The following is a 56,128-nucleotide window of genomic DNA, read 5'->3' as shown; positions in this document are numbered from 1 at the left end:
TGACCCGGCCCTGGCACTCCACGTAGGAGGCGTAGTCGGCGCACACCAGGAAGGGGTCGTCGTAACGCAGGTTGTCCACCAGCGGCCGGAACACCTCGGTGTCGCCGTGCGAGAACGTGCCGTCCGCAATCAGATTCAGCACCGCGCGCAACTCGTCGTTGCTGTCGATGTAATCGGCTGGGCGGTAACCGCTTGCCTTGCGTGCCTCGACCTCGTCGACCGTCAGGCCGAACAGGAAGAAGTTCTCCGCTCCGGCCTCTTCGCGAATCTCGACGTTGGCTCCATCGAGGGTGCCGACAGTCAGCGCACCGTTGATCATGAACTTCATGTTGCCGGTACCCGAGGCTTCCTTGCCGGCGGTCGAGATCTGCTCGGATACGTTGGCGGCCGGGTAGATCATGTGCGCGTTTTGCACGTTGAAGTTCGGTATGAACGCGACCTTCAGGAACTTGTTGACGTCCGGGTCATTGTTGATCGTCTCGCCGACGGCGTTGATCAGCTTGATGATTCGCTTGGCCAGGAAGTATCCGGGCGCTGCCTTACCGCCGAAGATGAAGGCGCGCGGCGGAATTGACAGCTCGGGGTTCTGCTTGAGCCGGTAGTAGAGCGCGATGATGTGCAGCACGTTGAGGTGCTGACGCTTGTACTCGTGGATCCGCTTGACCTGAATGTCGAAGATCCACTGCGGGTTCAACTCGACGCCGGTCGTCTCCTTGATGAAGTTGGCCAGCCGCGCTTTGTTGTTGCGCTTGATATCGCGCCACTGCTCGCGGAAGGAGGCGTCGTCGACGAACGGCTCCAGACCACGCAGCTTACCGAGGTCCGTTAACCAACCGTCCCCGATGGTGCGGTCCAGCAACTCACGCAGCCCGGGGTTGGACAGGGCCAGGAATCGCCGCGGTGTCACGCCGTTCGTCTTGTTGCTGAACCGCTCTGGCCACATTTCGAAGAAGTCTTTGAGCACACTCTCTTTCAGCAGTTCCGAGTGCAGCGCGGCGACGCCGTTGATGGCGTGGCTGCCGACCGTGGCCAAGTGCGCCATCCGGACGTTCTTGCCACCGTCCTCGCCGATCAACGACATCCGGCGGACGCGGTCGGCGTCGCCGAGGAATCGGGTGCGCACCTCGTTGAGGAAACGTCGGTTGATCTCGTAAATGATCTCCAGGTGTCGCGGCAGCGAGTCGCCGAACAGTTCCAGCGGCCAGGTCTCGAGCGCTTCCGGAAGCAGGGTGTGGTTGGTGTAGGCGAATGTCGCGACGGTGATCTCCCACGCCTCCTCCCACTCCAGTCCTCGCTCGTCGATCAGCAGTCGCATCAGCTCGGCGACGCCGATAGACGGGTGAGTGTCGTTGAGCTGCAGGGCGAATCGCTGGGGCAGCTCCCGCACACCCGCGTCGGCCAGGTCGTCCATGATGTGCAGTACGTGCTGCAGCGAGCAGGACACGAAGAAATGCTGCTGCAGCAGACGAAGCCGCTTGCCGGCTTCCGGCTCGTCATTGGGGTAGAGCACCTTGGTGACCGTCTCCGAGGTCACCTCGTCTTCGACCGCCTTGTAGTAGTCGCCGGTGTTGAAGGCGTCCAGCGCAAACGACTTGACCGCCCGCGCGCTCCACAGCGTCAGCACGTTGCAGGTGTTGACGCCGTAGCCCTGGATGGGGGTGTCAAAGGCGGTGCCCTTCAGCATCAAGCCGGGCACCCACCGGGAGCGCTCGCGGCCGGCGTCGTCGGGGTAGCGCTCGACGTAGCCGCCCCACTTGACCAGATAGTTGACGTCGGGTTTGGCTATCTCCCAAGGGTTTCCGCGGTCCAGCCAGTTGTCTGTCTGCTCGACCTGCCAGCCGTCGTGGATCTCCTGGTCGAAAATGCCGAATTCGTAGCGGATTCCGTAGCCGATGGCCGGGCGCTCCAGAGTCGCCAGCGAGTCCAGGTAGCACGCGGCCAGCCGGCCGAGACCGCCGTTGCCGAGTCCTGGCTCCTCCTCGCAGGCCAGTACCTCGTCGAGGCGTTGTCCCATCGCGGCCAGCGCGGATTTCGCGGCGCTCTCCAGGCCGAGGTTCAGCAGATTGTTGCCCAGCTGCGGTCCCATCAGGAATTCGGCCGACAGGTAGCAGGTCACCTTGCGCCCGAGGTCCAGCGAGGTCTGGGTCGACGCCACCCGGCGGTCCTGCATGCGGTCGCGCACCGCCAGCGCGAGCGCCCGGTAGTAGTGCTCGGGCCGCAGCGCCGCGGCCGGACGGCCGATCGAGTAGCGCAGGTGATCGGTGATCGCGCGCTGCAGGGCGGGGGCGCCCATCCCGGTGCGGGAGTGCTCAGTCAGGTCGGACGGTCGGGAACCGGTGGCGGACATGCCGTCGGTGGGCGTCTGATCGAGATCGGTCATCGTGAGTCCTACTCCCTAGAGGTGATGGCAGTATCGCACCGATGTTCCGGCGGCGCGCAGGACTTGAGTCTCGCAGCGACGCCTGCACGCCAGGCGCGGAATTGACGTCCGTCAGATGAACGCAAACCCACGCGCTCGCGACGCGCTAACGACGATTTCTCAGCGCCGCTTCGCGCGGGGGGCGATGCGTGCGTGCGTCTCGGCCAACGGCACAACGTGCCCTTCGGCGCACTGCACGTGCGACACCACGGCAGCGCCGCACCCGTCGCCATGCACCAGCTCGAGGCCTTTGGAGCCGCCCTGCATTACGCGCCCGAACTCGATCAGGCTAACCAGCACCGGGAAAAGCGCGCGCCCGCGCTCGGTGAGCACGTACTCGTAGCGGGTGCGCTGCCCGGCCTGCTGATATGGCTGCTTGGTCATGATCCCGCCGTCGACCAGCTGCTTGAGGCGCTTGGCCGCGATCTGTTCGGTGACACCGGCGCGGCGCGTGAGATCCTCGAAGCGGCGCGCACCCCAGAACGCCTCGCGGAGCAGCACCAGCGCCGAGTGCGTCCCGATGAGCTTGAGTGCGTGCTCGATGGGGCACCAGTCGCTGATGCTCAAGCTGTCCCGGTCGGCGAGCCGACCGGCGAGAGTCATCACATCCGACGGTGTATCCACGCAGTCAGCATACGTGCTGGCTTCACTTCTGACCAGCCAGCTTCTCCATCTGGCTTGACTTTAGTTTAGTCAGGATAGATGGTGGAGAGAAGCCGCAATTGCGCTGGCGGGAGAAGCATTAGAAGGGACACGCACATGACCATCCGGCCCTCATCCACCCGATCCGCAGTACTGATCACCGGAGCCGGCGGCAAGACCGGCGGCCATGCCGCCCGGCTGCTGCTCGAACGCGGGCATCAGGTACGGGCGTTGGTGCACCGTTTCGACGACCGCGCCGCGGCGCTGCGTGATAGCGGCGCTGAGGTCGTTACCGGAGATCTCAACGACATCGACGCCGTCCGCGCGGCCGCCGAAGGGGCGCACGCTGCCTACTTCGTCTATCCGATCAAGCCGGGATTGCTCGACACGACAACCATTTTCGCGCAGGCCGCCGCCGAGGCCGGCGTCACCTCGGTCGTCAACATGTCGCAGATCTCGGCCCGGCGTGGAGCCACCAGTGACGCCGCGCGAACGCACTGGCTGGCCGAACGGGTACTGGATTGGTCGCCGCTGGCGGTGACGCACTTACGCCCCACGTATTTCGCGGAGTGGTTGACCATCTTCGGGGCCAAGTCGATCCGTGACGAGGGTGTGCTGCGGCTGCCATTCGGCAACGGGCGGCACGCCCCGATCGCGGCCGAAGACCAGGGTCGCGTCATCGCCGCGATCCTGGAGCGTCCGGAGGAGCATGCCGGACAGACCTACCCGCTCTTCGGGCCCGTCGAGATGAACCACTACGAGATCGCCGACGCCATCTCCCGGGCGCTGGGGCGCCCGGTGCGTTACGAGCCCGCCGACATCCCGACCTGGATCGAATGGCTGAAATCCCAAGGCTTCCCGTCGTATTTGGCGCAGCACCTCAGCCATGTGGCGGTCGACTACGTCAACGGGATCTTCGCGGGTACCAACGACATCGTCGAACGGGTCGGCGGAAAGAAGCCGATGACGGTGGAGGATTTCATCACGGCCAACGCCAGCGCGTTCGCCGACTGACCTAGGGGGTTACGAAGCGCTCGACGTAGGGTGCGAAGCGGCGCCGAAGGTCGTCTTTGTCCAGGCCGAGGTCCTCGGGGCGGTAGTCGACGGTGCCGAGCCGTCCGCGCGTATGGCCGGCCAGAAAATTCTCGACGGCCTTTCTCGATTCTTCGTCTGGCTCGTATCCTGCTGTGTTCCAGACCCGTTGGATCATTGCCAGATCGTCGGCCATGAACTCGTCGAAGCGAACGTCGATGGTGCGATCGGCCGGGAGCCGATCGTGATCGCGCATGCACGCCGTCAGCATTTCCTCGATGCGGGTGATCCAGTAGTTGGCCACCGTGGGCACGTCGACCTTGTCCACGCTCATCCGCATGGTGTAGGTCATCATCGTGGCCATCGACACCGAGACGTCGACCGGGTCGCGGTGGGTGATGATGAAAGTCGCATCGGGGAACACGTTCAGCAACGGGACGAACTGCTCGAGGTGCTGCGGGCTCTTGAGCACCCAGCGCCGGTTGCGGCCGTCCTGATGCTGCAGCACCTGCAGCATCAAGCGCAGGAACTGATATCCGGACGTCTGGTCGTGGTCGCGCAAGTAATCCGACCACCGCGGCAGGTGAGTGAGCGTCGTGAAGAAGCCGCTGGCGAAGTCCTGCACCATCAGACCGATGTCCTCGTGGATGTGATCGATCGTCATCTCGTGCATCAGCTGGAAGTAGGGCATCAGCGTGTTGGAGATGTTGAGCGCATCGCCGGTGCGTTGACGCCGCGGCTCGATGGTGCCCTCTTCACCGGGTGGTGGAATCGGTTCCTGCGCTTCCCAATACGGCAACGAGCGCAGCGCCGGGTCCGCGGCCAGCAGGCTGTGCAGATGGGTGGTCCCGGTGCGGGGCAGGCCCGCGATGATCAGCGGCGCGTTGACCTCGATGTCGAAAATTTCGGGATGGCGCTTGAGGTGGTCGATCACCCGCAGCCTGCCCTTGAGGAAGGTCAGCATCAGCGAGAACGCGTAGGTGCGGCCAAACGCGGTGAAGTTGGGCAGTTCGCCGAAGGCCTGCAGCAGCACATCCATGCGCTCGCGGTAGCCCTGATCCCCGAAATCGGTCAGGCCCGTCTGCGCGGCGGCCTGCTCGTGCAGGGAGTCGGCGGTGAGCGGGCAATAGTCGGCCATCGCGGCCATGCCGTCGATGATCGCCTGGGCGTCGGGCGAAAACGTCGGGCTCGCCAGGTCGGTGATGTGCACAGCGGCGGTCACATCGGGCACCCTACTGCCGCCCGCGACATTTTACAATGAGCGTTGTGTTGTAATTTCTGTGCGCTTATGATGCTGCCCATGTCTACCGGCGAAAGTGCAGCGGCGTGGCGCGAATTGCTCTCGGCATTCGCGGATTTCGACAACCTGTTCCTGCAGGGGCCCAAGGCCGTTCGCGGTCAGACGGCGGTGTCGGAGGGCTACCAAAACCTCGCCACTCTGCTTGCCCTGTCGCTGGACATGCACTTTTTCGCCGACGCGGTCGCGCCGCGCTTCCTCGACACCCTGACGCCGTTCCGGCCGGACCGGCGCTGGGGCGGCGACAACACCGACTGCTACTACGAGTACGCGGTGGTGGATCCGCGCCGCACCTATCGGGTCAGCGGCGTCCCGAATGACAGCACCATGTATTCGGTGACCGTGTACAACGAGCCCGAACCCGGGGCGTGGCCCAACCGCACCGTCGGATTGCTTTACGACACCGACATGGCGCGAGGCGACGACGGCGGGTTCTCCTGCGTGTTGGGCCCGGCCCGGCCGGCCGGATACGACGGTCCCTTCATCGAGTTGTCCGCGGATGCGCGTGGCGTGCTCACCCGCGACTACCACGAGCACCCCGAATCCGGGCGGCGGGTCGAGTGGGACATCGAGGTCATCGATCACGCGGGGTTGCCGGTGGTAGCCGCGAAATCCGATGCGGACACCGCCCGGTCGCTGCGCGCCGCACTGCGTTTCGCGCAGGACATGTACGGGCTGATCCCGCTGATCCTGATGGAGCGCCAACCCGTCGAACTGGCGGACGGTCAATCGCTGACCACGAACACGCTGGCCCCGCCGTATCGGGCGGGGGATGCGACCTTTGGGTATTCGATGCAGGATGCGTGCTACTGCCTCGGCGGGTTTTCGCTGGAACCCGGTGAGGCGCTGGTCATTACCTCCCGGCACCCGAAGTGCCGGTTCTGGAATCTGACCCTGTGGAACCAGTACATGGCGGCCCTCGACGTCGAATACGGGCGCGCCGGCATCAATTCGGGTACGGCGATCCCCAACGCCGACGGGTCGGTCACGATCGTCATCAGCCGCGAGCCGCTCGACCATCCCAACGCCATCTCGACGAAGGACCACCCCGAGGGCCTGATGTCGTTCCGGTGGTTTCACGCCGACGAGCTACCGGAACACCCGAGCATCGAGCTGATTTCCGCCGCCGACGCGCCTACCGCCGTTTCCTGACCGGCCGCGGCGGCGCGGATTTTGTCGCGGCGCCCATCACCGGTCCGATCCACAGACGCAGGTAGTCGCGCAGCGCGGCCCCGGTTCGGGGTGGATCGGACGGCGCGATCACCATGGACTGGATCATCCGCAGCAGAAACTCGACCAGATCGTCGAATCGTGCACCGGTGAAACCCAATGCTGCCCAGTTGATTTGGGTGTTCTGGAGCATGGTGCGCGAGCGGGCGACCGCCGCGGGCATGACCATCTGCCGGCCGACCAGCCGCATCCGGTCGGTCTCGAGCAGCTGTGCCAGCAGCGGCTCGTCGGGAAGCTGCTCGATGAGGAAAGCGACTGCCTCGGTGAGCAAGTCGGTGGCATCGCTGATGTCCTTGCTCATGTCGCCGATGCGCGCCGTCCAGCCATCCAGGGCGACCTCGGCCGCGGCCGCGAGCAGATCTTCGATCGACGCGAAGTAGCGGTAGATGGTCGGCCGGGTGATGCCGAGGTCGGTGGCGACGTCCGACAGCGTGGTGTGCCGTGGCCCGCGACTCTGCACCCTGTCGACGGCCGCGTCGACGATGCGTTTGCGCGCCTCCGCATCGTCGGCCGGCGGAGTGCCGCCCCAGCCCTTACGTCCCATAGCGGTGACTGATCATACAGACAACGCTGGCTTGTTAAATGTCGCGACGGCCCGGCTAGCTGGTGACGACTGCGTTGAGATGTCGGTCGCCGACGTCGTCGGAGAGCTGACCGGCAAGCAGCCCTCCGAGCGTGCCCTCGCCGTGATGCCGCTTGCCCGGCTTGGCGTAGATCGGACCCGAGTGCACAGCACTGGGAGTCGATTGAGCCAGCTTGACGATGACACGTCCAGATTCAGCGGCGCGACGTACTGATTGGTACACCGGTCGCTCCGAAGTGGCCAATCGGATTCGGAGCCTGGCCCGTCTGGTACGCGGGGTTGATCGAATTCGTCACGGGGTTATTGGTCGCGGCCGGGATTGTTCACCCGCGCAGCGGCATTCATCGCCTCTGGCGAAATGGCAGTTGCGTATTTCTGGATGCATCAACCGCGCGCACTGTGGCCGGTCGGCGATCCACCCGCGGGCAATGGCGGCGGCCCGGCGATCCTGTTCTGTTTCGGCTTCTTCTTGCTGGTCGTCGCCGGCGGGGGCCCGTATTCGATCGACGCGCTCAGTGCGCGCCGGAGAGATTCAACGTGAGCACGCCGGCGATGATTAGCCCGCAACCGACCACCTTGGCCGTCGACAGCGGGGAGCCGAGAAACATCACGGCGATGAGCACGATGGCGGCGGTGCCGATCGCCGACCACAGGGCGTAGGCGACGTCGGTCTGCATGCCGCGGGAGATCGACATCGACAGCAGCAGGAAGGACGCCGCGTAGCCAACCAGGCAGATCACCGTCGGCCACAGTCGGGTGAATCCCTCCGTGCTCTTCAGCAGGCTCGTCGAGATGACCTCCGCGAAGATCGCGCCGAACAGCAGCAAGTACGACAAGATGCCTCCTCGAATACGGACGGACATCTACGTGTGTACTCGATCGGACCGATCACTCGCCCCACCGGCCGTGCGAGGCCATGAGTTCTATCAGGCTGGTGCCGTCGGTCCGTCGTTCACGCAACAGGTCGCCCGGCATCGAATAGGGCGGCGCCGCTTCGGGATCACGCTGGGCGTGCTCCACGATCGCGTCCACCAGAGTGCGCGCCATGGCCAGCCGCGGATATTGGCGGTGGATGGTCGTGGCGACCTGCTCGTCGACGAAGTCGGCATTGCGGCCGAAGTCGGCACCTACACCGTTGCGAACGAGGTAGCACAATGGCCCGCGCCGCTCCGCGATGCCGCCGGAGGTGTGCAGCGCGATGGCCTCCCACACACCGTCGACGACGGCGCGCTCGCAGCCGTGTTCGGTCAGCAGCGCGGCCGCGAGGTCGGCGCCCTCGACCTCGAACCGCGCTTTGCCGGGCGCCGCGGTGCCGACGCCGAGGTCGTGCAGGACGCATCCGAGGAACAGGGCTTCGCTGTCGTACTCGGCGTCGGGGTGCATCCCCTCCCGCGCGGCGAGCAGTTCGGCGAACAAGTAGCTGCGCACGCTGTGGTTGAACACGGATGGTGACTCGGTGGATTGCGCCAACCGGATCGCGGCCTGCGCGGCGGCGGTCTCGGGGAGAGCTGAAATGGCTTGCATGGAGACAACGCTAGGGTCGCCGCCGCGATTCGATGACTGGCTAAAACGCCACGTCTCCCACGATTTCGGACATGGTGCCGGAGACGTGGTGGCCCCGCACTTCGCACCGCTCGGCGATAATGGCATTCTCTAGTTTGGAGAAGACGTTTCCGCCAGTGGACGGTTCCAGAGGAGGTCGACGATGAGCGGTAGCCGCCAGTGTGCGGGGAAGGTGGCCCTGGTCACCGGAAGCAGCAGGGGATTGGGCAAAGCGATCGCCGCGCGGCTTGCCGCGGAGGGCGCCACGGTGGCGCTGACCGCCCGCACGATGGACCCCGACCCCAAATACCACGGCTCCCTCGGCCAGACCCGCGACGAAATCATCGCCGCCGGCGGCAAAGCCCTGGCGGTCCAGGCGGATCTGTCCGAGCCCGAGGAACGCGAACGGCTGTTCGCGGAGGTCGTCGACGCCGTCGGGGCGCCGGACATCCTGGTGAACAACGCCGCCGTCACCTTCCTGCGGCCGCTCGACGGGTTCCCCGACCGGCGGGCCCGGCTGATGCTGGAGATGCATGTCCTGGGACCACTGCATCTGAGCCAGTTGGCGATTCCGGCCATGCGCGAGCGGGGCCGCGGCTGGATCCTGAACCTGACCTCGGTGGGCGGCGACCTGCCACCCGGGCCGCCGTTCTCCGAATTCGACCGGACCGCGGGCTTCGGCATCTACGGCACGGCCAAGGCCGCCCTCAACCGGCTGACGAAAAGCCTTGCCGCCGAACTGTATGACGACGGCATCGCGGTCAACGCCGCCGCTCCGTCCAACCCGGTGGCCACCCCCGGGGCGGGCACCCTCGACCTGGCCAAGACCGACACCGAGGACATCGAATTGATTACCGAGACCGTCTTCCGGTTGTGCACGGGCGACCCGAAGACGCTGACCGGACGCATCGCGCATACCCAGCCGTTCCTCGCCGAAGTCGGCTGGTCGAAACCGGCGAGCTAATGGTCGAGCTCGACACCGACAAACTGCGCCGGCGGCTCGCGGGCGCCGATGTCGTCGACGTCGCCGCCTTGAGCGGAGGCGCATCCAGCCTCACTTTCCGCGGCACCCGCCGAGGCAACCCGGTGGTGATCAAGGTCGCCCCGCCCGGCGTCGATCCGGTCGCGCACCGCGACGTGCTGCGCCAGGCCCGTATCATCAAAGAGCTTGGTGTGACACGTGTTCCGGTCCCCGCGGTGGTGTGGGAGGACCGGGGCGATCCGCCGGATGTTCCGCCGCTGTTCGTGATGTCGCATATCGACGGTGAATGCGTAGAGCCGCTATTCGACGGTTGCGAGCCGGGACCCGATGTCGCCGAACGTTATCGCAGTGCCTGCCGGGCCATGGCGGCGCTGCACGGCCTCTCGCCGAACGACCTCGGGCTGGGGGGCGAGCCGGTCGTCGATCCGGTCGCCGAGGTCCGGCGCTGGTGTGACACGTTGCAGACCGTCGACGCCGCGCTGGTGCCGGGCTGGCAGGACGTGCGCGACGACTTATTAGGTTGCGCGCCAATGCCTATGGGGCCCAGCGTCGTGCACGGCGACTTCCGGTTGGGCAACCTGTTGGCGGTGGGGCCGCGCATCACCGCGGTCATCGATTGGGAGATTTGGTCGGTCGGTGACCCGCGCATCGATGCGGGCTGGTTTTTGATCAATTCCGATCCCGACACCTATCAGCGGGTGGACCCCGCCGCGAGCCCCGCGCCGCCGATTGCCGAACTCGCCGAGATCTATCGGCACGAGCTAGGCGGCGAGATCGCCGAGTTGGCCTGGTTCACCGCGCTGGCGTGTTTCAAGTCCGCGGCCACCTGGTCGCTCATCGTCAAGCACAATCGCCGACGCCCTTCGCCGCGAACCGAATTGGAGGCCATGGTGCCCGTCCTGCCGCGGCTGCTGGCCAGGGCCCGCTCGCTGGTGAGTTAGGGCGGCGCCGGGCGCGTTCCCGCAGTATCGTCAAACGGCAAAAGACGCTAAAGACTGCAAGGGGGCACCGTGAGCGAAGACGACTTCAACAGTCGCAACATCGAGGAATTCCGCGCCAACCATGGCCGGCTCGGCGGACAGTTCGAGGGTGCGCCGGTCCTCCTGCTGCACAGCACGGGGGCGAGCAGCGGCCAGGAGCGGGTGAGCCCGATGATGTATCTGCCCGACGGCGACCGCTATCTCGTGTTCGCATCGGCGGCGGGCGCCGACCGCAACCCGGCCTGGTATCACAACCTCGTCGCGCACCCCGATGCCCGCATCGAGGTGGGGGACGACGAGGTCGACGTCCGTGCGGTCGAGCTGGACCGCGCCGAACGCGACGCCAAATACGCCGTTCAGGCCGAGCGTTACCCGGGCTTCGCCGAGTACGAGCGCAAGACCACCCGCATCATCCCGGTTCTCGCGCTGATTCCCAGGTAAGCATCGGCATGAACGATGTGGTCGCCGGGCTGCGTGCGGAGCTGACCGCCGCCGTACACGAGCCCGGCGGCAAGGAATACGCCGATGCGACGAGCCCGCACAACTCGAGCCACCCCCAGCGGCCGTGCGCCGTCGTGCGACCGGCGTCGGCCGAACAGGTGGCGCGGGCGGTCACGACCGCGGCTCGGCTGGGAGTGACCGTCGCCGTCCAAGCCACCGGGCACGGCGCGGGCGGCCCGATCGACGACGACCAGGTGCTCCTGGACACCTCCGCGCTGCTCGGCGTCAGCGTGCATGCGTCCGCGGGCATCGCCCGCGTCGGGGCGGGCGAGACGTGGCCGGCTGTGCAGCAGGCGGCGCAGGTGCACGGTCTGCTGGGCCTCAGCGGAACGTCGTCGACGGTCAGCGTCGCCGGATACACCTTCGGCGGTGGGGTGGGGTGGTTCGTCCGCAAGTACGGGCTGGCTTCGGCGGCGCTGCGTGCGGTGGACTACGTCGATGGAGCCGGGCGGCGGCGCCGCGCCTCCGAGGACGCGCCGGATTCGCTTGACCGCGAAGCCCTTTGGGCCTTTCGCGGCGGTGCGCCCGTCGGCATCGCCACGGCCGTCGAGGTCGCGCTGTTTCGCATCCCCGAGCTGTGGACGGGTTACCTGCTGTGGCCGGAGAGCGCGCTGCCCGGCGTGATCGCCGGCTGGGCCTGGGCCCTGGAACTGGTCAGCGAATCGGTCACCAGCTCGCTGGCGCTGTTGCGGCTTCCCGACGAGGGTCCGTTTCCTGCCGCCCTGCTGGGCAGGCCCGCCGTCCACCTGTCGTATGCGTCGACCGACGGTGCGGCACACCTGGACGTGATGCGTGCCGCGGTGTGCGACGCCGCGACACCGGCCGTCGACACCACCGGGCCGGGGGACTTGCGGTCGTTGTCGGCGATCCATCTCGATCCGCCCGACCCGCTGCCCGCCCGGGGCACCGGCCGCTGGCTGGGGCCGGCGGCGACCGACGTGGTCGCGGAGATGTTCGGCGCCGCACGGGTGGGCAGGCCGGGTGGCTTGAGCATGATCGAGGTGCGGCACACCGATTCCGAGGCCCACGCTCGGGACGGCGCGTTGACCAACGTGCCCGCGCCCTTCCTGCTGCACGCGGTCGGGTTGGGTGTCGAAGTGGGCGAGGCGCTCGCCGCGGTGGAATCGGCCGCGCAGGTGACCGATGCCGGGCGGGCGGCGCCGGCATTCCGCGACGGCCAACCGAACGCCGGCGATGCATGGTCGTCGTCGGAGCTGGTACAACTCCGAAACGTCAGGGCCGCACTGGATCCGGACCGCGTCCTGAGATTTCAGCGGCATCCCGCGTTCTAGTTTGCGTCAGTCGGTCAGCGGCACCGGATAAACATGTTCTGGCAATAGTTTCCGACGCCGTCCCAGTTCTTCTCTCGTGGGATGCCCCGGTTGGCGGGGTTCGTAAAGAACGACGGAGAGTCGACCGTGTTGAATTGGCCGATCTCCGGGACCATCGGCGGTTCGGGGTCGAAATCCGTATCGTCGGCTCGCGCCAGCCCAGTGCCGCCACACAACACCAGGACGCTGACCGCGCCGGCAACCAGTCCGCGAGCGTACGAACGAGCTTTCATCGCCGCCCTCTCTGGTCGTTTGCCGTGGGACGCTCCCGCAATTCTAGCGGCGCGGCTGGCCACGTGGGGCAATGCCAGCGTGCCTCAGCCACATCGCGTCTCAGTTACGAACGCGCAACGACTTTGCCGGGCCGGCCAGCAAATACCGCTGTGTGCACGGCGCGGTACATACGGTTTCGCCCGTGGGGACAATTGCCGGGGTCGTCCGCAACGCTGCGGTCGTCACGATGTGCCTTGTCATGGCGTTGACGATGGCGCCGTCGACGGCCGCCGATCCCGACGTGCAGCCCGCCGGTGTGGCTACGCCACCTAATGACGCGCTGGTGCCCTCGAATCCGCCCTCCATCGTCAACACCCCCGACGGCTGGCGGTTGGGCCTTGGCGCGAAGGACGAGGCCCAGACTCCCGTGGCGCCGCTGACGACCGCGGTCTCGTCCCGCGAGTACCTCGCGACCGGGACATTCGTCGGTGACCTCAGCGGGCCGGGCCAGCCGCAGGGCATCCTCGAGGCGGGTTACGAGATCGGCTGCGGCATCGACATGAGCACGTCCAACGGTGTCGACCTGGGCGGCAACATGGGCATCGCGCCCGGTGTCAGCCCGACGTTTGACACCACTGGTGTGTTGCCGCCGCTGCTGCCGTTCATCACCGTGCCGATCAACGGGTCGATCAATGTGGGGCTCAAGCCCGGCTTCGTGGTCGTCGTGCCGGTGTCGAAGAAGCAATTCAAGGGCCCACACCCGTGGATCATGATCGCCAACTTCCACGTCAGGATCGACGGGTGCGTGGGCCAGTCGTTCATCCGCTCTTACGCCACTTTGACCCGGGTGACTGACCAATCCGACGTGGTGTTGTCCTACGTCGGTGTCACGAAAGCCGTTTAGGCGCAGGGCTATCCGCGGGGAATACCCGCGAGCTTGTCGGCGAACTTCGCCTCCGCAGCCGCGCGCAACCGCAGCAGGTGCTCGGAGGGGAACAGGTCGGGAGCGCTCGCGCGGTCCTTGAGCAGCAGCCGGGCCAGCGTCACCTTGTGCACCTCGGTCGGGCCGTCGGCCAGGCCCAGCACGAACGACTCGACAAGGTATTGCACGAACGGCATCTCGTGCGTGGTGCCCAGCGATCCGTGCAGCTGCAGCGCCCTCGACGACACGTCGTGCAGGACCTTCTGCATCATCGCCTTCACCGCCGAGATGTCGGCGCGCACCGCCTTGTAGTCGTTAAATTGGTCGATCTTCCAAGCAGTTTGGAGGGTGAGCAGCCGGTACGCCTCGATCTCCATCCAGGAATCGGCCACCATCTCCTGGACGAGTTGCTTGTTGGCCAGGACCTCGCCCTGCGTGTAGCGCGACACCGCGCGCTCACAGATCATGTCGTAGATCCGGCGGACCAGGCCCACCGTGCGCATGGCGTGGTGAATGCGGCCGCCGCCCAGCCGGGTCTGCGCGACCACGAAGGCCCCGCCGCGCGGGCCGAGCATGTGATCGGCCGGCACCCGGACGTTTTCGTAGCGGACATAGCCTTCCCGGCCGCCGCCGAGCGGTTGATAGCCGAGCCCGACGTCGCGCATCACGTTGATGCCGGGGGTGTCGCCGGGCACGACGAACATCGAGTAGCGCTCGTATGGCGGCGCGTCAGGGTCGGTCATCGCCATCACGATGATGAACGACGCCATCGAGGCGAACGAGGAAAACCACTTCTCGCCGTTGATGATCCAGTGATCGCCGTCCTGCACCGCCGCGGTGCGGAACACCTTCGGGTCGGCGCCGCCCTGCGGCTCGGTCATCGAGAAGCAGGAGATGATGCGGTTGTCCAGCAGCGGCTCGAGGTAGCGGGCCTTGAGCTCGGGTGTGCCGTAGTGCGCGAGGATTTCGCTGTTGCCGGAATCGGGCGCCTGCGAGCCGAAGACGATGGGCGCACACTCCGAGCGGCCCAGGATCTCGTTGAGCAGCGCCAGTTTCACCTGCCCGTAGCCCGGGCCACCGAGATGCGGTCCCAGGTGGGTGGCCCACAGCCCGCGCTGCTTGACGATCTCCTGCAGCGGCGGGATCAGCGCCTGGCGGACCGGATCGTTGAGGTCATGGGATTCCTTGACGATCAGGTCGATCGGTTCGCATTCGTTGCGGACGAAGTCCTCGACCCACTCGAGCTGCTCGGCCCATTGCGGGTCGGTCGAGAAATCCCATGACATGTGTTCAGAACCCTTCTTGTTTGGTGCGGCCCGCTCAGCGGGACCACTTCTGGCGGCGGGCGGCCGCTTCGTCGGTGGCGTGCGAGATCACCTGGTTGCGGTTCTCCAGTTCCAGCGCCGACGACAGGCTCGTCGCGTCGGTGTTGACCTGCAGCGCACGCTTCGTCAACTGCACGCCCAAGGGGGAGAGGTCCGCGATCAGCGCGGCCAACTCGAGTGCCCGGTCGGCCAACGCGTCCGGCTCGACCCGCTCGCTGACCAGGCCGCGGCGATCGGCCTCCTCGGCCGAAACCGTTCGGCCGCTGAGCATCCAGTCAGCGGCGACGCTTGTCCCGACGATGCGCGGCAGGTGATAGCTCATGCCCATCTCGGCGCCCGACAGCCCGAGCAGGATGGCCGCGTTGCCGAATGATGCTGCCGTCGAACAGATCCGGATGTCGCAGGCCAGCGTCAGGGCGAATCCCGCACCCACGCACGGGCCGTTGACGGCGGCGATGACGGGCTGCGGCAGCGCGCGGACGGCCTCGGCCAGCCCGGCCATTTTCTCCTGGAAGGCCATTCGGTCGATGGCCGGAGCGTCGGCCTCGAGCATGCCGGGCCCGAAGTTGCGCATGTCGATGCCGGCGCAGAAGCCGCGGCCGGAGCCGGTGAGCACGACGGCATGCGCGCTACGGTCGGCGGCCAGTTCTGCCAGGGTCTGCGCCAATTCGTGCTGCATAGCTTCGTCGATGGCGTTGAGCTGCTTTGGGCGATTGAGCCGCACCACGGCGACGCCGTCGCGTGGCCGGTCGACTTCCAGCGTGCCCGTCATGCTCAGGCCCGCTCGATGATCGTCGCGGTGCCCATGCCGCCGCCGGTGCACATGGTCACCAATCCCGTTGCCAGATCGCGGCGTTCGAGCTCGTCGAGGAGGGTGCCGATGAGCATGGCGCCGGTGGCGCCGATCGGGTGGCCGAGCGCGATGGCACCGCCGTTGACGTTGACCACGTCCGGGTCGATCTCTAGGTCGCGCATCGTCTTGAGCGGCACGGCGGCGAAGGCCTCGTTGATCTCCCAGAGGTCGATGTCCTGCACGCTCATGCCGGCGCGCTCCAGGCAGCGTTGCGCCGCGGGCCCGGGCGCGGTGAGCATGATGATCGGTTCGCTGCCGATCGCGGCGGCGGCCCGGATCTGCGCCCGGGGCTTGACGCCGTTGGCGTGCATCCAGCTCGACGACGCGACGGCTACCGCGGCGGCGCCGTCGACCACCCCCGAGGAGTTGCCCGCGTGGTGTACGTGGTCGATCTGGTCGGTGCCCGGATAGCGCTGCAGGCAGATCTCGTCGAAGGTGAGTGCTTCCCCGTCGGCGTGCGCGGCGCCCATGGCGGCGAAGGCGGGCTTGAGTCTGGCCAGCGACTCGGTGGTGGTTCCCGGGCGGGGGTGCTCGTCGCGTGCGACCGGGCCGTTGGGTGTGGCCACCTCGATCAGGGAGCGCCCGAACCTGTCCTCGTCGATGGCCGCCGCGGCCCTGTTCTGGCTGCGCGCCGCGTAGGCGTCGACGTCCTCGCGGCTGAACCCCTCGAGCGTGGCGATCAGGTCGGCCGAAATGCCCTGCGGCACAGTCGGATAGCGCGTCCGGAAGTCCGCGTTGTTGCCGTCGATCGTCGGGACGCCCGCCGTGACGTCCCAGCGCGACATCGACTCGACTCCGCCGGCGATCACCAGATCCTCACTGCCGGCCGCGATGGAGGATGCGGCCACGGTGACGGCCTGCTGGCCCGACCCGCAGAACCGGTTCAGCGTCATCCCGGGAACGGACTCGGGCCAGCCCGCCAAAAGCACGGACAGGCGCGCGATGTCGTCGCCGTGGTCCCCGCTGAGGATGCCGTTGCCGGCGATCACGTCGTCGACTTCGGCCGGCTCGAAGCCGGTGCGCTCGGCCAGCGCGCTCAGGCACGCGGCGAACAGGGTTTGCGGATGAACGTTGTGCAGTGCGCCGTCGGGGCGGCCTCGCCCCCGGGGGGTGCGTACCGCATCAAGGATCCAGGCGTCGATGTCGGGCTCCGATCACGAGTCGTTGGGGCTGATTGGATTCGAGGGGATTGTCACACGGTGACGAGCCGGGACAGATTGCCGCCCATGATCTTTGCCTGATCCCCGACGGGAAGATGTCCGAGCGCATCGGCGAAATGCGTTGGCGCGGCCAGGCCTTCGGGGTGCGGGAAGTCCGAACCGAACAGCACGCGCTCGACACCGACCAGATTGATCAGATCGCTGATGCCGTCTTCGTAGAAGGGGCTGACGTGGATGCGATTCTTGATCTCCTCGACCGGGTCGCCGCCTGCGAAGCTTTCCGGCGTCTTCTTGTAGACGTCGGCAATGGTGTCCAGCAGCGGGAACAGCCAGCGCGAACCGCTTTCGATCACAGCGACTTTCAGCGTCGGGAAACGGTACAGCGCGCCGTGTACGACCCACGATGCGACGGCGTCCTGCACCGCGCGCCACTGCGTGCACATGCCGAACGCGTCGGTCCGCATGGGCAGCATCTCCGTGTCGTTGCCGTTCCACTCCCCGTTGTAACGGGCGTAGCCACTGTCCGAGGTGTGCATGGCAATCAGCACGTCGTGCTCGACGCAGCGCTGCCAGAACGGGTCGAACTCCGGCAGCGCGAACGACCGCGGGCCGCGGAAACCGGGCACCGGCGCGGGCCGAATCAAAACGGCGCGCGCGCCGCGGGCCACCACCCAATCGAGCTCCTCGATCGCCTTCTCCACGATCGGCAGGCTCACGACGGGCACGGTGAAGATCCGGTTCTGGTAGTTGAAGCCCCACACGTCGTCCAGCCACTCGTTGAGCGCGTGGACGACGACGTGGATCAGCGCGGGATCGTCGCGCATTCGCTCCTCGATCAGGCTGGCCAGCGTCGGGAACATCAGCGAGCGGTCCACGCCGAGCTCGTTCATCAGCTCCAGCCGGGGGCCGGGTTCCCGGAACGCCGGGATCGAGCGCATCGGTTCGCCGAAGATCTCGCGGCGGCTCTTGCCGTCGGGGTTGCCGATCCTGAAGTAGTCCTCCATCGCGCCGGGCCTGGCCACGACCTCAAAGGTGGGGTTGGGAATGTAGTCGCTGATCTGCCCGCGGATCGCGATCTTGGTGCGGCCGTTGACCTGGACATACTGGATCGCGTCTTTGTACAGCTTGGGCAGGTACCGGGTCAGCGATTCCTCGGTCTCGTACAGGTGGTTGTCCGCGTCGAACAGCGGAAAGGGAAAGGTCGGCGTGGCCGTCATGGCGAACTCCTTCGCGGCATCAACCCCCCGGTCGATTCTTACCAATCGTAATGGGTCTCTCGATCCAGGAGAATAACCTTCTCCAAAATAGGGAAGCTATTCTCCGCCCGGCAACCCGGTGCCGGAGGCCGTCGGCGAAAGCGTCACGAGCGGGCAGGCACACCGCCCAGGTGGGCGGCTAAGGGAATCGCGTCGGCTAGCTGGCTTTCTCGAGCGTGCGGTCCCAGGCCGCTTGCTTCTGTTGAATCTGCCGCACCGACGGCGAGTGTCCGACGATCTTGATGATCGCCGAATTGACGATGTTGAACGGGAACCTCATCGGCCGGACGATGTCGAGGAACAGGACCACGCGGGTATGACTGCTCTGGTTCCACGCCTCGTGCTCGTAGGTGTCGTCGAACATCATCCCAACGCCTTCTTCCCAGGAGGCGGTCTCGTTGCCGACGCGGATTCCGCACCCGCCCTCGGCGGGCACCTGCAGGGGCAGGTGGTAGCGAAGGACGCCCCGGTAGGGCCCGCGGTGCGGGGTGATCTTCGTGCCGGGTTCCAGGATGGAGAACAGCGCGGTCTTCATGCCCGGGATCTGCTCCAGGAGGCGCGCGGTCTCGGGGCACTCGCCGCACTGCTTTTCGAAGCGGTGCCCGTAGACATAGAAGAAGTAGGTGCGCCATGTGTCGTTATCGGTAATGGGCAGGTTTTTCTCGTCGGTGACCACCAGCCACTCCGGGATCGTCTCGACGTTCGCAAGCAGCGCCCGCAGTTCGCGCTGAACCTTGGTCCACTGGGCCGTCACAACGCCGTTCCACTCGAATAGGTCGGGATCCATGAACGGGGTAGTCGGCACCCGCGAGAACGCTGCCGGAACCAACAGCTTCTCCACCCCGATGAATGCCCGAATGAGGATCTGCCGCACGAATACCGCGGCCTTGTCCATTGCTTTGTTTGTTTTTCCCTCAACGATCGCAGCCATGATTCTCGCTCCCCCCACGGTGTGCGGCAATCTGTCCACACGATAACGACGGCGACCGGGCGTGTCCGGAATTTCGCATAACTTTGCACAACGATTTGTCGACGGTCCGGCCTCGCTGTCGAAATGCGTTTTGCTAGAGAGCTTTTCCGTCTGCTTGATCTCGTTTGCGCGCGCCCCGGTGCTGTACTTCGCGCGGACTTAGCGGGCCACGCTCTTTAGCAAAAAGCCAGCAGCGCAACGAATTTAACGACAGTGATAATTTCGCAAATGCCCGATAAGAGTCGGTTCTGAGTTAGGATTCGAAATCGGTTCCGCTGGTGAGCTTTTCCCATTTCTCGATCTCGGCCGCGCGGGCCTGCGCGCTGTAGCGATAGAGCGCCAGGGCGTCGGGGCCGAGGAGCAGAAAGGCCGGGGGCTCAGGGGATTTAACGGCCTCGATAATTGCGGTGGCGGCCTTGGCGGGGTCGCCTGCCTGGTTGCCGTGCATGGTGTCGTTTTCTTTGCGGCGCTTGCCGGCGGTATCGGCGTAGTCGTCGATCACGGTGGCCGATTGCACCAGCGAACGCCCGGCGAAGTCGGTGCGAAAGGCGCCGGGCTCGACGGTCGTGACCGAGATGCCCAGCGGCGCAAGCTCGCCGCGCAGCGCCCCGCTGACGCCTTCGATGGCCGCCTTGGCGGCCGAGTAGTAGCCGGATCCGACCGGAGTCAGCGTCGCGCCGATCGAGGAGATGTTCACGATCGCGCCGCTGCGGCGAGCCCGCATACCCGGCAGCACGGCCTTGATCATGGCGACGGTGCCGAAGAAGTGCGTGTCGAACAGGGTGCGCACCTCGGCGTCGTCGCCCTCTTCGACCGCGGCGCGATACCCGTAGCCGGCGTTGTTGACCAGCACGTCGATGCCGCCGAAGCGCTCGTCGGCCTGCCGCACGGCCGCAGCGACCTGGGCGGAATCGGTGACGTCGAGGGCCGCGGCCAGCACGCGTTCGGGTGCCGTGTCGGCCAGGGCCTGCACGTTCGCCGCGTCGCGCGCGGTGACGACGGCGTTGTCGCCGGAGGCGATGACCGCTTCGGCGAGTGCCCGTCCCAAACCCGTTGAGCAGCCGGTGATGAGCCAGGTAGACATGCGCGCCCTACTTTCTATTGCCGGATTCAATCGGTCAGGGCGCCCCGACGATCAACGGATCGGGCTCGCCCACCACGTCATGGTCCTTGTCCTCGTACTCCGATTGTGCGAGCACGTAACGCATGGAGTTAATCCGGGCCCGCTTTTTGTCGTTGCTTCGTACCACGATCCAGGGCGCGTGCGTTGTTCGGCGGGGGACACCGAGAACCACAGCTTGGTGAGCGTTATCCCGCTATCGACCAGCATTCGTTCGAAAAGCGTTGCCTGCTCCATGAATTCGCGGTATTGATCCGGCGTGCAGAATCCCATCACCTTTAAGGTCGATCCGGGGCCGTTCGCTACCGCCTCAGCGCGCGGCGGCGCACCGCTCCAGCCGGAAGGTGCGCATGAAACCGCCGGGCTCCGTCGTGAGGGTCACCTCGACGGCGCCGCTGGGCGCGACGACGTAACGCTCCTCGACGTCGGGCCCGTCCTTCCACCGGCCGACCGGCTGGCGGCCGAGGTCGTCCCGGTCGTAGAGCGCCGGGTCGAACGGGAACAGGACCGGGTCGTACGGCGTCACGTCACCGTCGGGCCGGCCGTTGACCAGCCGGCTGCACTCGACGAAGCGGAAGTGGCCGATGTTGTGCGCGGCGCGGTAACGGCGCCGCACGACCAGCGGGGTGCGGCCGTCGGTGGGCAGTTCGGCGTCCTTGCGCACGATCGGATCGAAGACGACGTCGGCGCCGGCCTGCGCCTCGCGGAAAACGCCGAAGTGCCGCGAAAAGCGTTCGGACAGCTCGAAACCCGCCTCCGAGTCCAGGAAGACGGCGAGCCCGATCGCGCTGGCGGCGAACGGGTGCGGTGAACGTTTGACGCGCTTGTCGCCGAACGTCGTGCGCAGCGTCCGCGACACCAGCGGGAAGCCGCCGGCCCCGCCGACGACATAGATTCCCGCGACCTCCGACCACGCGATGTCGCGGCCGTCCCGGGCCGGGTCGCGCAGGACGCGGTCGAGCAGCGCGACGGTGGGGTCCACCAGGGGCGCGCACACCGAATACACGTCGTCGATGCCGCAGGCGAAGGGCGGGCGGTCGACCGCGGACATGTCCACCAGGAAGCGGCGGGTCTGCGGCCCGACGGCCTCCTTGCGCGCGGCGCACTCCTCGCGCAGCAGGTCGCGCGTGGCGGGGTCGACGTCCGTCAGCTGCGACTCGGCGAGGACCAGCCGCAGGATGGCCTCGTCGAAATCGTCGCCGCCAAGGCGTTGGATGCCCTCGCTGAGGACGACGTCGTTGGCGTGCCCGGTCATCTTGAGCAGTGAAGCGTCGAACGTGCCGCCGCCCAGGTCGTAGATGAGGACGTACTCGCGTTTGGCGGTGATCGTGGAGCGGTATCGGTGGGCGTATTCGAGGCTGGCGGCCGACGGCTCGTTCAGCAGCGCGACGACGTGAAAACCCGCCGCCACGAAGGCATCCAGCGTCAGCAGCCGTTGCGCGCTCGACGCGTTGGCGGGCACGCTGACCGCCGCCTCGATGGCTTCCCCGGGCGCGAGGCAGGCGTTGGAGCGATGATGCAGATCGTCTTTGAGCGCGCCCAGAAATCCGGTGAGCAGTTCGGTCAGCCGGTAACTGCGCCCGGCCAGGCTCACCTCGGTCTGCGGGCCGGCCTCGTTCAGCAGGCGTTTGATCGACCGCAGCACCGACCATCCCGGCTCGTGGCGCACGGCGGCGGCGTCCGCGCCGAAGCGCAACTCGCCTGCGGCGTTGGCGGCGATCAGGGAGGGCCACGCGTCGAGCCCATCAAAGGAGACGACCGGGTAATTACCCCGGTCGACCAGTGCGACGACAGTGTGCGTGGTGCCGAAGTCGATGCCGACTCTCATTCCGCACAATCTTAGGAGGGTGCGGCCTACTTCGGCACGACCGGTTTTTCCGGCGCGCCGTCCCACTGCCGCTGCACGTCGCGCTCGGTGGCGGTGGGGATCAGCCCCGACGGCGCGAACCGTTTCGACGGCACCGGGTCGTCCTCGGACAGCGGCGGCTTGTCGATGCCGCGAATTGCCCTGAGCGCGACCCCAATTCCGGCGACCAGAACGATGACCACAACCAGCGCGAAGAGGATCGACAGGGTGCCCTGGATCCAGGTGTTCCTGATGACCTCATCGAGCTGATGGGCGTTGCGCGCCGCACCGAATGCCGTCTTGCCCGCGTTCTTCGCCGCCAGGTAGTTGTGGTGCTGCGTCCAGTAACCGACGGCCGGGTCCGCGGAGAAGATCTTCTGCCACGACGCCGTCAGCGTGACGACGAGGTCCCACGCCAGCGGGAGCCCCGGGATCCACGCCCACTGGAGCAGGCCCTTCTTGATGACCACCACGGTGACGACGGTGAGCGCGATCGCCGCGAGCAGCTGGTTGGCGATACCGAACAGCGGGAAGAGCGTGTTGATCCCGCCGAGCGGGTCGGTGACGCCCATCAGCAGGACGCCGCCCCACCCGCCGACGACCGCCAGGCTGCACAGCCAGGCGCCGGGGCGCCAGCTCGGATTCCTCAGCTTGGCCAGCGGGCCGCCGAGGTTGCCCAGCCCGTCGGAGAGCATGAATCGCGCGACCCGGGTGCCGGCGTCGACGGTGGTCAGGATGAACAGCGCCTCGAACATGATCGCGAAGTGATACCAGAACGCCTTGAGGCTGGTACCGCCGAATACGCTTTGCAATACGTCGGCCATTCCGAACGCCAGTGTCGGTGCCCCGCCGGTGCGCGACACGATGGTGTGCTCACCGACGCCTTTGGCCGCCTGGCTGATCTGGTCGGCCGTCGCCCGGGCGCCGGGCAGGCCGAGGCCGTTGACATAGTCGGCGGCGGTGGCGGCGGTACCGCCGGTCTGCACGGCCGGGGCGTTGATGGCGAAGTACAGGTGCTGGTCGATGATCGCCGCGGTGATCAGCGCCATGATCGCGACGAACGATTCGGTGATCATGCCGCCGTAGCCGATCATCCGCATCTGGCTTTCCTTCTCCAGCATCTTCGGGGTGGTACCCGATGAGACGAGCGAGTGGAAGCCGGACAGCGCGCCGCAGGCGATGGTGATGAACAGGAACGGGAACAGTGAGCCGGCGAACACGGGTCCGTTGCCCCGGGTGGCGAACTGCGAGAGCGCGGGCGCCTGTAAGGCCGGATGCGCGATGCAGATGCCGATCGCCAGCAGGGCGATCGTGCCGACCTTCATGAACGTCGACAGGTAGTCGCGAGGCGCGAGCAGCAGCCACACCGGCAGCACCGACGCCGCGAAGCCGTACCCGATGATCAACCACGACAACGCCACCTGCGACAGGGTGAACCATGATGCGCCCCAGGATGTTTCGGCGACCCAATCACCAGAGGCGACGGCGACGAGCAATAGGACGGCGCCGATCGCGGATACCTCCCCGACCCGTCCGGGGCGGATGAATCGTAGGTAGCAGCCCATGAACAGCGCGATCGGGATGGTCATGGCGATGGAGAACACCCCCCACGGGCTTTCGGCCAGCGCCTTCACCACGATCATTGCCAGCACGGCGATCAGGATCAGCATGATGACGAGGACGCCCACCAGCGCGGCGGCCCCGCCGGTGGTGCCGAGCTCGTCGCGCGCCATCTGGCCCAGCGAGCGGCCCCGTCGCCGGGTTGAGATCCACAACACCAGGTAGTCCTGCACACATCCGCCGAGCACGGCGCCGATGACGATCCAGATGCTGCAGGGCAGGTAGCCCATCTGGGTGGCGAGGACCGGTCCGACAAGTGGGCCGGCTCCGGCGATGGCGGCGAAATGGTGGCCGAACACTACCCGGCGGTCGGTCGGCACGTAATCGGTGCCGTCGTCGAGAACCTCGGCGGGCGTGGCGTGGTCGTCGCGCGGGCGGACGATCTTGGCCTCGACCAAGCGGGCGTAGAACCGCAATCCGATGATGTACGTGCAGACCGCCGCGACCACCAACCACACCGCGTTCACGGGCTCGCCCCGGGCGAACGCGACGATCGCCCAGGCGATCGCACCGAGCACCGCGATGATCCCGAAGAAGATCTTGTGCGACACGGTGATGGGGGAGCGGTCGATGATCGCGACGGGCGGCAGGCTGTCGTCGGTGCGGATGTAGCTGACGTCCTTGTCGTGCACAGTCACGGACAAACCCTACGACGACGAGGGGTTTTCCGCCGGGCTCAATCAGTACAGCGAACGCACGTTGTCGATGGTGTCGGCCTCGGCCGGGCCCTTGTCGTCGCGGTAGCGCAACACCCGGGCAAACCGCAGTGCCACACCGCCCGGGTAGCGCGTCGATTTCTGCACACCGTCGAGCGCGATTTCGACGACCTGCTCGGGGCGCAGGTGCACGACTTGGCCGTCCGTGCCGCCGACCGCGAGTTCGCTGAAGCGTGCCGTCTGCCACTGAAGCATGGCGTCGGTCATGCCCTTGAAAGTCTTTCCCACCATGACGAATTCGCCGCTGGCCGGGTCGCGGGCGCCCAGATGAATGTTGGACAGCTTCCCGCGCCGTCGCCCCGAGCCCCACTCCACGGCCAGCACCACCAGGTCGAGCGTGTGCACGGGCTTGACCTTCAGCCAGCTGGCGCCGCGGCGGCCCGCGAGGTAGGGCGCGGCGGGCGCCTTGGCCATCACCCCCTCGTGGCCGGCGTCCAGCGTCGCATCGAGGAAGCCCGACGCGGCGTCGGCGTCGGAGGTGAGCAGCCGGTTGACGCGCTGGGATGGCGGCGCCAAGTCGTCCAGGGCGGCCAGCCGGTCGCTGGCCGGCTCGTCGATCAGGTCGACGCCGTCGCGGTGCAGGACGTCGAAGAAGAACACCGAAAGTGGCTGTGCCGCACGGGCCGCGGCCACGTCGACCGATCGGCCGAACCGCGACGCGGTGACCTGGAATCGATGCGGCCTGTTGTCGGGCCGCAGGGCGATGGCCTCGCCGTCGGCGATGAGGGTGTGCACTGGCAGCGCCAGCGTCGCCTCCACCACCTCGGGCAGCCGGGCGGTGACATCGTCGAGGCTGCGGGTGTAGACCGTGACCTCGTCGCCGGCCCGATGGATCTGCACCCGCGCGCCGTCCAGCTTCGCCTCGAAAATCGCGGTGCCGCCGTGCTTTTCGAGCGCCTCCGCCACACTGCTCGCCGTCTGGGCCAGCATCGGGCCGACCGGTCGGCCCACCCGCAGGGTGAACGCCTGCAGCGCGACCGCTCCACCGGACAGGGCGGCCGCGGCCACCGCGGGCAGGTCGCCGCCGAGCATCGCCGCGCGCTGAACCGCGGCGGCCGGGATGTCAGCGGCCTTGGCGACCGCGTCGGCCATGATCCCGGCCAGCGCCCCCTGCCGCAGCTCGCCGCCGAGCAGCCCCAGGAGGAATGTCTGCTCGGTGTCGGTGGACCGGGCGAACAGCCCGGAGACGAGCTCGGCACGGCGGGCTTGGGATCCCTTGCCCGATACGGCGCCGATCTCGGAGAAGGTGGCGTCGACACCGGCGACCGTCAGCGTCGGCTGCGCCGCAGGCGATGGCCGCGACCGCAACGACGCCCAGCCGACCCCGATCTGGCGTTGCCGCAGCTCGCCGGAGAGCCACGACACAACGGTGGCCACCGCTTCCGGCTCGGGGGCGGCGCGGCCCAACAGCTCGCCGATGTGGGCGACCTTGGTCAGGCGCGACGAGGTATCGCGGACGGTGAGCGACGTGTTTGCCACGTCGAGAAGGAGCACGGTTTCGAGCTTGGCATGGCTCGGTGACAAGCTCTGGAAACGGACCCGCTAGCGTGCCTACGTAACGTTACAGTTCACAGGGATTCTGACAAGGAGGTCCGGATGGAGATCAACGGGAAGAAGGTCGTCGTGATCGGCGGCGCGTCGGGGATGGGTCGGGCCAGCGCCGAGCTGCTGCACGAACGCGGCGCCGACGTCGCGGTGCTCGATCGCGAGGGTTCCGACGGCAAGGACGTTGCAGAGGGTATCGGCGGCACGTTCTACCCGGTTGACGTCACGGACTACGCAGGCACCGAGCAGACGCTGCAGGCCGCGGTCGACAAGCTCGGTGGTCTGCACGTCATCATCACCACCGCCGGCGGCGGCATCGCGCAGCGGACGCTGACCAAGACGGGCCCGCACGACCTGGCGGCCTTCCAGTCCGTGATCGACCTCAACCTGATCGCCACCTTCAACATCAGCCGGCTGGCGGCCGCGCACATGGCCAAGAACGAGCCGGAAGACCCCGAGACCGGGGAGCGCGGCGTCATCATCAACACCGCCTCGATCGCGGCCTTCGAAGGCCAGATCGGGCAGGTCGCCTACACCGCGGCCAAGGCGGGAATCGCCGGCATGTGCCTGACGATGGCCCGCGACCTGGGCTCCGTCGGCATCCGGGTGCTGGGCATCGCCCCGAGCCTGTTCGCGACGGGCCTGACCAAGGGCATCCCGGACGAATTCGCGACGCAGCTGACCAAGGACGCGGCCTTCCCGAAGCGGCTCGGCCGGCCCGAGGAGTACGCCAAGCTGGCGGCCGCGATCGTGGACAACCCGATGCTCAACGGCCAGTGCCTGCGGCTGGACGCCGGACAGCGGTTCGCGCCCAAGTAGGCACCCCCGAAAGTGCGCTCGCGGCATTAAGTACACTCTTTAGGCAGCCGCCCCGCTCCCCCTCGGAGCGGGGCAGGCTAACCACCCCGACCGCGCTTCTTCGCGACGCGGGGGGCCAAACCGCCGCGAGGAGGCCGTCATGGGTATCGCACTGACCGACGATCACCGCGAGCTCGCCGAAGTAGCCCGCGCCTTCCTGACTTCCCAGAAAGCCCGCGCGGCGGCGCGATCGCTGCTGGACAGCCCGGAAGAGGGTCGGCCCACCTTCTGGCCCGACATCGTCGAACTCGGCTGGCTCGGACTGCACGTCGACGAGGAGCACGGCGGCTCCGGCTTCGGGCTGCCCGAACTCGTCGTGGTGGTCGAGGAACTCGGCCGCGCGGTGGCACCCGGGCCGTTCGTCCCGACGGTGATCGCCTCGGCTGTCATCGCTAAAGACGGTGTGGGCGAACAGAAGTCGCGGCTGCTGCCCGGCCTGATCGATGGAACCGTCACCGCGGGCGTCGGGCTGGACGGCCAGGTGAAGGTCAGCGACGGCTCGGACGGTCTGACAGCCAGCGGCGACGCCGGAATTGTGCTGGGCGCCGGGCTTGCCGAGCTGCTGCTGGTCGCCGCCGGCGATGACCTGCTGCTGCTGGAACGTGACCGCGCCGGGGTGTCGGTCGAGGTGCCAGGAAACCTGGACCCGACCCGTCGTTCCGGACGCGTCCGTCTCGAGAACGTCAGCGTCAGTTCCGACGACATTGTGCCGGGGGCGCGGTCCTCGGCGCTGGCCCGGGCCCGGACGCTGCTGGCCGCCGAGGCGGTGGGCGGGGCAACGGACTGCGTCGAGGCCGCCGTCGAATACGCAAAGGTGCGCCAGCAATTCGGCCGCACCATCGCCACTTTCCAAGCCGTGAAGCATCATTGCGCCAACATGCTGGTGGCGTCGGAGTCGGCGACAGCCGCGGTGTGGGACGCCTCGCGCGCGGCCTCCGAAGACGAGGAGCAGTTCCGCCTGGTCGCCGGAGTCGCTGCGGCGCTGGCCTTCTCGGCGTATGCGCGCAATTCCGAACTCAACATCCAGGTGCACGGCGGAATCGGCTTCACCTGGGAGCACGACGCCCACCTGCATCTGCGCCGATCCTTGGTGACCTCGGCCCTGTTCGGCGGCGACGCGCCGGCGGCCGACGTCTTCGATCGCACCGCCGCGGGTGGGATCCGGGAAAACAGCCTGGACCTGCCGCCCGAGGCCGAAGAATTGCGTGCCCGGGTTCACGCCGACGCCGCCGAGATCGCGGCGCTGGACAAGCAGCCGCAGCGCGACAAGCTGATCGAAACCGGCTACGGCATGCCGCACTGGCCCAAGCCGTGGGGGCGCGCCGCCGACGCGGTGGAGCAGCTGGTGATCGAAGAAGAATTCCGGGCGGCCGGCATCAAGCGCCCCGACTACGGGATCACCGGGTGGGTGATCCTCACCCTCATCCAGCACGGAACACCGTGGCAGATCGAAAGATTCGTGGAGAAGGCGCTGCGCAAGGACGAGATCTGGTGCCAGCTGTTCTCCGAGCCGGACGCGGGATCGGACGCGGCGGCGGTGAAGACCCGCGCCACCCGGGTGGACGGCGGCTGGAAGATCAACGGGCAGAAGGTGTGGACCAGCGGGGCACACTACTGCGCTCGCGGGTTGGCCACCGTGCGCACCGATCCCGAGGCGTCCAAGCACGGCGGCATCACCACGGTGATCGTCGACATGAAGGCGCCCGAGGTCGAGGTCCGGCCGCTGCGCCAGATCACCGGCGACTCGGACTTCAACGAAGTGTTCTTCAACGACCTGTTCGTTCCCGACGAAGACGTCGTGGGCGCGCCGAACACCGGGTGGACGGTGGCCCGCGCGACGCTCGGCAACGAGCGCGTCAGCATCGGCGGCAGCGGCTCGTTCTACGAGGGACTGGCGGACAAGCTGATCGAACTCGCCCAGCAGCACTCAGATCGGTTGGCGGGAGCCAAGATTCGCGTCGGTAACTACCTGACCGACGACCACGCGCTGCGGCTGCTGAACCTGCGTCGCGCCGCGCGCAGCATCGAAGGGGCGGGGCCGGGTCCGGAAGGCAACGTCACCAAGCTCAAGCTGGCCGAACACATGGTGGACGGGGCCGCGATCTCGGCGGCGCTACTGGGTCCCGACGTCGCGCTGACCGATGGGCCCGGCGCCATGGCGGGCCGCATGATCATGGGTGCGCGCGGCATGTCGATCGCCGGCGGCACCTCGGAGGTCACCCGCAATCAGATCGCCGAGCGGATTCTCGGGATGCCGCGCGACCCGCTGATCAACTAGCTGTGATGTCCAGGGAGGTTGTCCCGTTCGGTGTCGGTGAGCCTGTGTGACAGGTGAAGGCCTCCGGTTGTGAAGTGGAGCTGTCTAGAAACCGCTTCACCAACCAGGAGGCCTTCGTGTCCCACGTTAACGCTGCATTGACCCCGCGCGCCCGTTTGAGGCTTGCCCAGCTCGTCGTCGAGCAGGGTTGGACCTACGCCGCAGCGGCCAAGATGTTCATGGTCGCGGAACGAACGGCCAAAAAGTGGGCCGTCCGATACCGCACCGAGGGGCCTGCCGGCATGCTCGACCGCAGTTCAAGGCCGCATCGCAGCCCGACCAAAACCAATGTTCAGCTGATGCGGCGAATCGTGAAACTACGGTGGCGCAAGCGACTGGGGCCAGTTCAGATCGCTGGTCAACTCGGCATGGCGGCCTCGACCGTGCACGCCGTGCTGACCCGCTGCCGAATCAACCGGCTCTCGCACATCGATCGCGTCACCGGCGAACCGCTGCGCCGCTACGAGCATGCCTATCCGGGTTCATTGATCCATGTCGATGTCACCAAGTTCGCCAACATCCCCGACGGTGGGGGTCACAAGTTCATGAGTCGCCAACAAAGCAGACGCAACGCCCGCCAGACCGCCCGCCGCACCGGCGAACGCAACAAGCGATATCAACCCAGAATCGGAATAGCGTTCTTACACACCGTCATCGACGATCATTCCCGCGTGGCATACGCCGAAATATGCACCGATGAAAAAGCCTCCACCGCCATCGGCGTGCTCCGACGTGCCATCGCGTGGTTTGCCGATCATGGGGTCACCGTCGAAAGGGTCTTGTCCGACAACGGCTCGGCCTACCGGTCCTACGCCTGGCGTGACGCCTGCACCGAATTGGGCATCACCGCCAAGCGAACCCGCGCCTACCGGCCCCAGACGAACGGCAAAGTCGAGCGATTCCACCGCACTCTTGCCGACGGCTGGGCCTACGCCCGACTCTACGAATCAACCGAACACCGCAACGACGCTCTACCCGGCTGGCTGCACTCCTACAATCACCACCGAGCCCACTCCGCCCTCGGAGGCCAGCCACCGGTCACCCGACTGACCAACCTCCCTGGACATCACAACTAGCCCGCGTCACGCCGGCCGCGGAACGGCCGCCAACCGTGACTGGCCGATCCATTCCGGGACCGCCCGGCGAACGTCCGCACCACCCTGAATGGTCACGGCGCCGTTGAGCGTGGCCCGCGACCACGATACGTCGCCACGCCACAGTTCGATCAGGGTGCGCAGGCTGGTGTCCACCGTTGCGGCCACCTCGTAGCCAGGGTCGAAATCGCAGACATCCGAGGCTCCTTCGGACACCATTAGCCACCAGCGAGACGCCTTGGTCGCCACTCCGCTCAGCCGGAACGCCACCACCGTGCGCGCCCGCGGCCACGCGTCGATGGGAATCGAGCGATGGATATCCCACATCAGTAGGTGCGGATCGAGCTCGTCGTCGCCCATCTCCGGCATCCAGCGAAGTCCCCACGCGCCGAGCGCGTCTATCACCGGCGCGAGTTCCCGGCCGCACGCTGTCAGCGCATACGAGGTGCGACCGTCGTTGTCGGTGCGCTCCACGACACCGGCCCGGCACAACGACTTCAACCGCTTCGACAACAGCGCAGGCGACATCTTCGGCACCCCGCGCCGAAGGTCGTTGAAATGGGCGCTGCCGCGTAGCAACTCGCGCACCACGAGCAGTGTCCAGCGTTCATCGAGCAATTCCACCGCCTTGGCCACCGGGCAAAACTGGCCATATTTCGACTTCTCGGGCATTGCCGCACCTCATTTCGCTGCGTCCAGTAGACGCCCGAGCAGCGCAATTGACTAGTACAGATTGTGAACTAGACCCGGTTCAGATCTGGCACTGGAATCGATTCATCGGCGAACAGACGATGGTGTCCAACGACCAGAAGGGAGCGTCATCATGACTGCAGCAACCGAAACCGATCGCGGCCTGGAAACCAAGCATCGCGCCCTGTGGGCCTTGGGCGACTACGCGACGGTGGCGACCGATGTGGTGGCACCGCTTGGCCCGGTGCTGGTGACGGCGAGCGGAATCGGTACGGGTGACCGTGTTCTCGACGTCGCCGCCGGAACCGGCAACGTGGCCATTCCGGCCGCGCTGCGCGGAGCCGACGTGGTTGCCGGCGATCTCTGCCCTGACCTGCTGGCGCGCGGAGAAGCGAGCGCGCGGGCCCGCGGCATCGGTTTGCGCTGGCAGCAAGCCAATGCCGAGGCGCTGCCGTGGGACAGCGACGAGTTCGACGCGGTGTTGTCCTGTGTCGGCGTGATGTTCGCGCCGCACCACCAACGTGCGGCCGACGAGTTGGTGCGAGTCTGTCGGCCTGGCGGGCGGATCGGGCTGATCAGCTGGACGCCAGAGGGATTCATCGGCGAGATGTTCGCGACGACGAAGCCATACGTGGCGGCGCCGCCGCCGGGTGTCCAGCCGCCGGCGCTGTGGGGCAACGCCGATCACGTGCGGGCCCTACTCGGAGAGCGCGTCACCGAATTCACCACGCAACGCTGCGCGTTACGAGTCGACCGCTTCGACGATGGCGCTATGTTCCGCGACTTCTTCAAAGCGAATTACGGGCCGACAATCGCCGCCTACCGCGGCATCGCCGACGAGCCCGACCGGATCGCGGCATTGGACGCACAACTGGCCGCGCTCGGCGACAGGTACCTGGCCGGGTCGTCCGCGATGGAGTGGGAGTACCTGTTGGTTACCGCGCGTAAGCGCTGATCAGCTAGCGGCGGGCCCGAATAACGGCGCCCCGCCGGCGCCCTTTTCCGGCCGGATGCTTACGGCCATCCCGGACGTCACGGAATCCGGTTCGCAGTCAACGATATTGGCGGCCACGCGCAGCCCGCTTTGTTCCACGAGCTCCACGATCGCGATCACGTAGGGGACCGGGATCTCCGGGTTGTACGGGTGGTGATTGACCGTGTAGGTGAACACCGTGCCCTGCCCGGACACCGGCCGCGCGACCAGTGGGCTGCCGCAGTCGCGGCACTGCGCCGCCGCGGGATGCACCCAGCGGTCGCAATCAGCGCAATGCTCGATGAGAAGCTGCGACGTCTGTGCTGGCACGTCGAATACAGTACACTTTATTGGTCTCAATGCGTGCGACGGATTTCGGACGGTGCAGATGACGTATTTCGAGAAAGACGCGATCCTGTCCGGCATCGGCATTTCGCGAATCGGCCGGCGCACCGGGATCCCGGGACGAGACCTCACCATGGAAGCGGTGCGTACCGCCATCGCCGACGCCGGCCTGATGCCCAGCGACGTCGATGGCATCGCGACGCTGGGTGACACGCCGGCCGCCGAGGTCAACGCCGAACTGCAGATCGAGGCGGCCGATTGCGGCGCCGGGTTCGGAACCGGGGGACTGCTGAGCCCGGTCATGTCGGCGTGCCGCGCGGTCGCCGAAAAGCGCGCCCACCATGTGGTGGTGTACCGGACCATCCAGATGCTCGGCGGCACGGTCCCGGTGAAGCAGGACGAGAACGCGCCGGCCCCGCCGCTGGCCCGGATGTTCGAGACCCCCGAGGGCGAGCCGAAGCCGGCCGTCGGCGCCATGGATGACGTCAACGATCTGGTTGCGGCGCAGGCTTATTCCGCCGCGAACTGGTTGGCGCTGAATTGCCGCCGGCACATGGATCTGTATGGCACGACCAAAGAACAGCTGGGCTGGCTGGCCCTCAACGGCCGGCGCAACGCCGCGCTGAATCCCCTTGCGGTGTACCGGGATCCGATGACGATGGCCGACTACCTCAGTGCGCGGCTGGTGTCGACGCCGTTCGGGTTGCTGGACTGCGACGTGCCCATCGACGGGTCGATCGCGGTCGTGGTCTCCCACGCCGACTACGGCCCGGACTGCCCGCACCGGCCCGTCCACGTCGAAGCGATCGGTGGATCCGACGGCGCCGGCGGCTGGTTCCACCGCGACGACTACCCCAGGATGGCGATGTCGGACGCGACCGCGCAGATGTGGTCGCGCACGGAGCTCAAGCCGGCCGACCTCGGCGTCGCCGAGTTGTACGACGGTTTCACGTATCTCACGATGGCCTGGCTGGAAGCGCTGGGGATCTGCGGCGACGGCGACGCAGGCCCGTTCGTCGAGGGCGGCACGCGCATCGCGCGCGACGGTGTGCTGCCGCTGAACACCTACGGCGGCCAGCTCTCGGCGGGGCGCATGCACGGTTACTGGGCGCTGCACGAGGGCTGCCTGCAGTTGCGCGGCGAAGCGGGGGAGCGGCAGGTGCTGCGGCGTCCCGAGGTCGGCGTGGTTTCCGTCGGCGGTGGACCGGTCGCGGGATGCATGCTGCTCACGTGTTGAGACGGCGGGCCCGGTTGACTCCGAGATGAGCACCGATCCGGACAGCGGGCGGCCCACGAAATTGGCTTCGACGATCGCACGCGAGATCGAGGCGGACATCGTTCGCCGCGGCTGGCCCGTTGGTGCGTCGCTGGGCTCCGAACGCGCTCTGCAAGAACGGTTTTCGGTCAGCCGATCGGTGCTCCGCGAAGCGGTTCGCCTCGTCGAACACCATCAGGTGGCCCGCATGCGCCGCGGACCGGGCGGCGGTCTGCTGGTCTGCGAGCCCGACGCCGGCCCCGCGACCCGCGCCGTCGTCATCTATCTCGAGCACCTGGGTACGACGCTCGACGACCTGCTCAACGCGCGCCTGGTGCTCGAACCGCTGGCGGCATCCCTTGCCGCGGAGCGGATCGACGAGGCAGGCATCGACCGGCTCCGCGCGGTGGTGCGCGAGCAGGAGCAGTGGCGGCCCGGCACGCCGATGCCGCGCGACGAATTCCACATCGCGCTGGCCGAGCAGTCCAAGAACCCGGTCCTGCAGCTGTTCATCGACGTGCTTATACGGCTCACCACCCGCTACGCCCTGCAATCGCAAGCCGGCTCGGCCAGCGAGGCCGTCGAGGCGCTCGACCATATGCACCTGCACCACTCCGAGCTCGTCGCCGCCGTCACCGCCGGCGATTCCGCGCGGGCCAAGACGCTGTCCGAGCGACACGTCGAGGCCGTGACCGGCTGGTTGCAGCAGCACCATCCCGGTCACGGCGGCCGGAGCCGCAGGCGCCGCAGGCGGCTCGATGTGGAGGCGTCCCGGGGCAAATCGGCCGAGCTGCTGGCCGCCACGATTGGCGACGAAATCGGGGCCGGCGATTGGCCGGTCGGCACGGTCTTCGGCACCGAGACGGCTTTGCTGGAGCGCTACCGGGTGAGTCGCGCGGTGCTGCGCGAAGCGGTCCGGTTGCTCGAGTACCACTCGGTCGCCCAGATGCGCCGCGGGCCGGGCGGTGGCCTGGTCGTCACCGAACCGCACGCGCAGGCCAGCATCGACACGATCGCGCTCTACCTCCAGTACCGCCAGCCGAGCCGAGAGGACCTGCGCAGCGTCCGGGATGCCATCGAGATCGACAACGTCGCCAAGGTGGTCAAGCGGCGCGCCGAATCCGACGTAATGGCCTTTCTGGAGACGCACCGAGCCGTCCTCGACGGCTGCCCGACCGCCGATGATGTGCGCAAAGCCACAACCGAGGAGTTCCGGTTCCACGTCGGGCTGGCGCAGCTGGCCGGCAACGCGCTGCTGGACCTGTTCCTGCGCATCATCGTCGAGTTGTTCCGGCGGCACTGGACCAGCACCGGACAGGCCCTACCCAGCCCGAATGACGCCGTGGCCGTCGAGCACGCCCACCTTCGGATCGTGGAGGCGATCGCGGTCGGCGACGACAGTTTGGCCAGCTATCGAGTCCGTCGCCACCTGGACGCGGCTGCCTCGTGGTGGCTGTAGCCCGCTTCCCGCCCAAGCGAGTCTGGTTTGTGATGTCTCGCCCTGCATAGGCAAGGCCTTCGCGGGGTATGGGGATGGGTAACTGGGGGAACAGAAAAAGGCAATGCGGATAGCGGGTCCGGCAGGGGGCTGGCGGGGAGTTGACATCGGTGACGGAGAGCAGGGGCGCTGAAATGAGCACGGAAGGCGAGCATCAAGGCTTCGTCCATTCCGCGCTCCTCTACCACTCGCAAAGGGAATACCTCGACTCCGTGGTCGACTTCGTCGGCGACGGGCTGTCGATGGACGAGGCGGTGCTGGTCGCCGTCCCCGGCGAGAATTTGGCGTTGCTGCGCGACGCGCTGGGCAGCACCGGCGGCGCACTGCCGTCCGGCCTGCAGATGGCCGACATCACCGAGGTGGCCCGCAACCCGAGCAGGTTCCTGGCGATGGAGGGCTCGTTCGCCGAGGAACACTCCAACCAACGCGCGCGCATCGTCAGCCAGGTTGTGTGGCCCGGTCGCACCGCGGCCGAACTGCCGGCGTGCCTGCAGCACGAAGCGCTGGTCAACGGGGCCTTCGAGGGCCGGCAGCTATCGGCGTTGTGTCTCTACGACGCGGGCCGGCTGGAAGACGAGGTGCTCGCGGGCGCTCGCGCGACTCATCCGTTGGTGTGGAAATGCGGTGCGCTGCAACGTAGTTCGGAGTACGCGCCACACGACATCCTGGCCAACTGCAATCAACCGCTGCCCGTCAACCCGGGTGCGGTCACCTACATGGTTCGGAAGTCCACGGACCTACGCCCGGCCCGGTCGTTCGCCGTCAACTACGGCGACTGGGTCGGTTTGTCGGCGGATGGCATCGACGACCTCCAATTGGTCGCCACCGAGCTGGCCACCAACAGCCTGATGTACACCGAGGGGGCCTGCCAGCTCGCCTTCTGGCGGCATGACGGGCACCTGGTGTGCGAGGCGCGCGACACCGGCTGCCTGGAAGATCCGCTGGTCGGGCTGCTGGACCCGGGGCCCACCGGCCCCGCCAGCCGCGGCCTGTTCTTGGTGCATGCCATCTCGGATCTGGTGCGTACGCACACCACGTCCACCGGAACGACCATCCAGGCGTATCTGCCGCTCAAGACGTCGACCGGACCGGTCGGCTAGACGGCTACGGCAGTCCCGGGAGCATGCCGCCCGCGCCCGTGGGCGCGCCTGCGGGAACGCCGCCTCGGATGACGCCGCCGTGTGTGCCAACGGCGCCTCCGGCCCCGGCGGCAGCGCCGGCGCCGCCGGCTCCAGAGGCCCCGCCGATCGCCGGGCCGACGATACTGCCGCCGATGACGCCGGGGATGGCCTCGTAACTACACCCGGTGGCTAGCGGCAGCGCGATGAGCGCTGCGAACGCTGTTGCCAGTGACTTCTTGCTCGGTGCGTTCATCGGGCGTGCCCTTCGTCGGCGAGCCTTTGTCAGACTAGTGTGCAACTATTTCGCGCAACCTGGAAGGACCCCACGCGAAGCAAACGCGAACGAGTCTGAAAGTTCGGGCGAATTGGCCTTTGCAAAATTGACTGGGTCTAAAGACCGGGGGTCCCGCGCCGGTGACAATCCCGGGGCTGATCAGCGGTACGCCCCGCCGCCGGTTATTTCTTAGTCGTGAATTACTCGGGCGTGCCGACCGAATGGGACCGCAAAGCGAGCAAATTTGATTGTGCCCAGAAAAGGCGCCGAAATGTCAGAACAGTAGGCGTCCCGCCGGGAGCCCGAGTTCCCGGCGGGCCGCCTGCTGTTTCTGCTATCCGAGCAGGCCGGTGACCGCGCCCACTACGCCGCCTAGGCCGCCGCCACCGCTACTCCCACCGATTAGGCCACCGCCGCCGGCGCCACCCGCGGCCGACGCGCATCCGGTGGGCAACAGGACCATCGCTGCGACGCCAATTGCGGCTGCTGTGTTCTTCAGTGTTTTCTTGGTGTGTGTGCCCATCGTCTTGAGCCCCTTCTGTCCATCGATAACTACTAGGCGCATGTGCAACTAGCCAGGGGACGCATAGCCGTATTGCACACAGGTAAACCAACGGCCCGAAAACTCTTCCTGTCAGTTTTCTGGGGATCTGGGAACTTCCTGGTAGGCAAGAAACGGAGTTGCGCTGCCTGCACGCGGCGTCTAAGGTCGCGCTCGTGCGTCTTCTCGCGAGTGCCGTAGTAGCCAGTACCCGCAGCGGGGTCTGATCCAGACCGACCCCCCGCTGTGGGTCGGAAGCTACTACCCGTCGGTCGCTCCTACTGAGCAGAGAAGACCGACACCGTGCCTCAAACGCAAACTCTTTCCAATTCCACCACCGCGCCCACGCCCACTCCCGCGCGGTCGTGTGCGGCCAACGCGTGGTTCGGCGAGCACTTCGGCGCGGACCTGCCGCGCGGCCTGCGGGAGCAGGCCGACGCGATGTCCTGGGAAAGCTTCGTCGCGACCTATGGGCCCAGCGCCGGGCCCCTGCGCCTCGGTCACTGGCAGTGCACCGATCCCGAGCAGTCGTCCGCGCGCCTGGGCCCGCAGGCGCGCAACTTCCGGGCGATGATCGCCATCGGCGACAACCTCTGCACCGCGACCGCCGCCGCCAGCGGGCCGATCGCCGCGCTCACGACCATGCTGCACGAGCGCGGGATCACCATCGAGACGGTGAAGTTCCACCAGATGCGATCGAGCGACGCCACCGCCACGTTCATCTGCGGCAGCGACGGTTTGCGCGCCGAGTGGGCCATGGGTTGTGCGGCGGACCCGACCCAGTCGGCACTGCGCGCGCTGATCGCCTGCGCCAACCGGCTGGGCGGCGAGCAAGCGACCGCCTAGCCGAAATCAGAGCGGGCGCAACAGAATCGGCATGCCGTCCTTCGGCACCGGCATGCCGCCGTAGTCCCATTCACACTTGTAGCCCGCGCGGGGCGGCTCCAGCCGGTACTTGCGCAACAGCCGGTGCAGGATGGTCTTGATCTCGAGTTGCCCGAACACCATTCCGATGCACTTGTGGGCGCCGCCGCCGAACGGGGTGAACGCATAGCGGTGCCGCTTGTGCTCGTTGCGCGGCTCGGTGAATCGCTCCGGGTCGAATTTCATTGGGTCGGTCCACAATTCGGGCAGCCGGTGGTTCAGGCCCGGGAACGCGATGACGTTGGTGCCCTTGGGGATGTAGTAGCCGAGCAGGTCGGTGTCGCGCACCGTCTGCCGCATGGCCCACTGCACCGGCGTCACCAGCCGGATCGACTCGTTCATCACCAGGTCCAGCGATTCAAGCTTCTCCAGCGAGTCGATGTCGAGCGGCCCGTCGCCGAGGCGGTCGGATTCCTCGCGGCAGCGCTGCTGCCACTCCGGGTTGGCCGCCAGGTAGTAGGCCATGGTCGTCACGGTCGACGTCGAGGTGTCGTGCGCGGCCATCATCAGGAAGATCATGTGGTTGACGATGTCTTCGTCGGAGAATGTGTTGCCGTCCTCGTCCTGGGTCTGGCACAACACCGACAGCAGGTCGTTGCCGGGGTTCGCGCGCTGCTCCTTGACGCGCTCACGGAAGTAGTTCTCCAGCAGCTCGCGCGCCTTGATCCCGCGCCACCAGGTGAAGGGCGGCACCGGGGTGCGGATGATCGCGTTGCCCGCGCGCGTGGTGGTGGTGAACGCGCTGTTGACCTTGGTCAGCAGTTCGCGGTCGGTGCCCGGCTCGTGGCCCATGAATACCATTGAGGCGATGTCGAGGGTGAGCTCCTTCATCGCCGGGTAGAGCAGGAACCGCGCATCGTTGACCGCCCAGTCGTTGGCGACCGTCTTGGAGACCACCTGGTCCATCTGCCCGACGTAGCTGACCAGGCGGGAGCGGACGAAGGCCTCCTGCATGATCCGCCGGTGGAACATGTGCTCTTCGAAATCCAGCAGCATCAGGCCGCGGTGGAAGAACGGCCCGATTACCGGCACCCAGCCCTGCTGCGAGTAGTCCTTATTGCGGTTGGAGTAGATGACCTGCGCGGCGTCCGGGCCCAACGCGGAGACGCCGGGGAGCACCGGCGAGTCGCCGAAGACCACCGGGCCCCTGGTCTCGTAAAGGAACTTCAGGTAGTCGGGGCCGCCACGCATCATCTCGACGATGTGCCCGAACACCGGCAGGCCCGCGTCGCCGATGGCCGGCTTGAGTCCGCTGCCCGGCGGCGGGTCCGCGAGCTTGCGCTCCGGGAACTCGGTGTTCAGCAGCCGGCGTTCCAGCAGGCCCATCCCGGGGAAGTTGGTGATCGACGGGGTCAACCGGCGACGCGCCTGGTCGAGCAGGTAATGCGGGGTGCTGATGGTCGCGGCCATGAACGCTCCTTTGCGAACCCGGACAAGGTGACAGGTGTCACTCGATCTTCATCTTTCGTGACAAACTTGACGGCTGTCAAGTTTGCTTTTACGTCGGCGTGGGGCAAGGTCGGGGGATGACCAGCCACGCCGAGAACTCCGACGCCGGCGGGCCGGCCACGCGGCGGCGCGGTGACAAACACCGGCAGGCGATCATGTCGGCGGTGCGCGACCTGCTCGAGGAAAAGCCGTTCGGCGAGCTTTCAGTCAGCTCGATCAGCCAGCGCGCCGGCGTCGCTCGGTCCGGCTTCTACTTCTACTTCGACTCCAAGTACGCGGTGTTGGCGGCGATCGTGGCCGAGGCGACCGAGGAGCTCGAGGAACTCACCCAATACTTCGCCCCGCGTCAACCGGGAGAGTCGCCGGAGGAATTCGCCAAGCGGATGGTGGGCAGCGCCGCCGTCGTCTACGCGCACAACGACCCGGTGATGACGGCATGCAACGCCGCCCGCTACACCGATGCCGAGATCCGGGACATGCTCCAGCAGCAGTTCGAGGTGGTGCTGCGCGACATCGTGGCGGTCGTCGAGGCCGAGATCGAAGCCGGCACCGCGCACCCGATCAGCGACGACATCCCGACGCTGGTCCGGACGCTGGTGGGCACCACGTCCCTGATGCTGACGGGCGACCCCGTCTTTGTCGGTGACGACGAAGACGGGGACCGCCGCGTGCGCCTGCTCGAGCAGTTGTGGCTGAACTCGCTGTGGGGCGGCGGACCGAAGTAGGGGGCGTCGCCGCATCGTTACCCCCGGTATCGTCACCGCCATGGGGCGACGGACATCCGGGCAGTATTTCGCGGGGAAGCGGTGCCTTGTCACCGGCGCGGCCAGCGGCATCGGCCGGGCAACCGCATTGCGGCTCGCGGCGCAGGGCGCGGAGCTGTTCCTGACCGATCGCGACGGCGACGGGCTGCGGCTGACGGTCGCCGACGCGCAGGCGCTCGGCGCTCGCGTGCCCGAACACCGGGCCCTCGACGTCGCCGACTACGAACAGGTCGCCGCGTTCGCCGACGACATCCACGCCGCCCATCCGAGCATGGACGTCGTGATGAACATCGCCGGAGTATCGGCGTGGGGCACCGTCGACCGGCTCAGCCACGAGCAGTGGAACAGGATGGTCGCCATCAACCTGATGGGACCCATCCACGTCATCGAGACGTTCGTCCCTTCGATGGTCGCGGCCAAGCGGGGCGGGCGCGTGGTCAACGTGTCGTCGGCGGCCGGGCTGGTCGCGCTGCCCTGGCACGCCGCGTACAGCGCCAGCAAGTTCGGTCTGCGCGGGCTGTCCGAGGTGCTGCGCTTCGACCTGGCCCGACACCGCATCGGGGTGTCGGTGGTGGTGCCGGGTGCGGTGAAGACGCCTTTGGTCAACACCGTCGAGATCGCCGGGGTCGATCGCGAGGATCCGAAGGTCAGCCGGTGGGTGGACCGCTTCAGCGGCCACGCCGTGTCGCCGGAGCGGGCCGCCGAGAAGATCCTGGCCGGGGTGCAAAAGAACCGGTACCTGATTTACACGTCGCAGGACATCCGTGCGTTGTACGCGTTCAAGCGGCTGGCGTGGTGGCCGTACAGCGTGGCGATGCGCCAGGTGAACCTGATCTTCACGCGGGCGCTGCGGCCTAGCCCGGCCCCGCTACCCCGGCATCTCCAACTCGAGTCGCACCCCGAGTAACCGGACCGGGCGGTCCAGCTCGAAAAGATCCAGCACGCGCAGGGCCGCGGCGATGATGACGTCGGGATCGGTGGTCGGCGCGTCCAGCTTGCGGATCTTGGTGCGGGTGTAGAACGTCGCGGTGCGCACCGTCACCGCCACCCGGGTGACGATACGGGCCGAGGCCACCACGTCATCGAGCGCCTGGCGCGCCAAAGCCGTTACAGCCGAATCCATTTCGGCGCGGTCGGTGAGGTCTTGCGGGAACGTGACAACGTGGCTTCGCGAGCGCGGCACCCATGGCTCGGCGCTGACAGTGTCGTCGCCGCCGCCCTTGGCGAGAAGCAGTAGCCACAGCCCTGTGCGGGCGCCGAACGCGGACGTGAGCAGTTCGGCGTCGGCGTAGGCAAGCTCCCACACCGTGGTAATACCAAGGGCGGCAAGTTTTTTCGCCGTCTTGGGACCCACGCTCCACAACGCGTCGACGGGACGGCCGCCCATCAGTTCCATCCAGTTCGCGTCGGTGAGCGCGAACACGCCCGCCGGCTTCGCGAAGCCGGTGGCCACCTTGGCGCGCTGTTTGTTGTCGCTGATGCCGACCGAACACGACAGCCCGGTTTCCGACAGGACCACGGCGCGGATCTGCTCGGCGACCTCGAGTGGGTCGGTAGCCACGACGGCGACGTAGGCCTCGTCCCAGCCCCACACCTCGACGGGGTGGCCCAAGTCGCGCAACAAGCCCATCACCCGATCGGATGCCGCGTCGTAGGCGGCCGGATCCGAGGGCAAGAACGTGACTCCGGAGTCTGGGGGGCAGCGCCGTGCGGCGGTGCGCAGCGGCATGCCCGCGTGCACCCCGAATCCGCGGGCCTCGTAAGAGGCGCATGTGACGACCTTGCGCGGCTCGGTGGGATCGCCACTGCCGCCGACGATTACCGGCAGCCCGACGAGCTCCGGGTGACGCTGCAGTTCGACCGAGGCCAGGAACTGGTCGAGGTCGACGTGGAGGACCCAACGCGGTGTCGGCACGGGTTCGGGCATGGGCGGGCGCCGATCACCGTCCACAAAGCTTGCGCGCCAAGCTTTCCCACGCCTCGCCCAGGCTCTCGAGGGTGTGCCCGCCGTAATCGAGTTGGTGCTCAACGTAATCCACGTCGAGCAGGGCCAGCAGCGCGTCGGTCTGGACGTCCAGATCTCCGGTGGTGTTCGCCGCGCCCAGCAGCACCCGTACATGGGTGCGCTGTACCGCGGCCGCCCCGGCGTGGCGGGTCAGCGCATCGCCCTTGGCCGCCGACAGCAGCGCGTGGTGGGTGTGGACGAAGCACATCCGTTCGCGACCGAACGCGACTAGCCGATCCAGCGGGGGCGCGTCCGGTCCCAGCGGCGCCGGCCCGAACAGGAAGGCCTGCTGGCTGTTCCGCTCGTCCTCGTCGAGCAGCACCATCATCAGGCCGGCCCGGCTGCCGAAGCGGCGGAACAGGGTGCCCTTGCCGACGCCGGCCTCGGCCGCGATGTCGTCCATGGTGACCGCGTCCGCGCCCCGCTTGCCGACCAGCTCGCGGGCGGCCTGTAACAGGAGTGCGCGGTTGCGGGCGGCGTCGCCGCGCTCGTGCGGGGGTTCGGGAGCAGAGACGGGCAACTCGCCCGGCCGCTCGACACCGCTCACCACTGCACTTTAACGCGACCGGAATAAAACGGACTACAGTCCGGTTTGGGCGTGGGAGGATGTAGACAACAAATCGAAGGGAACCGGACAGTGGCAGAGATCAAGGTGTTGGCGTTGGTGGGGAGTCTGCGTGCGGCGTCGATCAACCGCAGGATCGCCGAACTGGCGGCCGAAGTGGCTCCCGACGGCATCGCCGTCACCGTGTTCGAAGGACTCGGCGAACTGCCCTTCTACAACGAGGAGATCGACGACGCGACCAACCCGGACGCCCCGGCAATAGGCGAGGTCGCGGCGCTGCGTGCCGCGGCCGCCGACTCGGACGCCGCGTTGGTGGTGACCCCGGAGTACAACGGCAGCTACCCGGCGGTCGTCAAGAACGCGGTCGACTGGCTGTCCCGGCCGTTCGGCAACGGCGCGCTGAAGGGCAAGCCGCTGGCGGTCATCGGCGGGTCGTTCGGCCAGTACGGCGGGGTGTGGGCGCACGACGACACCCGCAAGTCCTTCGGCATCGCCGGCGCCCGGGTGGTCGAGTCGATCAAGCTCTCCGTGCCGTTCAAAACGCTGAACGGAAAGGCGCCGGCGGAGCACGCCGAACTGTCGGCAAATGTCCGCGACGTGGTCGGCAAGCTTGCCGCCGAAGTGGGCTGATTTAGCGGTATCCGACAAGCCGCCCGAGCGGCGACCAGCACAGATCCGAAAGCCGCATAGCCAAAGCCGCCAGCAGCGCCTGGCGGCTTTGCTAGCGGCGTGCTAGCACCTGCTAGCGGTGGGTCGCCGCGGCGACGCCGTCGGCGTTGTCGGTGGTCGCTGATATACCGGAGCGCATGACGCACAACGGCGCGATTTGTGACCTGCGACACGCCGATGAGACGGTTGCGCCAAGCCTTACGACCAGGGAATTTCAGAATTGTTATTCAGAACATCTTGTATCTCGCCAACTTGTCACCCACTAGGTGTAGTGTTCCGAGCACCGACAGATCCCTGCATCGCCCAGCGGACCGGCTTGGCGAAGCTCCCCGGAAAACGGCTTGAACGTGTCGAAGCTCGCGCTTCGCACCGACGGCGGCGCAACGGGAATCCCGGGGCTTGGCGGGACGCTGAACCAAGTACTCCAAAGCAGTAGCCAGTCCCCTCGTCTCGACCTTCCGCAAAGGAGCGGCTTCCATGAGCATCACCGTCTACACCAAGCCGGCATGCGTGCAGTGCAGCGCGACCTACAAAGCCTTGGACAAGCAGGGCATCGCCTATGACACGGTCGACATCAGCCTGGACTCCGAGGCGCGTGACTACGTGATGGCGCTGGGCTATCTGCAGGCACCCGTGGTGGTGGCAGGAAACGACCACTGGTCCGGCTTCCGGCCAGACCGCATCAAGGCACTCGCGACCGCGGCGCTCAGCGCCTAGCGGCTAGACGATCAGTAAGGGAGGGTTGCGGTCCATGGACAACTCGGGGCGCAACCTGGATTGGATGAGTGACGACCCGCAGCGCCCGGCGGCGCCGGGCTTGCGATCGTCACTGGTCTATTTCTCCAGCGTGTCGGAGAACACCCATCGCTTCGTGCAGAAGCTGGGTGTTCCCGCCACGCGGATACCGCTGCACGGGCGCATCGAGGTCGACGACCCGTACGTGCTGATCCTGCCCACGTACGGCGGAGGCCGCGCAACCCCGGACATCAACGACGGTGGTTACGTCCCCAAACAGGTCATCGCCTTTTTGAACGACGAGCACAACCGTTCGTTGATCCGCGGCGTCATCGCCGCGGGCAACAACAACTTTGGTGCGGAGTTCGCCTACGCGGGCGATGTGGTGTCCCGCAAATGCGGTGTCCCGTACCTCTACCGCTTTGAACTGATGGGCACGCCGGACGACGTGGAAGCCGTCCGCGCGGGCTTGGAAGAATTTTGGAAGGACCAGACGTGCCACCAACCGCCACAGCTGCAGAGCCTGTAACCACCGGCGCCCACGCATTGCCGGGGGAGACCGACTACCACGCGCTCAACGCGATGCTGAATCTGTACGACGCCGACGGCAAGATTCAGTTCGACAAGGACCGCGAGGCTGCACACCAGTACTTCCTGCAGCACGTCAACCAGAACACGGTGTTCTTCCACAATCAGGACGAGAAGCTCGACTACCTGATCAAGGAGGACTACTACGAGCGCGAGGTGCTCGACCAGTACTCGCGCAACTTCGTCAAGACGCTGCTCGACCGCGCCTACGCGAAGAAGTTCCGGTTCCCGACGTTCCTCGGCGCGTTCAAGTACTACACCTCGTACACGCTGAAGACGTTCGACGGGAAGCGCTACCTCGAGCGGTTCGAGGATCGCGTCGTGATGGTGGCGCTCACGCTCGCCTCCGGTGACACCACGCTGGCCGAGAAGCTCGTCGACGAGATCATCGACGGCCGGTTCCAGCCGGCCACCCCGACGTTCCTGAATTCGGGTAAGAAGCAACGCGGTGAGCCGGTGTCCTGCTTCCTGCTGCGCATCGAGGACAACATGGAGTCGATCGGGCGATCGATCAACTCGGCTCTGCAACTATCCAAGCGCGGCGGGGGAGTTGCCTTGCTGCTGAGCAACATTCGTGAGCACGGCGCCCCGATCAAGAACATCGAGAACCAGAGCTCGGGTGTCATCCCGATCATGAAGCTGCTCGAGGACTCGTTCTCCTACGCCAACCAGCTCGGGGCGCGTCAGGGCGCCGGCGCGGTGTACCTGAACGCGCACCACCCGGACATCTACCGGTTCCTGGACACCAAGCGCGAGAACGCCGACGAGAAGATCCGGATCAAGACGCTGAGCCTGGGCGTGGTAATCCCGGACATCACCTTCGAGCTCGCCAAGAAGAACGAGGACATGTACCTGTTCTCGCCGTACGACGTCGAGCGCGTCTACGGCATGCCGTTCGCCGACATCTCGGTCACCGAGAAGTACCACGAGATGGTCAACGACGGCCGGATCCGTAAGTCGAAGATCAAGGCGCGGGAGTTCTTCCAGACGCTGGCCGAGCTGCAGTTCGAGTCCGGCTACCCGTACATCATGTACGAGGACACGGTGAACCGGGCCAACCCGATCGAGGGCAAGATCACGCACTCGAACCTGTGCTCGGAGATTCTGCAGGTGTCCACGCCGTCGTTGTTCAACGAGGACCTGACGTACGCCAAGGTGGGCAAGGACATTTCGTGCAACCTGGGCTCGCTGAACATCGCCAAGACGATGGACTCGCCGGACTTCGCTCAGACCATCGAGGTGTCCATCCGCGCGCTGACCGCGGTGAGCGACCAGACGCACATCTGGTCGGTGCCCTCAATCGAGCAGGGCAACAACGAGTCCCACGCCATCGGCCTCGGCCAGATGAACCTGCACGGCTACCTGGCGCGCGAGCACATCCTCTACGGCTCCGAAGAGGGCGTCGACTTCACCAACATCTACTTCTACACCGTGCTCTATCACGCGCTGCGCGCATCGAATCGCATTGCGATCGAACGGGGTTCGGCGTTCGGCGGTTTCGAGCGGTCGAAGTATAAGTCGGGTGAGTTCTTCGACAAGTACACCGAGCAGGTGTGGGAGCCGGCCACCGCGCGGGTGCGCGAAATCTTCGCCGAGGCGGGCATTCGCATTCCGACGCAAGAGGATTGGCAGCGGCTCAAGGAGTCGGTGCAGCAGCACGGCATCTACAACCAGAACCTGCAGGCCGTCCCGCCGACGGGGTCGATCAGCTACATCAACCACTCGACGAGCTCGATCCACCCGGTGGCGAGCAAGATCGAGATCCGCAAGGAAGGCAAGATCGGCCGCGTCTATTACCCGGCGCCGTATCTGACCAACGACAACCTGGAGTACTACCAGGACGCGTACGAGATCGGCTACGAGAAGATCATCGACACCTACGCCGCGGCCACCCAGCACGTCGACCAGGGGCTGTCGCTGACCTTGTTCTTCAAGGACACCGCCACCACCCGTGACGTCAACAAGGCGCAGATCTACGCCTGGCGCAAGGGGATCAAGACGCTGTACTACATCCGGCTCCGGCAGATGGCGCTGGAAGGCACCGAGGTCGAGGGCTGCGTCTCCTGCATGCTGTAAGCCAGTCTGCCCAGGTCAGCGGCTGCAGCGCGGTATGGTGCTTGATGTGGTGAGAGTGCCCCGACCTTCGAGACCCCACCCCAGCGTGAAGCCCGGGGCGAAGGTCGATGCGCGCAGCGAGCGCTGGCGCGAACACCGCAAGAAGGTCCGCGGCGAGATCGTCGAGGCCGCCTTCCGTGCCATCGACCGCCTCGGACCCGAGCTGAGCGTGCGGGAAATCGCCGAGGAGGCCGGCACCGCCAAGCCCAAGATCTACCGGCATTTCCACGACAAGTCGGACCTGTTCGAGGCGATCGGCGAGCGGCTGCGCGACATGTTGTGGAGCGCGATCTTCCCGTCGATCGACTTGGCCAACGACTCGGCCCGCGAGATCGTCCGGCGCAGCGTCGAGGAGTACGTCACCCTCGTCGACCAGCACCCCAACGTGTTGCGGGTGTTCATTCAGTCGCGGTCCGGGTCTCCCGCCGACGCGACGATGCGGACGCTGAACGAGGGCCGGGAGATCACCCTGGCCATGGCCGACATGTTCGACAACGAGCTGAAGGACATGAAGCTGGACCATGCGGCATTCGAGCTGGCCGCGCATGCGGCCTTCGGCTCGGCCGCCTCGGCCACCGAATGGTGGTTGGGGCCCGATCCGGAAAGCCCGCGACGCATGCCGCGCGAGCAGTTCGTGGCCCACCTGACCACCATCATGATGGGGGTCATCGTCGGCACCGCAGAGGCGCTGGGCATCGCGGTGGACCCTGACCAGCCCGTGCACAGCGCCGTACGCAGCAGCCCCGCCGCGAGCTGAGCCGCCGCCGCGTTGACATCGCGGGGGTCATCGACAACACTCGTCGTATCCGATACCCCGGGTACTGGGTATTTACGTGAGCCGGATGCGGGTACGCACAGGTGCACCGGCCGACGTCCCCCTAGACGGGCCCAACGAGGAAGACCGATCCACTGTGACCGATGCATTGACACAAGCCGAGCCGACCTCAGCGGCACATCAGCCGGTGCATACCCGCGCCATCATCATCGGGACGGGATTCTCCGGCCTGGGCATGGCGATCAAGCTGCAGCGGCAGGGCGTCGACTTCGTCATCCTGGAGAAGGCCGGCGACATCGGCGGCACCTGGCGCGACAACAGCTACCCCGGGTGCGCCTGCGACATCCCGTCACACCTCTACTCGTTCTCGTTCGAGCCCAAGCCGGACTGGAAGAACCCCTTCTCCTATCAGCCCGAGATCTGGGACTACCTCAAGGGCGTCACGGATAAGTACGGGCTGCGCCGCTACGTCGAGTTCAACTCGCTGGTCGACCGGGCCCATTGGGACGACGCCGAGCATCGCTGGCACGTCTTCACCGCCGACGGTCGAGAATTCGTCGGGCAGTTCCTGATCTCGGGCGCCGGCGCGCTGCACATCCCGTCGATCCCCGACATCGACGGTCGCGACAAATTCCAGGGCCCCGCTTTCCATTCCGCGGAATGGGACCACAGCGTCGACCTCACCGGCAAGCGGGTCGCGATGATCGGCACCGGCGCCAGCGCGATCCAGATCGTGCCCGAAATCGTCAACCAGGTCGGCGAACTTCAGCTCTACCAACGCACTCCGCCGTGGGTGGTGCCGCGGTCCAACCCCGACCTGCCGATCGCGCTGCGCCGCGCCATGGGGCTCGTTCCCGGGCTGCGCGCTCTGGTGCGCCTCGCGATCTACTGGGGCCAGGAGGCGCTGGCCATCGGCATGACCAGGCGGCCCAACGCGCTGAAATTCATTGAGGCGTACTGCAAGTACAACATTCGCCGGTCGGTCAAGGATCGCGAGTTACGGCGCAAGCTGATTCCGAACTATCGGATTGGCTGCAAGCGAATTCTGAACTCGTCCACCTACTACCGCGCGGTCGCCGACCCGAAGACCGAACTCATCACCGACGGCATTTCCCGAATCACCCGCGACGGGATCGTCACCGCCGACGGCACCGAGCACAAGGCCGACGTCATCGTGTTCGGCACCGGCTTTCACGTCACCGACTCCTACACCTACGTGCAGATCAAGGGGCGCGACGGCGAGGACCTGGTCGATCGCTGGAACCGCGAAGGCATCGGCGCGCATCGCGGGGTCACCGTCGCCGACATGCCCAACCTGTTCTTCCTGTTGGGCCCGAACACGGGGCTGGGGCACAACTCGGTGGTGTTCATGATCGAATCCCAGATCCGTTACGTCGCCGACGCGATCAAGACGTGCGACAAGCTGGGGGCCCAGGCGCTGGCCCCGACCCGTGCCGCCCAGGACCAGTTCAACGACGAGCTGCAGCAGCGGCTCGGCACGTCGGTGTGGAACAGCGGCGGCTGCAGCAGCTGGTATCTCGACGAGCACGGCAAGAACACCGTGCTATGGGGCGGTTACACCTGGGAGTACTGGCGTGATACCCGCTCGATCCGGGCCGCCGAGTATCACTTCTTCGGCGTGGGCAACGGCGCACGCGCCGGCCGGCACGCGGCGGCCATTCAGAGCTGATCGCCGCTATTGACCAATTCGCCTTCATCTGGGAGTTTGAGCCAGAGTTGGGCTCTACCTTGGGAGACACATGAGCGCCTATAAGACCGTTGTGGTCGGCACCGATGGTTCGGACTCGTCGCTGCGTGCGGTGGACCGCGCGGCCGCGATCGCCGCGGATCACGGAGCGACATTGATCATTGCGACGGCGCATCTTCCCGTCAACGAGGAAAAGGGCCGCTACGCCATCCCGCCGGGCAGCGACCACGGCCAGGACTACCGCACGGTGGGCGAGGCACCCTATTACGCGATCCTGCAGACCGCCAAGGAGCGGGCGCACCTAGCCGGGGCGAAGGACGTGGTGGAGAAGTCGATCGTCGGTACCCCCATCGACGTGTTGGTGGATCTCACCAAGAAGGCCGAGGCCGGCCTGCTGGTCATCGGCAACGTCGGGATGAGCAGCGTCGCCGGGCGGCTGCTGGGATCGGTCCCCTCCGAAGTCTCCCGCAAGGCCAAGACCGACGTCCTGATCGTCCACACCGCCAGCTGAGGCCGATCGCTCAAGCGTCGGCGGAAGTCGTTGCGGCGCCATGCCGTTCGGTTGACTCCGCGCCTTTTGCAAAGGATCGAAGGTTCAGCCGCACGATGCGATCGAGGACCCGGTCGGATACCAAGCGGCTGACCCGGAGCAGGATCGCGGCGTCGCGGCCGATGGTGTAGCGAGTCCGGGGACGAGATGCGGTGGCGGCCTTGGCGACAATCTTCGCGGCGTGTTCGGCGGAGACACCATCCTCACCGAACGATCGGGCTTGTGCCGTGACGGCCGCGGCGAGTTCGCTGTAGCGGGCGATCTGCGCGTCGGTCATGTTCGCCTGCAGCCCCTGCGCGGTGGAGATCCCGCGCTCGGCCATCTCGGTCTTGACCGCGCCGGGTTCGACGACGACGACCTTGATTCCGGTGTCGGCGACCTCGCGGCGCAGCGCGTCGCTGACCGCCTCGAGCGCGAACTTCGAACCGGCATACGCGCCGTACGTCGGCAGAACTACCTTTCCGCCAACGGAACTGATGTTCACCACGGTGCCGGAGCTGGCCAGCAGCGCCGGAAAGAGCGCCTGGGTTATTGCGATGTGGCCGAATAGATTGACTTCGAACTGCTGGCGCCATTCGGCCAGCGCCAGCGTCTCGACGGGCGCGTTGATTGCGATGCCGGCGTTGTTGATCAGCGCGCGCAGGGGCCGCTGCAGCGGGTCGCGCGCGACGCATTCGGCGATCGCGGCGACGTGCGACTCCACGGTGATGTCGAGGATGTGCGGTTCGATGCCCTGGCCGCGCAGCGCGTCGGCGTCGGATTCCCGGCGTACCCCGGCGAGCACGTGAAAACCCCTGCGGGCCAGTTCTTTTGCGGTGGCTGCGCCGATCCCGGTGGAGGCGCCGGTCGCCACGATCAGCTCCTGATGGTCGGAGCGACTCGACGAATTCATGGCGGTCTCCATCCGACGGGCTGCCTTTGAGTTGACGATGTCAACCGAAACTAGGCGCTTAAGTTGACGTTGTCAACTGAACTGCGGGCTTATGCTCTGCCGGTGACAACACGAGCGGAAAGCGCGGCGGCTACGCGCCATGCCCTGCTGGAGGCGGCGGGGGTCCTGCTCGACCTCGGCGGTGTCGAGGCCGTGACGCTGCGCGAGGTCGGTGCGCGCGCGGGCGTTTCGCGCTCCGCCGCATATCGGCACTTCGCCGACAAGGAATCTCTGCTCGCGGTCCTGGCGATCGACGCGCTGAGCGACTTGGGCGATTTCCTCGAGGCGCTCGCACACAGTGGCGACTCGCCCAAGCAGTCCCTGCGATTCGGTCTGCTTTCGCTGATCGAGATCGGCCGCACCCGGCCCCACCTGTATCGCCTGATGTTCACCCCGCCCGCGGGGGACCCGACCGAGGCCATGCGGGTGGCCGAGCGCGCGCAGGACCTGTTTCTCGACGTCGTGGGCCGCATCACCGGTCCGCGGCAGGCGAGACGCTATGGGGCGCTTCTGTTGACGAGCGCGCACGGCATCACGGGTCTGGACCTCAGCGGCCACATGGACCTGGACAAGTGGCACACCAACGCCGAGGAACTCGTCGACACGCTGATCTCCGTGCTGCCGAAGGCGAAGTAGTTCAGCGGCCGAGCAGCTCCGCGAAAGCCCTTGCGGCGGCGTCCACTCCAGCGTCGTCGTTGGTGGCAACCAGATCCAGCAGCAGGCCGCGGACGACCGCCAGGCCGAGCCGGGTCATCGCGGGGTCGGCGGCGCCGGCGACCTTTTCGACCTCGTCGAGCCAGCCCTCTACCGCGCCGGGGACCATGCGGGCGAACGGTTCCTCGCCCTGGGCCGCGCGGGCGTAGCACTCGAAAAACAGCCGCTCGGCCTGCCGCAGCTCGGGTCGTCGGACGTCGGCCCACATGGCGGCGAAGCCGTCGGCCGGGCTCGTCGGCAATTCCGGCAGTACGGTCATCTGGCGGCGCTCGACCTCCGCGACGATCGCCATCAGCAGATCCTCGCGAGAGCCGAAGTGGTGCAACAGCATTCGATGACTGGTGCCGACGGCCTCGGCCACCTCGCGCAGCGAGCGCCCGCCGACGCCGCGGGCCGCGAACTCCTCGACGAGCGCATCGAGCAATTGCCGGCGGCGCGCGACGTCAGGCGTGCGAACCATCGGCTCCGCGCAGCTGCTCGGAGCGGGCCTTGAGGCCCTGGGCCTCCAGTTCGAGGAAGCGCCGCGTCTTCTTGGCCATCAGCCGTCCGACCAGCGCGCCGAGGAAGCCGCTCTGGTCGAGTTGCTGGCGCACCAGGGTGCGCCCGCCGGGTTGCGCGGTGACGAAGTGGCGTGCGGTCACCCGCACGCCGGGGGAGCGCTGCACCCAGGTCCACGTCGAGCCGGGCTCGATCTCGGTCACCTGCCAGACCAGCTTCTGCATGCCGGGCTGCTTGATCGCGAACCGTCGGCCGACGGCGAGGGCGGGTCCGTCCAGCCCGGTCAGCGACGTCACCGAGGCGGTCCACTCGGGCCAGCGCTCGACGTCGCTGAAGACATCCCACACCAATTGGGGTGGCGCGGCGATCTCGATGCTGTCTTCAGTAAACATGTACCACATGGTACATCGAAAGCGGGGCGTTGCCTATGCCTTGATGCGGGCCTCTAGGTGCTTGAGCGCGGCCTCCGCGCCGTTCCACCCCGGGATGCCGGTCACGCCCGGGCCGGGATGGGTGCACTGGCCGCACAGGTAGAGCCCGTCGACCGGGGTGGCGAACTTGTCGGCGCCCTCCACGACGCGGCCGGTCCAGAGCTGGTTGGGCTGCAGCAGGCCGTGCGAGTAGTCGCCTGCGTGTGCGCTGAAGGTGCTGCCGAAGTAGCGGTTGGAGAACACCACGCGGTTGGTGACCGAGTCGGCGAACCCGGGCGCATACGTGTCGAAGATGTTCACGCAGGTGTCGGCGTATTGCTCTTTCCAGCTTCGGTTTTCGTCGGCGTCGAGCCCGGTGGGGAAGTAGGGCGTGAAAATCGTTGCGCTGTGCTTACCTTCGGGCGCCAGCGACGAGTCGACCATGCTGGGGATGTAGAGATAGGTGGGCGGCGCGTCGGGAAGCTGTCCTTTGCGGTACTGCTCCCAGGCGTCGCTGATGTATTCCGCAGAGGGCGCGTAGGCGACGGTGGGACACCAGTGGCCGTTGTCCTGCATGTAGGGCTGCAGCCGGTCGATCCATTGCGGCGCTTGGTCGATGGTGAGGTGGGCCTGGATGTAGCCGAGGTTGAAGTTGATCTCTTTGATCTTGCGGATGTAGTCGTCCGGAAAGTTCTGCGCGCCGGCCAGATTCACAAAGGTGGTGTACGGGTCAAGCGACGACAGCACCGCGTCGGCGGAAATCGTTGTGCCGTCGCGCAGTTGGACACCCGTGGCGCGCCCGCCCTCGACCAGGATCTCCTTGACATGCTGCTTGCACTGCACCTCGGCGCCCAGCGATTCGGCGCGGCGGCACAGCGCGGCGCTCAGCGAGCCGATTCCCCCACGCGGCATGATGTATTCGACGTTGCCGCCGCCGATCAGGTAGTGGTACAGCGTCGACGCATTCGAGCCCGGCGTCCAGGGGCCGCCGTCGAACGCGTCGATCGACATCGCGGCCAGCGAGCCCTGGATGCAGCGGCCCTGGTCGGGCGCGAGGAAACGGCGGACCGTGTCCATCGTGCTGCCGTACCACATCTGGGCGAAGTCGTGGCGATCCTCGGGCGTGGGCTGCGACGCGATCACCTCGATGATGTCCAGCGGCGGTCCGAACGCGGAGTCGACGAAATACGGCGCGAACCGGCCGAGGTGGGCGAACAGACCGCCCAGGCCCGTCGCGACGTCGGTGCCGTGATCCTCGAGGAGGTGGCGGCCCATCCGCTCGAGGTCGTTGTACATCACGAACGGGGTGTCCTGCGCGTCGCCGAACGTGCACGTCGAGGTCCACTGATCCATCAGCTCGAAGCCCCACTTGGTGAGCTCCAGGCGTTCGGTCATCTCCTGGCGCCAGATCAGCACCGCCCAGGCTCCGACGCTGTGCTTGTAGCCGTCGAAGAGTTCCCGGGTGGCGGCCATGCCGCCGAGGAAGTGTGCGCGTTCGAGCACCAGCACCTTCGCGCCGCTCTTGGCCAGCACGTTCGCGGCCACCAAACCGTTATGACCTGCTCCGATGACGATTGCGTCGTAGTCCGCCATGTTGGCTCCTCGGGTGTGATGTCGGGACTGCTGGCACAATGTCACACCTGACATATTTGCGTCAATGGTGACATTTGGTGTCTGCTTATCCCGTGGAGTCTCGGAGCCAGCGCACGCGGCAGGCGCTGTTACAGGCGGCGATGAAGCGCTTCGTCGCCGATGGCGTGCACCAAACCAGCGTGTCCGACATCGCCGCCGACGTCGGGGTGACGGAGCGAACCTTCTATCGGCACTTCCCGTCCAAGCACGCGGTGATCTTCGCCGACTACGACATCGGCTTCGAATGGTTCGCCCGCGCGCTGGCGCTGCGCCCGCACGGGGAGTCCATCACCGCGTCGGTGCGAAAAGCCGTGAACGCCTTCCCTTTTGACTTCGCAATGGTCCGCGAGGCGGCGACGATCCGGTCGCGCGATCTCGATCAGGACATCATCACCACCCACATTCGGCGGATGCGCGATCAGGTGGCCGACGAGATCTCCCGCTTCATCCATGAGCGATCCCAGCCCACCGCCGACGGGGCCATGATCGCCGACATCGCGGCGCACAGCCTGGCCACCGCGGTCTTCGTCTCGCTGGAAGCCTGGATGGGCAAAGGCGGACAGGACCCCGACCTCAACCAAGACGAACTGAGCCGGCTGACCGACATCGCGCTGAGCACCCTGGAGGACGGGCTGACGGCGACGCTGCGACACGCCGGACTGGACTAGCCCTTTCAGGGTTGAATTCCGCGCCACGGGGTATCCCGCTCCGAATCTTTCTTTTACAGGAGCGTGCGATGCGGGCTGTGGTGTTCAACGGGCTGCGAGACGTCTCGGTCGAAGACGTCCCGGATCCCTTCATCGAGCGCCCTACCGACGTCGTCGTCAAGATCACCGCATCCAACATCTGCGGTTCCGATCTGCACATGTACGAGGGCCGCACCGACCTGAAGCCGGGAACGGTGATGGGTCACGAAAACCTCGGCGAGGTGGTCGAAGTCGGCCACGCGGTTTGCGACATCCGCGTCGGCGACCGGGTCTGCCTGCCCTTCAACGTCAGCTGCGGGTTCTGCAAGAACTGTGCCGCTGGCTCGACGGGCTTCTGCCTGACTGTCAACCCGCCGTCGGCCGGCGGCGCGTACGGGTATCCGAGCATGGGGCCCTACAGCGGCGGGCAGGCGGAATACCTGCGCGTGCCGTACGCGGACTTCAACGCGCTGAAGCTGCCCGAGGACAGCGTCGACAAAGAGAACGACTACGTCATGCTCGCCGGCGTCTTTCCCACCGGCTGGCACGGCACCCAGCTCGCGCAGGTGGAGCCCGGCGATCGGGTCGCGATCTACGGCGCGGGCCCGGTCGGCATCATGGCGGCATACTCGTCGTTAATCCAAGGTGCGGCAGAGGTTTTCGTCATCGACTACGTCGCCGAGCGCCTGGCGCTGGCGGAGAAGTTCGGCGCCATCGGCATCGACGCGAGGACCGACGCCGTCGGGTACCTCAAGGACCTCACCGACGGCGAAGGAGTGGACCGCGGGATCGAGGCGGTCGGTTACCGGGCTCACGATCCGGCGGGCAATGAACGATCGGGTCTGACCATCAATGCGCTGGTCGATGTCGTCCGCCCGACCGGGGGCATCGGCGTGGTCGGTGACTTCGTCCCACAAGACCCCGGTGCCGCAGATGATTTGGCGAAAAGCGGGAGGATGGCGTTCGACTTCGGGACGTTCTTCCTCAAAGGGCAGACGATGGCGGCCGGCCAGGCCAACGTCAGGACCTACACCCGGTACCTGCGCGACCTGATTCACCAGAACAAGGCGACGCCGTCGCGGCTGGTATCGCACAACCTGGGCCTGTCCGACGCACCGGATGCCTACCGGCACTTCGCAAATCGCGATCAGGGCTGGATGAAGGTTGTGCTCAACCCCGGGCGGGGATGACCAACTGCCGCGCGGCGCAGGGGCTGTTCGCGGGCTCCGCACTGGGATCAACCCGAGCGAACGGCCCGCTTGATCCTGGAATCGGCCTAACCTGGAGGTCGCGACACGTAAACACAACTTCTTGTGTTGCCCCGGGTTGTCGCACCCCAGGGGTAGTGTCTGGAGCCTG

Annotated in this window: 53 protein-coding genes and 2 pseudogenes (1 of these 55 only partly in view); 28 read left to right on the top strand and 27 right to left on the bottom strand. The window is 66.8% G+C overall.

Annotation, left to right across the window (positions count from 1 at the left end; genetic code table 11):
* Together MRAB57_RS28275 and MRAB57_RS28270 are read right to left on the bottom strand one after the other, a co-directional pair.
* On the bottom strand, positions 1–2,347 hold the 5' portion of the coding sequence (locus MRAB57_RS28275; RefSeq protein WP_077090942.1) for a glycogen/starch/alpha-glucan phosphorylase. 143 nt of this gene lie to the left of the window's left edge; the window shows 2,347 of its 2,490 coding nt (coding positions 1–2,347); the start codon lies at positions 2,345–2,347; its stop codon lies beyond the left edge, outside the window.
* 192 nt (positions 2,348–2,539) lie between these two features.
* Complete coding sequence (locus tag MRAB57_RS28270; RefSeq protein ID WP_077090267.1) at positions 2,540–3,022, bottom strand: winged helix-turn-helix transcriptional regulator; 483 nt, start codon at positions 3,020–3,022, stop codon at positions 2,540–2,542.
* A 156-nt stretch (positions 3,023–3,178) separates the two neighbouring features.
* Between MRAB57_RS28270 and MRAB57_RS28265 the strand changes: the two genes are divergently transcribed.
* The gene (locus tag MRAB57_RS28265) at positions 3,179–4,075 is read left to right on the top strand and encodes an NmrA family NAD(P)-binding protein (RefSeq protein WP_077090266.1); all 897 of its coding nucleotides are present in this window, start codon (positions 3,179–3,181) and stop codon (positions 4,073–4,075) included.
* Position 4,076: 1 nt separating this feature from the next.
* Here the strand turns inward: MRAB57_RS28265 and MRAB57_RS28260 are convergent, their stop codons facing one another.
* The gene (locus tag MRAB57_RS28260; RefSeq protein ID WP_425436794.1) at positions 4,077–5,324 is read right to left on the bottom strand and encodes a sulfotransferase family protein; all 1,248 of its coding nucleotides are present in this window, start codon (positions 5,322–5,324) and stop codon (positions 4,077–4,079) included.
* Between the two features lie 69 nt (positions 5,325–5,393).
* On the opposite strand from MRAB57_RS28260, the gene MRAB57_RS28255 reads away from it, so the two are divergent.
* The gene (locus MRAB57_RS28255) at positions 5,394–6,542 is read left to right on the top strand and encodes a DUF1214 domain-containing protein (protein ID WP_077090940.1); all 1,149 of its coding nucleotides are present in this window, start codon (positions 5,394–5,396) and stop codon (positions 6,540–6,542) included.
* Here MRAB57_RS28255 and MRAB57_RS28250 read toward each other — a convergent pair.
* Together MRAB57_RS28250 and MRAB57_RS29475 are read right to left on the bottom strand one after the other, a co-directional pair.
* Positions 6,526–7,164 (bottom strand): TetR/AcrR family transcriptional regulator, encoded by a 639-nt coding sequence (locus tag MRAB57_RS28250; RefSeq protein WP_077090265.1) that lies wholly within the window; start codon positions 7,162–7,164, stop codon positions 6,526–6,528. The two genes, MRAB57_RS28255 and MRAB57_RS28250, sit on opposite strands and share 17 nt — an antisense overlap.
* A gap of 55 nt (positions 7,165–7,219) precedes the next feature.
* The gene (locus MRAB57_RS29475) at positions 7,220–7,351 is read right to left on the bottom strand and encodes a hypothetical protein (RefSeq protein WP_281254400.1); all 132 of its coding nucleotides are present in this window, start codon (positions 7,349–7,351) and stop codon (positions 7,220–7,222) included.
* Between the two features lie 59 nt (positions 7,352–7,410).
* Between MRAB57_RS29475 and MRAB57_RS28245 the strand changes: the two are divergent.
* Positions 7,411–7,744, top strand: a pseudogene (locus MRAB57_RS28245) (DoxX family protein); the annotation flags it as partial.
* Here MRAB57_RS28245 and MRAB57_RS28240 read toward each other — a convergent pair.
* Complete coding sequence (locus MRAB57_RS28240) at positions 7,716–8,039, bottom strand: DMT family transporter (protein WP_077090264.1); 324 nt, start codon at positions 8,037–8,039, stop codon at positions 7,716–7,718. The pseudogene MRAB57_RS28245 and the gene MRAB57_RS28240 overlap by 29 nt on opposite strands.
* 52 nt (positions 8,040–8,091) lie before the next feature.
* Positions 8,092–8,727: an HD domain-containing protein gene (locus MRAB57_RS28235; protein ID WP_077090263.1), complete on the bottom strand. Its 636-nt coding sequence runs from the start codon at positions 8,725–8,727 to the stop codon at positions 8,092–8,094.
* A 181-nt stretch (positions 8,728–8,908) separates the two neighbouring features.
* Here MRAB57_RS28235 and MRAB57_RS28230 point away from each other — a divergent pair, with 181 nt between their 5' ends.
* From MRAB57_RS28230 to MRAB57_RS28215, 4 genes are all read left to right on the top strand, one after another.
* The gene (locus MRAB57_RS28230; RefSeq protein WP_077090262.1) at positions 8,909–9,709 is read left to right on the top strand and encodes an SDR family NAD(P)-dependent oxidoreductase; all 801 of its coding nucleotides are present in this window, start codon (positions 8,909–8,911) and stop codon (positions 9,707–9,709) included.
* A complete protein-coding gene (locus MRAB57_RS28225) occupies positions 9,709–10,668 on the top strand; it encodes a phosphotransferase family protein (RefSeq protein WP_077090261.1) in 960 nt (319 codons plus the stop codon). The genes MRAB57_RS28230 and MRAB57_RS28225 overlap by 1 nt, the downstream gene beginning before the upstream one ends.
* 69 nt (positions 10,669–10,737) lie before the next feature.
* Positions 10,738–11,148, top strand: coding sequence for a nitroreductase family deazaflavin-dependent oxidoreductase (locus MRAB57_RS28220; RefSeq protein WP_077090260.1), 411 nt, complete (start codon positions 10,738–10,740; stop codon positions 11,146–11,148).
* Positions 11,149–11,156: 8 nt separating this feature from the next.
* A complete protein-coding gene (locus MRAB57_RS28215; protein ID WP_077090259.1) occupies positions 11,157–12,500 on the top strand; it encodes an FAD-binding oxidoreductase in 1,344 nt (447 codons plus the stop codon).
* A gap of 14 nt (positions 12,501–12,514) precedes the next feature.
* On the opposite strand, the gene MRAB57_RS28210 is transcribed toward MRAB57_RS28215, so the two are convergent.
* Positions 12,515–12,772: a hypothetical protein gene (locus tag MRAB57_RS28210; RefSeq protein WP_077090258.1), complete on the bottom strand. Its 258-nt coding sequence runs from the start codon at positions 12,770–12,772 to the stop codon at positions 12,515–12,517.
* A 239-nt stretch (positions 12,773–13,011) separates the two neighbouring features.
* On the opposite strand from MRAB57_RS28210, the gene MRAB57_RS28205 reads away from it, so the two are divergent.
* A complete protein-coding gene (locus MRAB57_RS28205) occupies positions 13,012–13,656 on the top strand; it encodes an MspA family porin (protein ID WP_077090939.1) in 645 nt (214 codons plus the stop codon).
* 8 nt (positions 13,657–13,664) lie between these two features.
* Here MRAB57_RS28205 and MRAB57_RS28200 read toward each other — a convergent pair whose 3' ends face one another.
* From MRAB57_RS28200 to MRAB57_RS28155, 10 genes and pseudogenes are all read right to left on the bottom strand, one after another.
* A complete protein-coding gene (locus MRAB57_RS28200; protein WP_077090257.1) occupies positions 13,665–14,960 on the bottom strand; it encodes an acyl-CoA dehydrogenase family protein in 1,296 nt (431 codons plus the stop codon).
* A gap of 34 nt (positions 14,961–14,994) precedes the next feature.
* Positions 14,995–15,771, bottom strand: coding sequence for an enoyl-CoA hydratase/isomerase family protein (locus MRAB57_RS28195; RefSeq protein ID WP_077090256.1), 777 nt, complete (start codon positions 15,769–15,771; stop codon positions 14,995–14,997).
* A gap of 2 nt (positions 15,772–15,773) precedes the next feature.
* A complete protein-coding gene (locus MRAB57_RS28190) occupies positions 15,774–16,982 on the bottom strand; it encodes an acetyl-CoA C-acetyltransferase (protein WP_281254413.1) in 1,209 nt (402 codons plus the stop codon).
* A 62-nt stretch (positions 16,983–17,044) separates the two neighbouring features.
* The gene (locus tag MRAB57_RS28185; RefSeq protein WP_077090254.1) at positions 17,045–18,229 is read right to left on the bottom strand and encodes an amidohydrolase family protein; all 1,185 of its coding nucleotides are present in this window, start codon (positions 18,227–18,229) and stop codon (positions 17,045–17,047) included.
* A 196-nt stretch (positions 18,230–18,425) separates the two neighbouring features.
* Positions 18,426–19,199: an aspartyl/asparaginyl beta-hydroxylase domain-containing protein gene (locus MRAB57_RS28180; protein WP_077090253.1), complete on the bottom strand. Its 774-nt coding sequence runs from the start codon at positions 19,197–19,199 to the stop codon at positions 18,426–18,428.
* Positions 19,200–19,491: 292 nt separating this feature from the next.
* Complete coding sequence (locus MRAB57_RS28175; protein WP_077090252.1) at positions 19,492–20,322, bottom strand: oxidoreductase; 831 nt, start codon at positions 20,320–20,322, stop codon at positions 19,492–19,494.
* A gap of 34 nt (positions 20,323–20,356) precedes the next feature.
* Positions 20,357–20,637: pseudogene (locus tag MRAB57_RS28170) on the bottom strand (polyphosphate kinase 2 family protein); the annotation flags it as partial.
* Positions 20,638–20,668: 31 nt separating this feature from the next.
* Positions 20,669–22,186: an Hsp70 family protein gene (locus tag MRAB57_RS28165; protein ID WP_077090251.1), complete on the bottom strand. Its 1,518-nt coding sequence runs from the start codon at positions 22,184–22,186 to the stop codon at positions 20,669–20,671.
* Between the two features lie 26 nt (positions 22,187–22,212).
* Positions 22,213–24,468 carry a carbon starvation CstA family protein gene (locus tag MRAB57_RS28160; protein ID WP_077090250.1) on the bottom strand — a complete coding sequence of 752 codons (2,256 nt, stop codon included), beginning with the start codon at positions 24,466–24,468 and terminating at the stop codon, positions 22,213–22,215.
* Between the two features lie 36 nt (positions 24,469–24,504).
* Positions 24,505–26,034 carry an ATP-dependent DNA ligase gene (locus MRAB57_RS28155; protein WP_077090938.1) on the bottom strand — a complete coding sequence of 510 codons (1,530 nt, stop codon included), beginning with the start codon at positions 26,032–26,034 and terminating at the stop codon, positions 24,505–24,507.
* A gap of 102 nt (positions 26,035–26,136) precedes the next feature.
* Between MRAB57_RS28155 and MRAB57_RS28150 the strand changes: the two genes are divergently transcribed.
* The 3 genes from MRAB57_RS28150 (at position 26,137) to MRAB57_RS28140 (ending at position 30,336) form a co-directional block, all read left to right on the top strand.
* Positions 26,137–26,904, top strand: coding sequence for an SDR family NAD(P)-dependent oxidoreductase (locus tag MRAB57_RS28150; RefSeq protein WP_077090249.1), 768 nt, complete (start codon positions 26,137–26,139; stop codon positions 26,902–26,904).
* A gap of 139 nt (positions 26,905–27,043) precedes the next feature.
* Positions 27,044–29,221: an acyl-CoA dehydrogenase family protein gene (locus tag MRAB57_RS28145; protein ID WP_077090248.1), complete on the top strand. Its 2,178-nt coding sequence runs from the start codon at positions 27,044–27,046 to the stop codon at positions 29,219–29,221.
* A gap of 116 nt (positions 29,222–29,337) precedes the next feature.
* Positions 29,338–30,336: an IS481 family transposase gene (locus MRAB57_RS28140; protein ID WP_108638060.1), complete on the top strand. Its 999-nt coding sequence runs from the start codon at positions 29,338–29,340 to the stop codon at positions 30,334–30,336.
* A 6-nt stretch (positions 30,337–30,342) separates the two neighbouring features.
* On the opposite strand, the gene MRAB57_RS28135 is transcribed toward MRAB57_RS28140, so the two are convergent.
* Entirely contained in the window at positions 30,343–31,026 is a 684-nt protein-coding gene (locus tag MRAB57_RS28135) for a winged helix-turn-helix transcriptional regulator (RefSeq protein ID WP_077090247.1), read from the bottom strand.
* 151 nt (positions 31,027–31,177) lie between these two features.
* Here MRAB57_RS28135 and MRAB57_RS28130 point away from each other — a divergent pair, with 151 nt between their 5' ends.
* Positions 31,178–31,999: a class I SAM-dependent methyltransferase gene (locus MRAB57_RS28130; RefSeq protein WP_077090246.1), complete on the top strand. Its 822-nt coding sequence runs from the start codon at positions 31,178–31,180 to the stop codon at positions 31,997–31,999.
* Here MRAB57_RS28130 and MRAB57_RS28125 read toward each other — a convergent pair whose 3' ends face one another.
* Positions 32,000–32,347: a Zn-ribbon domain-containing OB-fold protein gene (locus MRAB57_RS28125; RefSeq protein ID WP_077090245.1), complete on the bottom strand. Its 348-nt coding sequence runs from the start codon at positions 32,345–32,347 to the stop codon at positions 32,000–32,002. It abuts the gene before it with no gap.
* A gap of 58 nt (positions 32,348–32,405) precedes the next feature.
* Between MRAB57_RS28125 and MRAB57_RS28120 the strand changes: the two genes are divergently transcribed.
* The 4 genes from MRAB57_RS28120 (at position 32,406) to MRAB57_RS28095 (ending at position 37,897) form a co-directional block, all read left to right on the top strand.
* Positions 32,406–33,599, top strand: coding sequence for a thiolase family protein (locus MRAB57_RS28120; protein WP_077090937.1), 1,194 nt, complete (start codon positions 32,406–32,408; stop codon positions 33,597–33,599).
* Positions 33,600–33,624: 25 nt separating this feature from the next.
* A complete protein-coding gene (locus MRAB57_RS28115) occupies positions 33,625–35,076 on the top strand; it encodes a FadR/GntR family transcriptional regulator (RefSeq protein WP_077090244.1) in 1,452 nt (483 codons plus the stop codon).
* Positions 35,077–35,225: 149 nt separating this feature from the next.
* On the top strand, positions 35,226–36,215 hold the full coding sequence (locus tag MRAB57_RS28110; RefSeq protein ID WP_077090243.1) for a sensor histidine kinase: 990 nt from the start codon (positions 35,226–35,228) through the stop codon (positions 36,213–36,215).
* 1,139 nt (positions 36,216–37,354) lie between these two features.
* Positions 37,355–37,897, top strand: a complete 543-nt coding sequence (locus MRAB57_RS28095) for a 2-isopropylmalate synthase (protein WP_077090240.1) — start codon at positions 37,355–37,357, stop codon at positions 37,895–37,897.
* Between the two features lie 6 nt (positions 37,898–37,903).
* Here the strand turns inward: MRAB57_RS28095 and MRAB57_RS28090 are convergent, their stop codons facing one another.
* Positions 37,904–39,385 carry a cytochrome P450 gene (locus MRAB57_RS28090; RefSeq protein ID WP_077090239.1) on the bottom strand — a complete coding sequence of 494 codons (1,482 nt, stop codon included), beginning with the start codon at positions 39,383–39,385 and terminating at the stop codon, positions 37,904–37,906.
* A 116-nt stretch (positions 39,386–39,501) separates the two neighbouring features.
* On the opposite strand from MRAB57_RS28090, the gene MRAB57_RS28085 reads away from it, so the two are divergent.
* Positions 39,502–40,149: a TetR/AcrR family transcriptional regulator gene (locus tag MRAB57_RS28085; RefSeq protein WP_077090238.1), complete on the top strand. Its 648-nt coding sequence runs from the start codon at positions 39,502–39,504 to the stop codon at positions 40,147–40,149.
* Between the two features lie 40 nt (positions 40,150–40,189).
* The gene (locus MRAB57_RS28080; RefSeq protein ID WP_077090237.1) at positions 40,190–41,095 is read left to right on the top strand and encodes an SDR family oxidoreductase; all 906 of its coding nucleotides are present in this window, start codon (positions 40,190–40,192) and stop codon (positions 41,093–41,095) included.
* Here MRAB57_RS28080 and MRAB57_RS28075 read toward each other — a convergent pair.
* Together MRAB57_RS28075 and MRAB57_RS28070 are read right to left on the bottom strand one after the other, a co-directional pair.
* A complete protein-coding gene (locus tag MRAB57_RS28075) occupies positions 41,057–42,115 on the bottom strand; it encodes a DNA polymerase IV (protein WP_077090236.1) in 1,059 nt (352 codons plus the stop codon). The two genes, MRAB57_RS28080 and MRAB57_RS28075, sit on opposite strands and share 39 nt — an antisense overlap.
* A 13-nt stretch (positions 42,116–42,128) precedes the next feature.
* Positions 42,129–42,740 carry a TetR/AcrR family transcriptional regulator gene (locus MRAB57_RS28070; protein WP_077090936.1) on the bottom strand — a complete coding sequence of 204 codons (612 nt, stop codon included), beginning with the start codon at positions 42,738–42,740 and terminating at the stop codon, positions 42,129–42,131.
* Positions 42,741–42,812: 72 nt separating this feature from the next.
* On the opposite strand from MRAB57_RS28070, the gene MRAB57_RS28065 reads away from it, so the two are divergent.
* The 7 genes from MRAB57_RS28065 to MRAB57_RS28035 all read left to right on the top strand — a co-directional run bounded on the left by MRAB57_RS28065 (position 42,813) and on the right by MRAB57_RS28035 (position 49,859).
* A complete protein-coding gene (locus MRAB57_RS28065) occupies positions 42,813–43,388 on the top strand; it encodes an NAD(P)H-dependent oxidoreductase (RefSeq protein ID WP_425436831.1) in 576 nt (191 codons plus the stop codon).
* 516 nt (positions 43,389–43,904) lie between these two features.
* Entirely contained in the window at positions 43,905–44,144 is a 240-nt protein-coding gene (locus MRAB57_RS28060) for a redoxin NrdH (protein WP_077090235.1), read from the top strand.
* Positions 44,145–44,208: 64 nt separating this feature from the next.
* Positions 44,209–44,691, top strand: a complete 483-nt coding sequence (nrdI, locus tag MRAB57_RS28055; protein ID WP_077090933.1) for a class Ib ribonucleoside-diphosphate reductase assembly flavoprotein NrdI — start codon at positions 44,209–44,211, stop codon at positions 44,689–44,691.
* Positions 44,658–46,826 carry a class 1b ribonucleoside-diphosphate reductase subunit alpha gene (nrdE, locus tag MRAB57_RS28050; RefSeq protein WP_077090234.1) on the top strand — a complete coding sequence of 723 codons (2,169 nt, stop codon included), beginning with the start codon at positions 44,658–44,660 and terminating at the stop codon, positions 46,824–46,826. The genes nrdI and nrdE overlap by 34 nt, the downstream gene beginning before the upstream one ends.
* Before the next feature lie 46 nt (positions 46,827–46,872).
* A complete protein-coding gene (locus MRAB57_RS28045) occupies positions 46,873–47,622 on the top strand; it encodes a TetR/AcrR family transcriptional regulator (protein WP_108638148.1) in 750 nt (249 codons plus the stop codon).
* Between the two features lie 154 nt (positions 47,623–47,776).
* Positions 47,777–49,330 carry a flavin-containing monooxygenase gene (locus tag MRAB57_RS28040; protein ID WP_077090233.1) on the top strand — a complete coding sequence of 518 codons (1,554 nt, stop codon included), beginning with the start codon at positions 47,777–47,779 and terminating at the stop codon, positions 49,328–49,330.
* Between the two features lie 70 nt (positions 49,331–49,400).
* Entirely contained in the window at positions 49,401–49,859 is a 459-nt protein-coding gene (locus tag MRAB57_RS28035) for a universal stress protein (protein ID WP_077090232.1), read from the top strand.
* A 10-nt stretch (positions 49,860–49,869) separates the two neighbouring features.
* Here MRAB57_RS28035 and MRAB57_RS28030 read toward each other — a convergent pair whose 3' ends face one another.
* The gene (locus tag MRAB57_RS28030) at positions 49,870–50,790 is read right to left on the bottom strand and encodes an SDR family NAD(P)-dependent oxidoreductase (protein WP_077090932.1); all 921 of its coding nucleotides are present in this window, start codon (positions 50,788–50,790) and stop codon (positions 49,870–49,872) included.
* A 102-nt stretch (positions 50,791–50,892) separates the two neighbouring features.
* Here MRAB57_RS28030 and MRAB57_RS28025 point away from each other — a divergent pair, with 102 nt between their 5' ends.
* Positions 50,893–51,465 carry a TetR/AcrR family transcriptional regulator gene (locus MRAB57_RS28025; protein WP_077090231.1) on the top strand — a complete coding sequence of 191 codons (573 nt, stop codon included), beginning with the start codon at positions 50,893–50,895 and terminating at the stop codon, positions 51,463–51,465.
* 1 nt (position 51,466) lies between these two features.
* Here MRAB57_RS28025 and MRAB57_RS28020 read toward each other — a convergent pair whose 3' ends face one another.
* The 3 genes from MRAB57_RS28020 to MRAB57_RS28010 are packed head-to-tail and all read right to left on the bottom strand — an operon-like array spanning position 51,467 to position 54,044.
* Complete coding sequence (locus MRAB57_RS28020; RefSeq protein WP_077090230.1) at positions 51,467–52,003, bottom strand: TetR/AcrR family transcriptional regulator; 537 nt, start codon at positions 52,001–52,003, stop codon at positions 51,467–51,469.
* Positions 51,987–52,433: an SRPBCC family protein gene (locus tag MRAB57_RS28015; RefSeq protein ID WP_077090931.1), complete on the bottom strand. Its 447-nt coding sequence runs from the start codon at positions 52,431–52,433 to the stop codon at positions 51,987–51,989. The genes MRAB57_RS28020 and MRAB57_RS28015 overlap by 17 nt, the downstream gene beginning before the upstream one ends.
* A gap of 33 nt (positions 52,434–52,466) precedes the next feature.
* On the bottom strand, positions 52,467–54,044 hold the full coding sequence (locus tag MRAB57_RS28010) for a phytoene desaturase family protein (protein ID WP_077090229.1): 1,578 nt from the start codon (positions 54,042–54,044) through the stop codon (positions 52,467–52,469).
* Between the two features lie 92 nt (positions 54,045–54,136).
* Between MRAB57_RS28010 and MRAB57_RS28005 the strand changes: the two genes are divergently transcribed.
* Positions 54,137–54,751, top strand: coding sequence for a TetR/AcrR family transcriptional regulator (locus MRAB57_RS28005; protein WP_083743556.1), 615 nt, complete (start codon positions 54,137–54,139; stop codon positions 54,749–54,751).
* Positions 54,752–54,819: 68 nt separating this feature from the next.
* Positions 54,820–55,959 carry a glutathione-independent formaldehyde dehydrogenase gene (locus tag MRAB57_RS28000; RefSeq protein ID WP_077090228.1) on the top strand — a complete coding sequence of 380 codons (1,140 nt, stop codon included), beginning with the start codon at positions 54,820–54,822 and terminating at the stop codon, positions 55,957–55,959.
* Positions 55,960–56,128: the final 169 nt, after the last annotated feature.

The sequence above is a fragment of the Mycobacterium rhizamassiliense genome, assembly GCF_900157375.1.
Taxonomy (GTDB): domain Bacteria; phylum Actinomycetota; class Actinomycetes; order Mycobacteriales; family Mycobacteriaceae; genus Mycobacterium; species Mycobacterium rhizamassiliense.
The sequence above is the reverse complement of the archived record's forward strand: the minus strand, read 5'-3'. Positions and strand labels throughout refer to the sequence as shown.

Bases quoted from the DNA above. Each gene is read 5' to 3' on its own strand.
- MRAB57_RS28185 (WP_077090254.1), bottom strand. From the start codon at position 18,229: ATGACGGCCACGCCGACCTTTCCCTTTCCGCTGTTCGACGCGGACAAC.
- MRAB57_RS28120 (WP_077090937.1), top strand. From the start codon at position 32,406: ATGACGTATTTCGAGAAAGACGCGATCCTGTCCGGCATCGGCATTTCG.
- MRAB57_RS28145 (WP_077090248.1), top strand. From the start codon at position 27,044: ATGGGTATCGCACTGACCGACGATCACCGCGAGCTCGCCGAAGTAGCC.
- MRAB57_RS28035 (WP_077090232.1), top strand. From the start codon at position 49,401: ATGAGCGCCTATAAGACCGTTGTGGTCGGCACCGATGGTTCGGACTCG.
- MRAB57_RS28200 (WP_077090257.1), bottom strand. From the start codon at position 14,960: ATGTCATGGGATTTCTCGACCGACCCGCAATGGGCCGAGCAGCTCGAG.
- MRAB57_RS28225 (WP_077090261.1), top strand. From the start codon at position 9,709: ATGGTCGAGCTCGACACCGACAAACTGCGCCGGCGGCTCGCGGGCGCC.
- MRAB57_RS28020 (WP_077090230.1), bottom strand. From the start codon at position 52,003: ATGGTTCGCACGCCTGACGTCGCGCGCCGCCGGCAATTGCTCGATGCG.
- MRAB57_RS28270 (WP_077090267.1), bottom strand. From the start codon at position 3,022: ATGACTCTCGCCGGTCGGCTCGCCGACCGGGACAGCTTGAGCATCAGC.
- MRAB57_RS28175 (WP_077090252.1), bottom strand. From the start codon at position 20,322: ATGTCTACCTGGCTCATCACCGGCTGCTCAACGGGTTTGGGACGGGCA.
- nrdI (WP_077090933.1), top strand. From the start codon at position 44,209: ATGAGTGACGACCCGCAGCGCCCGGCGGCGCCGGGCTTGCGATCGTCA.
- MRAB57_RS28180 (WP_077090253.1), bottom strand. From the start codon at position 19,199: ATGGCTGCGATCGTTGAGGGAAAAACAAACAAAGCAATGGACAAGGCC.
- MRAB57_RS28255 (WP_077090940.1), top strand. From the start codon at position 5,394: ATGTCTACCGGCGAAAGTGCAGCGGCGTGGCGCGAATTGCTCTCGGCA.
- MRAB57_RS28030 (WP_077090932.1), bottom strand. From the start codon at position 50,790: ATGAATTCGTCGAGTCGCTCCGACCATCAGGAGCTGATCGTGGCGACC.
- MRAB57_RS28135 (WP_077090247.1), bottom strand. From the start codon at position 31,026: ATGCCCGAGAAGTCGAAATATGGCCAGTTTTGCCCGGTGGCCAAGGCG.
- MRAB57_RS28210 (WP_077090258.1), bottom strand. From the start codon at position 12,772: ATGAAAGCTCGTTCGTACGCTCGCGGACTGGTTGCCGGCGCGGTCAGC.
- MRAB57_RS28150 (WP_077090249.1), top strand. From the start codon at position 26,137: ATGGAGATCAACGGGAAGAAGGTCGTCGTGATCGGCGGCGCGTCGGGG.
- MRAB57_RS28195 (WP_077090256.1), bottom strand. From the start codon at position 15,771: ATGACGGGCACGCTGGAAGTCGACCGGCCACGCGACGGCGTCGCCGTG.
- MRAB57_RS28235 (WP_077090263.1), bottom strand. From the start codon at position 8,727: ATGCAAGCCATTTCAGCTCTCCCCGAGACCGCCGCCGCGCAGGCCGCG.
- MRAB57_RS28130 (WP_077090246.1), top strand. From the start codon at position 31,178: ATGACTGCAGCAACCGAAACCGATCGCGGCCTGGAAACCAAGCATCGC.
- MRAB57_RS28250 (WP_077090265.1), bottom strand. From the start codon at position 7,164: ATGGGACGTAAGGGCTGGGGCGGCACTCCGCCGGCCGACGATGCGGAG.
- MRAB57_RS28165 (WP_077090251.1), bottom strand. From the start codon at position 22,186: ATGAGAGTCGGCATCGACTTCGGCACCACGCACACTGTCGTCGCACTG.
- MRAB57_RS28230 (WP_077090262.1), top strand. From the start codon at position 8,909: ATGAGCGGTAGCCGCCAGTGTGCGGGGAAGGTGGCCCTGGTCACCGGA.
- MRAB57_RS28215 (WP_077090259.1), top strand. From the start codon at position 11,157: ATGAACGATGTGGTCGCCGGGCTGCGTGCGGAGCTGACCGCCGCCGTA.
- MRAB57_RS28085 (WP_077090238.1), top strand. From the start codon at position 39,502: ATGACCAGCCACGCCGAGAACTCCGACGCCGGCGGGCCGGCCACGCGG.
- MRAB57_RS28000 (WP_077090228.1), top strand. From the start codon at position 54,820: ATGCGGGCTGTGGTGTTCAACGGGCTGCGAGACGTCTCGGTCGAAGAC.
- MRAB57_RS28075 (WP_077090236.1), bottom strand. From the start codon at position 42,115: ATGCCCGAACCCGTGCCGACACCGCGTTGGGTCCTCCACGTCGACCTC.
- MRAB57_RS28265 (WP_077090266.1), top strand. From the start codon at position 3,179: ATGACCATCCGGCCCTCATCCACCCGATCCGCAGTACTGATCACCGGA.
- MRAB57_RS28115 (WP_077090244.1), top strand. From the start codon at position 33,625: ATGAGCACCGATCCGGACAGCGGGCGGCCCACGAAATTGGCTTCGACG.
- MRAB57_RS28090 (WP_077090239.1), bottom strand. From the start codon at position 39,385: ATGGCCGCGACCATCAGCACCCCGCATTACCTGCTCGACCAGGCGCGT.
- MRAB57_RS28015 (WP_077090931.1), bottom strand. From the start codon at position 52,433: ATGTTTACTGAAGACAGCATCGAGATCGCCGCGCCACCCCAATTGGTG.
- MRAB57_RS28060 (WP_077090235.1), top strand. From the start codon at position 43,905: ATGAGCATCACCGTCTACACCAAGCCGGCATGCGTGCAGTGCAGCGCG.
- MRAB57_RS28205 (WP_077090939.1), top strand. From the start codon at position 13,012: ATGGCGTTGACGATGGCGCCGTCGACGGCCGCCGATCCCGACGTGCAG.
- MRAB57_RS28080 (WP_077090237.1), top strand. From the start codon at position 40,190: ATGGGGCGACGGACATCCGGGCAGTATTTCGCGGGGAAGCGGTGCCTT.
- MRAB57_RS28010 (WP_077090229.1), bottom strand. From the start codon at position 54,044: ATGGCGGACTACGACGCAATCGTCATCGGAGCAGGTCATAACGGTTTG.